The sequence below is a fragment of the Mammaliicoccus sp. P-M59 genome (genome assembly GCF_022386135.1).
Taxonomy (GTDB): Bacteria; Bacillota; Bacilli; order Staphylococcales; family Staphylococcaceae; genus Mammaliicoccus; species Mammaliicoccus sciuri_A.
On record NZ_JAJNJJ010000003.1, the window covers coordinates 115,343 to 173,013 of the forward strand.

The 57,671-nt window shown below is 33.0% G+C and carries 56 protein-coding genes and 1 other RNA gene (2 of these 57 running past the window's edge); 47 read left to right on the plus strand and 10 right to left on the minus strand.

Annotated features, from left to right (window positions below):
- From nrdF to LQ617_RS06840, 6 genes are all read left to right on the plus strand, one after another.
- On the plus strand, positions 1–669 hold the 3' portion of the coding sequence (nrdF, locus tag LQ617_RS06815; protein WP_025905415.1) for a class 1b ribonucleoside-diphosphate reductase subunit beta. It extends 303 nt beyond the left edge of the window; only the last 669 of its 972 coding nucleotides appear in the window; the start codon falls outside the window, past its left edge; it ends in the stop codon at positions 667–669.
- Positions 670–819: 150 nt separating this feature from the next.
- Positions 820–1,236 (plus strand): FixH family protein, encoded by a 417-nt coding sequence (locus LQ617_RS06820; protein WP_025905416.1) that lies wholly within the window; start codon positions 820–822, stop codon positions 1,234–1,236.
- Between the two features lie 126 nt (positions 1,237–1,362).
- The gene (locus LQ617_RS06825; protein ID WP_025905417.1) at positions 1,363–2,334 is read left to right on the plus strand and encodes an ABC transporter permease; all 972 of its coding nucleotides are present in this window, start codon (positions 1,363–1,365) and stop codon (positions 2,332–2,334) included.
- Positions 2,324–3,289: an iron chelate uptake ABC transporter family permease subunit gene (locus LQ617_RS06830; RefSeq protein WP_126476668.1), complete on the plus strand. Its 966-nt coding sequence runs from the start codon at positions 2,324–2,326 to the stop codon at positions 3,287–3,289. The genes LQ617_RS06825 and LQ617_RS06830 overlap by 11 nt, the downstream gene beginning before the upstream one ends.
- On the plus strand, positions 3,286–4,086 hold the full coding sequence (locus tag LQ617_RS06835; protein WP_204252723.1) for an iron ABC transporter ATP-binding protein: 801 nt from the start codon (positions 3,286–3,288) through the stop codon (positions 4,084–4,086). Before LQ617_RS06830 ends, LQ617_RS06835 begins: the two co-directional genes overlap by 4 nt.
- Before the next feature lie 102 nt (positions 4,087–4,188).
- Positions 4,189–5,226, plus strand: a complete 1,038-nt coding sequence (locus LQ617_RS06840) for a ferrated catecholamine ABC transporter substrate-binding lipoprotein SstD (RefSeq protein ID WP_159315307.1) — start codon at positions 4,189–4,191, stop codon at positions 5,224–5,226.
- Between the two features lie 486 nt (positions 5,227–5,712).
- Here the strand turns inward: LQ617_RS06840 and murB are convergent, their stop codons facing one another.
- Together murB and LQ617_RS06850 are read right to left on the minus strand one after the other, a co-directional pair.
- Positions 5,713–6,630, minus strand: coding sequence for a UDP-N-acetylmuramate dehydrogenase (murB, locus tag LQ617_RS06845; protein WP_025905421.1), 918 nt, complete (start codon positions 6,628–6,630; stop codon positions 5,713–5,715).
- 69 nt (positions 6,631–6,699) lie between these two features.
- Positions 6,700–7,221, minus strand: a complete 522-nt coding sequence (locus LQ617_RS06850; RefSeq protein WP_159315306.1) for a GrpB family protein — start codon at positions 7,219–7,221, stop codon at positions 6,700–6,702.
- A gap of 96 nt (positions 7,222–7,317) precedes the next feature.
- On the opposite strand from LQ617_RS06850, the gene LQ617_RS06855 reads away from it, so the two are divergent.
- Positions 7,318–8,205: an EMYY motif lipoprotein gene (locus LQ617_RS06855; protein WP_037588729.1), complete on the plus strand. Its 888-nt coding sequence runs from the start codon at positions 7,318–7,320 to the stop codon at positions 8,203–8,205.
- Positions 8,206–8,248: 43 nt separating this feature from the next.
- Here LQ617_RS06855 and LQ617_RS06860 read toward each other — a convergent pair whose 3' ends face one another.
- Positions 8,249–8,482 carry a hypothetical protein gene (locus LQ617_RS06860; RefSeq protein ID WP_126476664.1) on the minus strand — a complete coding sequence of 78 codons (234 nt, stop codon included), beginning with the start codon at positions 8,480–8,482 and terminating at the stop codon, positions 8,249–8,251.
- A gap of 176 nt (positions 8,483–8,658) precedes the next feature.
- Here LQ617_RS06860 and ytxJ point away from each other — a divergent pair, with 176 nt between their 5' ends.
- Together ytxJ and LQ617_RS06870 are read left to right on the plus strand one after the other, a co-directional pair.
- On the plus strand, positions 8,659–8,979 hold the full coding sequence (gene ytxJ / locus LQ617_RS06865) for a bacillithiol system redox-active protein YtxJ (protein ID WP_025905425.1): 321 nt from the start codon (positions 8,659–8,661) through the stop codon (positions 8,977–8,979).
- 100 nt (positions 8,980–9,079) lie between these two features.
- The gene (locus tag LQ617_RS06870) at positions 9,080–10,201 is read left to right on the plus strand and encodes a glycerate kinase (protein ID WP_239740044.1); all 1,122 of its coding nucleotides are present in this window, start codon (positions 9,080–9,082) and stop codon (positions 10,199–10,201) included.
- A 49-nt stretch (positions 10,202–10,250) separates the two neighbouring features.
- Here LQ617_RS06870 and pepT read toward each other — a convergent pair whose 3' ends face one another.
- From pepT to gdpS, 4 genes are all read right to left on the minus strand, one after another.
- Entirely contained in the window at positions 10,251–11,477 is a 1,227-nt protein-coding gene (gene pepT / locus LQ617_RS06875) for a peptidase T (RefSeq protein WP_239740045.1), read from the minus strand.
- A gap of 36 nt (positions 11,478–11,513) precedes the next feature.
- Positions 11,514–11,978, minus strand: a complete 465-nt coding sequence (locus LQ617_RS06880) for a threonine/serine exporter family protein (protein WP_025905428.1) — start codon at positions 11,976–11,978, stop codon at positions 11,514–11,516.
- Between the two features lie 13 nt (positions 11,979–11,991).
- Positions 11,992–12,759: a threonine/serine exporter family protein gene (locus LQ617_RS06885; RefSeq protein WP_037588735.1), complete on the minus strand. Its 768-nt coding sequence runs from the start codon at positions 12,757–12,759 to the stop codon at positions 11,992–11,994.
- A 98-nt stretch (positions 12,760–12,857) separates the two neighbouring features.
- A complete protein-coding gene (gene gdpS / locus LQ617_RS06890; RefSeq protein ID WP_037588737.1) occupies positions 12,858–13,928 on the minus strand; it encodes a GGDEF domain-containing protein GdpS in 1,071 nt (356 codons plus the stop codon).
- 256 nt (positions 13,929–14,184) lie between these two features.
- Between gdpS and LQ617_RS06895 the strand changes: the two genes are divergently transcribed.
- On the plus strand, positions 14,185–15,240 hold the full coding sequence (locus tag LQ617_RS06895) for a glycosyltransferase family 4 protein (protein ID WP_037588739.1): 1,056 nt from the start codon (positions 14,185–14,187) through the stop codon (positions 15,238–15,240).
- Between the two features lie 6 nt (positions 15,241–15,246).
- Here the strand turns inward: LQ617_RS06895 and LQ617_RS06900 are convergent, their stop codons facing one another.
- Positions 15,247–15,897, minus strand: a complete 651-nt coding sequence (locus LQ617_RS06900; RefSeq protein ID WP_206166384.1) for a YigZ family protein — start codon at positions 15,895–15,897, stop codon at positions 15,247–15,249.
- A gap of 80 nt (positions 15,898–15,977) precedes the next feature.
- Between LQ617_RS06900 and LQ617_RS06905 the strand changes: the two genes are divergently transcribed.
- The 24 genes from LQ617_RS06905 (at position 15,978) to whiA (ending at position 41,118) form a co-directional block, all read left to right on the plus strand.
- Positions 15,978–16,493, plus strand: coding sequence for a hypothetical protein (locus LQ617_RS06905; protein ID WP_025904519.1), 516 nt, complete (start codon positions 15,978–15,980; stop codon positions 16,491–16,493).
- Between the two features lie 73 nt (positions 16,494–16,566).
- A complete protein-coding gene (gene fakB1 / locus LQ617_RS06910) occupies positions 16,567–17,433 on the plus strand; it encodes a fatty acid kinase binding subunit FakB1 (RefSeq protein WP_037588743.1) in 867 nt (288 codons plus the stop codon).
- A gap of 54 nt (positions 17,434–17,487) precedes the next feature.
- A complete protein-coding gene (locus LQ617_RS06915; RefSeq protein WP_206166383.1) occupies positions 17,488–18,774 on the plus strand; it encodes a DEAD/DEAH box helicase family protein in 1,287 nt (428 codons plus the stop codon).
- Between the two features lie 146 nt (positions 18,775–18,920).
- Positions 18,921–19,454, plus strand: a complete 534-nt coding sequence (locus tag LQ617_RS06920) for a ComF family protein (RefSeq protein WP_239740046.1) — start codon at positions 18,921–18,923, stop codon at positions 19,452–19,454.
- A 48-nt stretch (positions 19,455–19,502) separates the two neighbouring features.
- Entirely contained in the window at positions 19,503–20,075 is a 573-nt protein-coding gene (gene hpf / locus LQ617_RS06925) for a ribosome hibernation-promoting factor, HPF/YfiA family (RefSeq protein ID WP_037588746.1), read from the plus strand.
- Between the two features lie 166 nt (positions 20,076–20,241).
- Entirely contained in the window at positions 20,242–22,773 is a 2,532-nt protein-coding gene (secA, locus tag LQ617_RS06930; protein ID WP_037588747.1) for a preprotein translocase subunit SecA, read from the plus strand.
- A gap of 12 nt (positions 22,774–22,785) precedes the next feature.
- Positions 22,786–23,896, plus strand: a protein-coding gene (prfB, locus tag LQ617_RS06935; RefSeq protein WP_126476659.1) for a peptide chain release factor 2 whose coding sequence is annotated in 2 segments (ribosomal slippage) — positions 22,786–22,857 and positions 22,859–23,896 — 1,110 coding nt in all. Because the reading frame shifts where the segments join, the coding sequence is not laid out codon by codon here.
- A gap of 142 nt (positions 23,897–24,038) precedes the next feature.
- Positions 24,039–24,359 (plus strand): cytochrome c551, encoded by a 321-nt coding sequence (gene cccB, locus LQ617_RS06940; RefSeq protein ID WP_025904526.1) that lies wholly within the window; start codon positions 24,039–24,041, stop codon positions 24,357–24,359.
- 319 nt (positions 24,360–24,678) lie between these two features.
- Positions 24,679–25,563, plus strand: coding sequence for a CHAP domain-containing protein (locus LQ617_RS06945; protein ID WP_239740047.1), 885 nt, complete (start codon positions 24,679–24,681; stop codon positions 25,561–25,563).
- A gap of 123 nt (positions 25,564–25,686) precedes the next feature.
- Positions 25,687–26,262, plus strand: coding sequence for a TlpA family protein disulfide reductase (locus tag LQ617_RS06950; protein ID WP_037588750.1), 576 nt, complete (start codon positions 25,687–25,689; stop codon positions 26,260–26,262).
- The gene (locus LQ617_RS06955; RefSeq protein ID WP_025904529.1) at positions 26,262–26,912 is read left to right on the plus strand and encodes an HD domain-containing protein; all 651 of its coding nucleotides are present in this window, start codon (positions 26,262–26,264) and stop codon (positions 26,910–26,912) included. Before LQ617_RS06950 ends, LQ617_RS06955 begins: the two co-directional genes overlap by 1 nt.
- Before the next feature lie 8 nt (positions 26,913–26,920).
- Entirely contained in the window at positions 26,921–27,151 is a 231-nt protein-coding gene (locus LQ617_RS06960; protein ID WP_025904530.1) for a DUF2198 family protein, read from the plus strand.
- A gap of 132 nt (positions 27,152–27,283) precedes the next feature.
- Positions 27,284–29,266 carry an excinuclease ABC subunit UvrB gene (uvrB, locus tag LQ617_RS06965; protein WP_037588751.1) on the plus strand — a complete coding sequence of 661 codons (1,983 nt, stop codon included), beginning with the start codon at positions 27,284–27,286 and terminating at the stop codon, positions 29,264–29,266.
- A gap of 5 nt (positions 29,267–29,271) precedes the next feature.
- Positions 29,272–32,106, plus strand: coding sequence for an excinuclease ABC subunit UvrA (gene uvrA / locus LQ617_RS06970; RefSeq protein ID WP_107577206.1), 2,835 nt, complete (start codon positions 29,272–29,274; stop codon positions 32,104–32,106).
- 17 nt (positions 32,107–32,123) lie between these two features.
- Entirely contained in the window at positions 32,124–32,450 is a 327-nt protein-coding gene (locus tag LQ617_RS06975; RefSeq protein WP_239740048.1) for an SHOCT-like domain-containing protein, read from the plus strand.
- Between the two features lie 132 nt (positions 32,451–32,582).
- Positions 32,583–33,515: an HPr(Ser) kinase/phosphatase gene (hprK, locus tag LQ617_RS06980; protein ID WP_025904534.1), complete on the plus strand. Its 933-nt coding sequence runs from the start codon at positions 32,583–32,585 to the stop codon at positions 33,513–33,515.
- A complete protein-coding gene (gene lgt / locus LQ617_RS06985; protein WP_191836338.1) occupies positions 33,515–34,333 on the plus strand; it encodes a prolipoprotein diacylglyceryl transferase in 819 nt (272 codons plus the stop codon). Before hprK ends, lgt begins: the two co-directional genes overlap by 1 nt.
- A gap of 18 nt (positions 34,334–34,351) precedes the next feature.
- Positions 34,352–34,834, plus strand: a complete 483-nt coding sequence (locus LQ617_RS06990; protein ID WP_025904536.1) for an acyltransferase — start codon at positions 34,352–34,354, stop codon at positions 34,832–34,834.
- An 8-nt stretch (positions 34,835–34,842) separates the two neighbouring features.
- Positions 34,843–36,279: a hypothetical protein gene (locus tag LQ617_RS06995; protein ID WP_204258285.1), complete on the plus strand. Its 1,437-nt coding sequence runs from the start codon at positions 34,843–34,845 to the stop codon at positions 36,277–36,279.
- 63 nt (positions 36,280–36,342) lie between these two features.
- Positions 36,343–37,290: a thioredoxin-disulfide reductase gene (gene trxB / locus LQ617_RS07000; protein WP_025904538.1), complete on the plus strand. Its 948-nt coding sequence runs from the start codon at positions 36,343–36,345 to the stop codon at positions 37,288–37,290.
- Between the two features lie 566 nt (positions 37,291–37,856).
- Positions 37,857–38,762: an RNase adapter RapZ gene (gene rapZ, locus LQ617_RS07005; protein ID WP_037588755.1), complete on the plus strand. Its 906-nt coding sequence runs from the start codon at positions 37,857–37,859 to the stop codon at positions 38,760–38,762.
- Positions 38,759–39,745: a gluconeogenesis factor YvcK family protein gene (locus LQ617_RS07010; protein ID WP_191836336.1), complete on the plus strand. Its 987-nt coding sequence runs from the start codon at positions 38,759–38,761 to the stop codon at positions 39,743–39,745. The genes rapZ and LQ617_RS07010 overlap by 4 nt, the downstream gene beginning before the upstream one ends.
- Before the next feature lie 145 nt (positions 39,746–39,890).
- The gene (locus tag LQ617_RS07015) at positions 39,891–40,043 is read left to right on the plus strand and encodes a hypothetical protein (RefSeq protein WP_185805774.1); all 153 of its coding nucleotides are present in this window, start codon (positions 39,891–39,893) and stop codon (positions 40,041–40,043) included.
- A 130-nt stretch (positions 40,044–40,173) separates the two neighbouring features.
- Positions 40,174–41,118 carry a DNA-binding protein WhiA gene (whiA, locus tag LQ617_RS07020; protein ID WP_239740049.1) on the plus strand — a complete coding sequence of 315 codons (945 nt, stop codon included), beginning with the start codon at positions 40,174–40,176 and terminating at the stop codon, positions 41,116–41,118.
- Positions 41,119–41,169: 51 nt separating this feature from the next.
- Here whiA and clpP read toward each other — a convergent pair whose 3' ends face one another.
- Complete coding sequence (gene clpP, locus LQ617_RS07025; RefSeq protein WP_025904542.1) at positions 41,170–41,760, minus strand: ATP-dependent Clp endopeptidase proteolytic subunit ClpP; 591 nt, start codon at positions 41,758–41,760, stop codon at positions 41,170–41,172.
- A gap of 442 nt (positions 41,761–42,202) precedes the next feature.
- On the opposite strand from clpP, the gene LQ617_RS07030 reads away from it, so the two are divergent.
- The 13 genes from LQ617_RS07030 to ssrA all read left to right on the plus strand — a co-directional run bounded on the left by LQ617_RS07030 (position 42,203) and on the right by ssrA (position 56,598).
- Positions 42,203–42,448: a glutaredoxin family protein gene (locus LQ617_RS07030; protein WP_204254961.1), complete on the plus strand. Its 246-nt coding sequence runs from the start codon at positions 42,203–42,205 to the stop codon at positions 42,446–42,448.
- A gap of 150 nt (positions 42,449–42,598) precedes the next feature.
- A complete protein-coding gene (locus LQ617_RS07035) occupies positions 42,599–43,615 on the plus strand; it encodes a sugar-binding transcriptional regulator (protein ID WP_191836334.1) in 1,017 nt (338 codons plus the stop codon).
- Between the two features lie 48 nt (positions 43,616–43,663).
- Complete coding sequence (gene gap / locus LQ617_RS07040) at positions 43,664–44,674, plus strand: type I glyceraldehyde-3-phosphate dehydrogenase (RefSeq protein ID WP_025904545.1); 1,011 nt, start codon at positions 43,664–43,666, stop codon at positions 44,672–44,674.
- Between the two features lie 114 nt (positions 44,675–44,788).
- Positions 44,789–45,979 (plus strand): phosphoglycerate kinase, encoded by a 1,191-nt coding sequence (locus LQ617_RS07045; protein ID WP_239740050.1) that lies wholly within the window; start codon positions 44,789–44,791, stop codon positions 45,977–45,979.
- A gap of 22 nt (positions 45,980–46,001) precedes the next feature.
- Positions 46,002–46,763: a triose-phosphate isomerase gene (tpiA, locus tag LQ617_RS07050; protein WP_239740051.1), complete on the plus strand. Its 762-nt coding sequence runs from the start codon at positions 46,002–46,004 to the stop codon at positions 46,761–46,763.
- On the plus strand, positions 46,763–48,295 hold the full coding sequence (gene gpmI, locus LQ617_RS07055) for a 2,3-bisphosphoglycerate-independent phosphoglycerate mutase (RefSeq protein ID WP_239740052.1): 1,533 nt from the start codon (positions 46,763–46,765) through the stop codon (positions 48,293–48,295). The genes tpiA and gpmI overlap by 1 nt, the downstream gene beginning before the upstream one ends.
- Positions 48,296–48,326: 31 nt before the next feature.
- The gene (eno, locus tag LQ617_RS07060) at positions 48,327–49,631 is read left to right on the plus strand and encodes a surface-displayed alpha-enolase (protein ID WP_025904549.1); all 1,305 of its coding nucleotides are present in this window, start codon (positions 48,327–48,329) and stop codon (positions 49,629–49,631) included.
- Positions 49,632–50,823: 1,192 nt separating this feature from the next.
- Positions 50,824–52,167, plus strand: coding sequence for a 3-phosphoshikimate 1-carboxyvinyltransferase (aroA, locus tag LQ617_RS07065; protein WP_239740053.1), 1,344 nt, complete (start codon positions 50,824–50,826; stop codon positions 52,165–52,167).
- 69 nt (positions 52,168–52,236) lie between these two features.
- On the plus strand, positions 52,237–52,470 hold the full coding sequence (secG, locus tag LQ617_RS07070; protein WP_025906376.1) for a preprotein translocase subunit SecG: 234 nt from the start codon (positions 52,237–52,239) through the stop codon (positions 52,468–52,470).
- 89 nt (positions 52,471–52,559) lie between these two features.
- Positions 52,560–53,300 carry an alpha/beta hydrolase gene (locus LQ617_RS07075; RefSeq protein ID WP_239740054.1) on the plus strand — a complete coding sequence of 247 codons (741 nt, stop codon included), beginning with the start codon at positions 52,560–52,562 and terminating at the stop codon, positions 53,298–53,300.
- A gap of 35 nt (positions 53,301–53,335) precedes the next feature.
- On the plus strand, positions 53,336–55,684 hold the full coding sequence (gene rnr, locus LQ617_RS07080; RefSeq protein ID WP_239740055.1) for a ribonuclease R: 2,349 nt from the start codon (positions 53,336–53,338) through the stop codon (positions 55,682–55,684).
- 10 nt (positions 55,685–55,694) lie between these two features.
- The gene (smpB, locus tag LQ617_RS07085) at positions 55,695–56,162 is read left to right on the plus strand and encodes an SsrA-binding protein SmpB (RefSeq protein ID WP_037560253.1); all 468 of its coding nucleotides are present in this window, start codon (positions 55,695–55,697) and stop codon (positions 56,160–56,162) included.
- 79 nt (positions 56,163–56,241) lie between these two features.
- Positions 56,242–56,598, plus strand: a transfer-messenger RNA (tmRNA) gene (gene ssrA, locus LQ617_RS07090).
- Positions 56,599–57,597: 999 nt separating this feature from the next.
- Here the strand turns inward: ssrA and LQ617_RS07095 are convergent.
- Positions 57,598–57,671 carry the 3' end of a hypothetical protein gene (locus LQ617_RS07095; RefSeq protein WP_239740056.1) on the minus strand. The gene runs 583 nt beyond the window's last position, so only the last 74 of its 657 coding nucleotides appear in the window; the start codon falls outside the window, past its right edge — the gene reads right to left on this strand; its stop codon occupies positions 57,598–57,600.

A 57,671-nucleotide genomic window follows, 5' to 3' on the forward strand; every position in this document is an offset into this window, starting at 1 on the left:
ATATTCACGACATTATTACCATCTAGTGAAACAAATGAATTATTAGATAAGTGGGTTGTTGAAGAACCACACTTGAAATATAAATCAGAAATGATCGTAGGTAATTATCATAAATTATGGGGTAAAGAAGCTTCAATTTATGATCAATACATGGCTAGAGTATCAAGTGTGTTTTTAGAAACATTCTTATTCTACTCAGGTTTCTACTATCCATTATATTTAGCTGGACAAGGCCGTATGACAACTTCAGGAGAAATCATTCGTAAAATTTTACTAGATGAATCTATCCACGGTGTATTTACTGGACTAGATGCACAAAGTTTAAAAAATGAATTGTCACAAGACGAACAAATTAAAGCGGATAGAGAAATGTATCGTATGCTTGATTTACTTTATAAGAATGAATACGAATATACAAAAACATTATATGATGAAATAGGATTAACAAATGATGTTATGAACTACGTAACATATAATGCGAATAAAGCATTAGCTAATTTAGGCTTTGAACCATATTACGAAGAAAAAGCGTTCAACCCAATTATTGAGAATGCATTAAATACAAGTACTAAAAACCATGACTTCTTCAGTGTTAAAGGTGACGGTTATGTACTAGCATTAAATGTAGAAGCACTTAAAGATGAAGACTTCATCTTTGATGAAAAGTAAAATATTAAGTAGTAGTCTAGGACATGTATCTTGTCCTAGGCTATTTTTTATGAGAAATCAAAAGTTAACATATTTTTCAATATTTATTGGAATTTATGTGATATTTATTGTTTATAATGAAGATAATATATTGAAAGGTGGGTTATATTCATGAAAAGAATATTACTAGGGGTATTAACTGTATTAGTTATTTCTGTGCTAGCAGCATGTGGAAATGATAAGAAAGAGGATGAGCACCATCATTCAGAACATAAGTCTTCTGATAAACCTCAAGCTTTGGAAGTCGCTTTAGATGTGCCTAAAGAAGCTAAAAGTGGTGAAGAAGTAGAGCTTTCTGCAAAAGTGACACTTGGTGATGAAAAAGTAAAAGATGCAGATGAAGTGATGTTTGAAATCGTTAAAGATGGGGATAAAAAATCTTCAGAAATGAAGAAAGTAAAAGAAAATAAAGATGGTGTGTATACTTTAAAATATAAATTTAAAGAAGCGGGCCAATACAATGTAACAAGTCATGTTACTGCTAGAGATCAACACACAATGCCAAACAAAGACATTAATATAAAATAATTATAAAAGAGTGATGGAATTTAATTCCATCACTCTTTTTTATAAATAGCATTGCATTTAGCCATATTCTTCATTACAATAGAGATAATGATAATCGTTATCAACTAAAGAGAAGTAGGGTGTGACATGGGAAAGTTTTTAATGCGTTTAGATGTTTTGATTATATTATTAGTAATTGCAACGTTCTTCTCTATTTTTATAGGTGTTTCAGAAGTAAAACCTTTACATATATTAAATTTAACTGACGAACAGAAGAACATTTTAGTGTCGAGTAGAATTCCGAGAACAGTCAGTATTATTATCTCAGGGAGTTCATTAGCTATTTGTGGACTGATTATGCAACAGTTAACAAGAAATAAATTCGTTTCTCCAACAACTGCAGGGACAATGGATTGGGCGAGATTAGGTATATTAATTTCTCTTATCGCGTTTCCAGAAGCCAATATACTACTTAAATTATTATTTGCTACATTATTAAGCTTATTTGGAACAATGCTATTTATGCAAATTCTCCGTAGAATTCAATTTAAAGATGTTATTTTTATACCGTTAGTTGGTATCATGCTCGGAAACATTGTGTCGAGTTTTTCTTCTTTTGTTGCATTACGTACAAATGCTGTACAAAGTATTGGTAATTTTATGCAAGGTAATTTCTCAATCATTACAAGTGGTAGATATGAAATTCTTTACATTAGTATTCCGTTATTGATTTTAGCGTTTATATTTGCGAATCAATTCACGATTGCTGGTATGGGTAAAGATTTCAGTGTGAATTTAGGACTTAATTATCAAAAAGTCGTCAATATTGGACTTATCATTGCATCAATTATTACAGCACTTGTTGTTGTAACAGTTGGTATGATGCCATTCTTAGGATTAATTATTCCTAACTTAGTTTCAATATTCAGAGGAGATCATTTGAAAAATGCATTGCCGCATACAGCAGTATTTGGTGCATTGTTTGTGATGATTTGTGATGTTATTGGAAGATTAATTATATTCCCTTATGAAATTACAATTGGTTTAACAATAGGTGTTATTGGTAGTTTCATATTTATAGTATTGCTGATGAAAGGACGTTCTAGAAATGCTCAATAAATTAACCCCCGTACATAAATTAATCCTTTTATCTGTGTTAACGCTATTAATTGCAGCACTTTATTTACTTTATAACATTAATCCTAATATATTGGAGTACCAATTAACCGGACGTGTTAGAAAAGTTATCGCAATGTTATTAGTAGGTGGCAGTATTGCAGTTTCGACGGTTATTTTCCAAACAATCACAAATAATAGAATTTTAACACCATCCATAATTGGTTTAGATGCAGTCTATATGTTTATTAAAACGTCTTTAATATTTTTATTTGGTTCAACATCGACTGTCGTACTCAATAATCATCTTAACTTTTTAATTACATTGGTAGGTATGATTCTATTTAGTTTATTCTTATTCCAAATATTGTTTAGGTCTAAAGATCAAAATGTATTCTTCATATTACTACTAGGTATTGTTTTTGGAACCTTCTTCTCAAGTTTATCTAGTTTTATTGAAATGATGATAGATCCTGAAGAATTCTTATCAATACAAAGTGCAATGTTCGCAAGCTTTGGTGCAATAAATGAAGGTTTACTTACGATATCAGGCATTGTTTTATTAATTATGATATTCATTGCTTTTAAGATAAAGAACTACTTAGATGTATTGTCATTAGGGCGAGATCAAGCTATTAACCTCGGTGTTAATTATACAAATGTGACGAGATGGTTGATGGTTATGGTTGCACTACTTGTCACAATTTCAACAGCACTTGTTGGACCCATTACATTTTTAGGTCTACTTGTCGTGAATTTAGCACATGAATTCGTCAAAGAATTCGAACATAAATACATATTACCGGCTTCAATACTCATCAGTTGGATCAGCTTATTTTTAGGTCAATGGGTCGTGGAGCACGTGTTTGAAGGTAATACAGAAATCAGCATCATGATTAACTTTATAGGTGGCATTTACTTTATATTCTTAATTTTAAAGGAGCGTAATGTAGCATGATTAAAGTCGAAGGATTAACAAAAGCTTATCATCATCATAAAGTTGTTGATGAAGTAGATATAGAAATTGAAAAAGGGAAAATCACATCATTCATTGGTCCAAACGGGGCAGGTAAAAGTACGGTCTTAGCTATGGTAAGCCGCTTAATCGATAAAGATAACGGTAAAATTACGATAGACGATCAAGATATCGCTTCAATGAAAAGTAATGAACTTGCTAAGAAACTAGCAATTTTAAAACAAGCTAATCATACAGAACTTAAGATTTCAGTAAGACAACTTGTGAGTTTCGGAAGATTTCCATATTCAAAAGGTAAATTAAAAAAAGACGATCAAGATATGATTGATAAAGCGCTAGATTATTTAGGACTCACTGAAATTCAAGATAAATACTTAAGTGAGCTATCAGGCGGTCAAAGACAAAGAGCTTATATCGCGATGACGATAGCTCAAGATACAGAATACATTCTATTAGATGAACCATTAAACAATCTAGATATGAAACATTCTGTACAGATTATGAAAATCTTAAGAAGACTTGTGAAAGAAATGAACAAGACAATCGTAATCGTTATACATGATATTAATTTTGCTTCATGCTATTCAGATAGAATTATCGCGATCAAAGAAGGTAAAGTTGAAATCGCTGGTATTAAAAACGATGTTATTTGTGAAGATGTATTACGTGACATTTATGACTTAGAAATTAAAATTCAAGAAATTAATGGTCAACGTATTTGTGTCTATTTTGATGATGAATACATCGAAGAAGAAGAAATTAAAACATTAGCTATGTAGCAAAATTGATACCACATTGAAAGGAGTGATGTTTGTAGTTTGTTGGGCAATAGGGTTTTGGACACATAATTTATCATAATATTTGAAGGAGAGACATCGATAATGAAAAAAGTTTTCAGTTTTATTTTAATTGCAGTATTGTCAGTTGTACTTGTAGCATGTGGAAGTAATTCAAGTAGTAAAGAAAAATCATCAAAAGATGATACTAAGAGTGAGTCTAAAACAGTAGAAATCCAATCGAAATATCAAGTTCGTGGAGAAAAGAAAGATGGCAGTGATTCAAAAACTGTAGAAGAAAAAGTAAAAGTACCTGTTAACCCTAAAAAAGTTGTAGTATTAGACTACGGTGCTTTAGATACAGTTGAAGCTTTAGGTGCTAAAGATGCAGTTAAAGGTGTACCTAAAGGTGAAGGTGGCGCATCATTACCAAAATTCTTAGATGCATTTAAAGGTGACGACATTGTAAACACAGGTTCAGTTAAAGAAGTAAACTACGATAAAGTTGCAGAAATTCAACCAGACTTAATCTTATTCTCTGGTCGTACAGCTGGCACTGAAGTACAAGATGAATTGAAAAAAGCAGCACCAGATGCAGCACGTTTATACATTGGCGCAGATGATAACAATTACTTAGAATCAGTAGAAGAAAACACAACTAACTTAGGTAAAATCTTCGACAAAGAAAGCAAAGCAAAAGAATTAAATGCTGATTTAGATAAAAAAGTAAAATCTGCTAAAGATAAAGCTAAAAAATCAGACGACAAAGCAATGTACTTATTAGTTAACGAAGGTGAATTATCTACATACGGTCCAGGAGCTAGATTTGGTAGCTTAATCTTTGATGTATTAGGTGTTACACCAGTAGATAAAGATATTAAAGCAAGCAGTCACGGACAACCAATCAGTTATGAATATATCAATGAGAAAAACCCTGGAATCATCTATGCTATGGACAGAGGTCAAGCAATCGGTGGTAAATCAACTGCTAAGCAAGCATTATCAAATGATGTAATTAAAGATGTAGATGCAGTTAAAAACAATAAAGTTGTTAACGTAGATGCACAATTGTGGTACTTAGCTTCAGGTGGCGTAAGAACAACTGAAAAACAAGTAGACGAAGTTATTAAAGGTTTAGAATAATAACATAAGAGAAGCATGGGACGCGATGTCCCATGCTTTTTTTCGCTATTAAAGTGTAAATAAGGGAGTTTGTTAGTAACACTTTATGAGAGAAGTGTAAATAAGAGGTGCGTTAGTAACACTTTGTGGGAGAAGTGTAAATAAGAGGTGCGTTAGTAACACTTTGTGGGAGAAGTGTAAATAAGAGGTGCGTTAGTAACACTTCGTGGGAGAAGTGTAAATAAGAGGTGCGTTAGTAACACTTCGTGGGAGAAGTGTAAATAAGGATGCTGTTAGTAACAATTTATAGGAGAAGTGTTACTAAGATTTTAACTTAATTAGAAATATAGAATTGTTTTTTAGCGCTGACTCCTGCGGGAACAGCATGATTCGAAGACTACAGGCTGAGAACATGCCCGCGGAAAGCATGCGCAAAAAATACCATAAAAGTCTAAGACTCCTTCAACATAAGAAAAGCATGGGACGCGATGTCCCATGCTTTTTTACTTATTCTAAAGGTTCTCCGATGATTCGAACTTCTCTTTTAAGTTCTACACCAAATTTTTCTTTAACCACTTTTTGAACGTGTTTAATGATGTTCTCATAGTCTGTAGCAGTTCCGTTATCAACATTAACGATAAATCCAGCATGTTTGGTAGAAACTTCTACACCACCTATTCTATGGCCTTGTAATTCAGCATCTTGAATAAGTTTACCTGCGAAGTGGTTTGGTGGTCTTTGGAACACACTTCCGCATGAAGGGTATTCTAAAGGCTGTTTATCTTCACGACGTTGTGTAAGATCATCCATAGTCGCTTGAATGGAATGAATATCACCATCTTGCAATTTAAAAGTTGCTTCTAGTACGACTAGGTGTTTACGTTGAACAATACTTGTACGATAGTCCAATTCTAAGTCTTCACCTTTAATGATATGCAACTGACCAGTATCATCGACTGCTTTAATATGGTCGATACAATCTTTGACTTCACCGCCATATGCACCAGCGTTCATATATACTGCGCCACCGACAGATCCAGGTATACCACAGGCAAATTCTAAACCAGTTAAATGGTGATCTCTAGCACGTCTTGAAACATCAATAATTGCTGCACCGCTTCCACATGTAATAGATTGATTTTTCACCGTTATTTGATCGAATTGTAATAAGCTTATAACAATTCCTCTTATACCACCATCACGGATGATAATATTAGAACCATTCCCCAAAAATGTAAGTGGAATTTGATTGTTATAAGCAAATTCTATTATCTTTTGTACTTCTGTATAAGAAGTAGGTGATAAGTAGAAATCTGCATTGCCACCAGTTTTTGTGAAAGTATATTTTTTAAGTGGCTCATTTACTTTTATAAGGGATTTTGGGAGAAATTTAGAAAGCTCCTCCAAAATTGTATGATTCTCCAACGCACGACGTCCTTTCTGTATTATGCTCTCACATTATTATATCAAGATTTATCATCTTAAGCGAATGGGTTATTTTTTATGTTTTTGAACAAGTTGTTGAAACCATTTTTGTTTTTGAGCTTCGTAATCTTTTATACTATTTGCTTCAAGTAAAGCAGCTTTCTTAAATGATTCAAATGTTTTTATGACATCTGTATCATTTGTTAAAAGTGACTCTACAGTTAAATAATCATATAACATTTGATTGTTTTGTTCAACAATATGTAAACGTGCTGTTTGCTTCAAGCTTATCATGTCTTGGAATTGAGCCATCATGACTTTTTTATTGTAACCATTATGTAATCGATATATGCGGTGATAATTGAGTCTTTTTTCATCAAGGCTTGTTATATCGTGAAGAGACTTAACTGTAACAAGTACATCTACGATAGGTTCTGTAACATATTGTGTTTGTTTCGTACCACCGATATGGAATACATCTATCACTGGCGTATCAAGTAAATGTATTAATAATTGTTGAATACTTTCAAAATTTAGTTTAAAATCATCTGATGATTGTAGTTGAATAAAGGGTTGTGGAAGTTTAAGCATAATAGCTCCTTTCTAAAATCCATGCATGAATATACTATATAACATTTTCATTATCCATGAAATTATGTATAATACAAGTGAAACAGGGGTGCAATGATGAAAATTAAATTATTTTATTTAATGATATTTGTTCTTGTTTTAATTATTGCAGCTTGTGGTAACGAATTACATTCAGATCTTCAAAAGTATAAAAGGGAAATGAAACCTATTTATAAAAAAGAGAATTCAATTCTGAAAGATATAGATAAATTAAGATTAAATCAGTTAGATCAACTTATTGGTACGGAAGTAACAGTTGAAAAACGCAAAGAATTGAATGAACTTCAAGATAAACTTGAAAAGCAAATTATACCTGAAGTTAAAGATCTTAGTAAACAAGCTCATAATATAAATGTAAGCACAAATGAGGTTCAAGATGCTCATAATATTTACATGAGTAATATAGCAAAGAAAGAAAAAACGTTAGAAGAATTAAATGAGTACATTTCATTATTTAAACAATCCATCCAATCTAATGAGAAAATATTAGACTATACAGATGTATTCGAACAGAATAAATCAGATGCAGAGAAAAATGCTAAATTAGCTAAAAATAATCCTGAAGATAAAGAAGATTATGATGCACTTGTTTCTGTTATTGATAAGAATAGTGAAGAATTAAGTACGAAAGCTAAATATTTAAATGATACTCAAAATGTGCAAGATAGAGCGGACTATATTGAGAAAGATATTATCCCGCTATTTTCTAAAAACATTAAATCACTGAATCAAACGAATATTTCATCTAAACGTGTTAATGAGATGAGACAAGCTCAAATTGAAGTGTATTATACTTTAATTAATTACTATAAAGAACGTAAAAAAGGTATTCTTATTGAAGATAAACTTCAAAAAGTCCAAGTACAAAATGGCGTAAGTTCGCAATTTAGTTACTTAGGTAAAGATGAAAAGTACAACAAAGCGATAGATAGACTAGATAAATAAAACACACCAAATACATTGTTTTATGTAATCGGTGTGTTTTATTTTATTGCTTATCAATTGTATCTTTAGGTTTGTCTTTGTTGCGCTTTGATAAATATATATTTTTACCTATAAGTGAAATGAACCATATAGAAAATGCTATTACAAGAATATACGATAATGCAGGTTGGTTTTTAAAATCAAATAAAAATAAGACAGAAATAATAAGTAAACATGCATTGATCGTATCAATCATACCCCATCTTTTAATAAGTACGGGTGAAGTATTTTTGGACAAATTTCGCACCTCCTTAATATATATAAACAAGTATACCAAAATTGTCTTGTGGTTAATATTATAGATTACGGGTAAAGATAATAAAGATAATTATTAAAAATAGAATTTGCCATATAAATGGATAAATGATATAGTGTTCAATTGTATTGGTTAAATTATGATAGAGGTGAATTAAAATGGTCGTGAAATTAACTTCCATCGATCAATTTGAAAAAGTACTCAATGATAATCCAAACGTATTTGTTATGAAACATAGCAGTACTTGTCCTATTTCAGCAAGTGCATATGATCAATTTAACAAATTCTTATATGAAAGAGATATGGATGGTTATTACTTAATTGTTCAAGAAGAAAGAGAATTGTCTGATTATATAGCTGATAAAACTGGAATCAAACATGAATCCCCACAAGCATTTTACTTTGTTAATGGTAACGCTGAATGGGATGCAGATCATGAAAATATCACAGTCGCAAGTTTATCGAAAGCAGAAGAGTAAGTGAAACATATGCAAACAGTCTGATTGGACTGTTTGTTTTTTGTTAATTGAAGTAAAAAACAGTATAATGAATTAAGATAAAAAGCATGAGGTGAAAATTATGAGAGTATTAGTTGCGATGGATGAGTTTGATAGTATTTTATCTAGTTACCATGCAAATCGATTTGTCGAAGAAGCAATAAAGTCTCAATTTAATGAAGCAGATATAGTACAAGTCCCATTATTTAATGGTCAAAGAGAAGTTATAGATTCAGTATTATTATGGCAATCTGGCACTAAATATTCAGTGGATCATCATGACGCTTATATGAGACCAAAGTCGTCTTCATATGTAGTAACAGAGAAAGATATCATCGTTATAGAAGCGGGTAAAGTCTTAACGTCAAGTGAGGATATTATTAAACCACTTGAAACTTCATCATTTGGACTAGGAGAAGTGATTTTAGAAGCGCTGAATGAAGACAGCAAAGAGATGCTAATTTCAGTCGGTGATGTTGCGAGTTACGACGGTGGACTTGGTATGTTACAAGCATTAGGTGCTAAATTCTTTGATGCTGAAGGTAGTTTTATAGATGTTAGTAAAGGTGCTAAATGGATTAAATATATAAGAACAATTGATTTATATGATTTAGATAAAAGGTTAAAAGATAAAAATATCAAAGTGATAACAGACTTTGAATCGAAGTATTATGGTAAGAATAGTCGCATCATGAAAGAGCAAGCAATCAATCAAATTGCTGTTGAAGATGCTGTCTCAATTGATAATGCTTTATGGTATATAAGTGAACTATTTAAGAGCCAACATAAAATCTTATTAGGTAAAGAAGAACGCGGTGGTGCAGGAAGTGGCTTAGCTGCCTTGTTTAATAGTCTATGGGACGCGCAACTTGTTACAGGTGGAGATGTCGTAAATGAGCTTACTTATTTAGATAAGTTGATTGAACAAGCTGACTTAATCGTATTCGGTGAAGGTTTGAAGCCTAATCAACAATTGTTAGAAACGACATCTGTTAGAATTGCTGAACTTTGTAATAAATATCAAAAAGTAAATATCGCGATATGCGCAACAGATGAAAAGTTTGATCAATACTTAGAACAAGATGTAATAGCAATGTATAAAGTATTTAATAAAGATCAATATTCAATGAGTGATTTAGAATTAGGTATAGCTTTAAGACATTTAACAACACAATCGCTAAGATTATTAAAAGCTAATATATAAAAATAAGAGCCTGAGACACTGTAATTGTCTCAGGCTCTTATATATTGTTTTAAGACTGTTGTTCAAATTCTGATACGATACCGACTATCGTATGTACTGCTTTTTCCATAACATCAATAGAAGCATATTCAAATGGTCCGTGGAAGTTTGCGCCACCTGTAAATAAATTAGGTGTTGGTAATCCCATGAATGAGAGTTGTGAACCGTCTGTACCACCTCTAATAGGTTCAATAATAGGTGTCATACCTAATGATTTAATAACTTTCTCAGGTATGTTTACAAGTTCAGGTTGTGGCTTGATTTTTTGACCCATATTGTAATACTGATCTTTGATTGTTACAGTAATCAATTCTTGATCATATTTATGATTTAATACTTTTGCGATATCTAATAAATGATTTTTTCTACGTTCAAACTGTGCTTTATCATGATCACGAATAATATATTGTAGCGTTGCTTTCTCAACAGTACCTGACATATCAGATAAATGATAGAAGCCCTCATAGCCTTCAGTATGTTCAGGTACTTCATCACTAGGCAATTGATCATTAAATGCCATTGCTAAAGTATTAGCGTTAACCATTACATCTTTAGCAGAACCTGGATGTACGTTTACACCGTTAACTTCAACAACTGCAGAAGCGGCATTAAAGCTTTCGTATTGTAATTCGCCTTCTAAACTACCATCTAAAGTATAAGCGAAATCAGCGTTAAATCGTTCAACATCAAAATGATGTGGACCTCTACCAATTTCTTCATCTGGTGTAAAGCTGAATCTAATCTTGCCATGTTTAATTTCAGGATGTTCTAATAAGTAAATGATCGCTTCCATAATCTCAACGACACCAGCTTTATCATCAGCGCCTAGTAAAGTTGTACCGTCTGTTGTCATCAATGTATGACCAATCACTTTTTCAAGTTGTGGGAAAGTCTTCGTGCTTAATACTTTGTCAGTATTACCGAGTGTAATATCTTCTCCGTTATATTGCTCTACAATAACAGGATTAACATTTGATGCATGGTAATCTGGAGACGTATCAATATGTGCCAATAACCCTATAGTAGGTACATCCTTTTCTGAGTTTGACGGTAAAGTGGCCATTAAATACCCTTTATCGTCTACGTCAACTTCAAGATTTAATGCTTTAATTTCTTCTTCAAGCATACGGATTAAGTCCCATTGCTTTTCAGTAGATGGTGTACTTTCACTTGCTGCATCAGCTTGTGTATCTACTTTTACATATCTTGTTAATCGATCAATTAGACGTTGTTTCAAATTGCTCGCTCCCTTTACATCTATTTACGTTATTTATTATACGCTTTTTTGTTTCTTAGAAGCAAAAGAATGCTTTGCTCTGACATAGATTTGAAAAATGATTTCAGAACATAAAATACCAAACGCGATTGCACCAGAAATAAGTGTCGCTTGTAGTGTTGTATTAATCGCAACATCATAATTGTTGATAACTAAGTTTTTAGTTGCATCATATGCTAAGCCTCCTGGAACAAGAGGGATAATACCGGCAACTATAAAGATAATCATTGGACGCTTGTAATAACGACTCATTATATGACTCATTAACGCTAAGGCAAAGCTACCATAGAATGATGCTTGTACTTTATCGATGCCAAAGTCTAACGAAATGGTATAAATCATCCAGCCCATCGCACCAACAATACCACATGCTATTAATAGTCTCTTAGGTGCATTAAAAATGACAGAGAAAAATAACGTTGCGGTAAAACTTAACAAAATTTGATATATATAATCTAACATTTAAAGCACCTCCTTAACTAAGTAGTAATACGATTGCGACACCAGCACCAATAGCAAATGCCGTAAGTGCCGCTTCTACACCTTTAGATATACCTGCAAGCAACTGTCCTGCCATTAAGTCTCTGATTGCATTTGTAATCAAGACACCTGGTACAAGTGGCATAACAGAGGCGATTGTAATTAAGCTTAAATTAACGCCAATAAAGAAATTCACGCTAATGGTTGCGATTGTAGCAATAATTAATGAACTAATAAATTCTGTGAAGAATTTAATTCTAATCGTATTATGGACGAGGGACATCGTTAAATATCCAACACCACCTGCAATGAATGAAGGGATGACTTCAGCTTGTTTACCACCAAACATTGGTAAGAAACAGGCTGATGCTATCGCTGCAGCTAATACTTTTAACCAAAATGGAAATTGTAATGAAGCATGATGTAAATGGATCAGTTCTGATTTAGCTTCATCTATCGTGAGTTCATTGTTAGCTATCTTACGTGATATTTGATTTGTTAAAGAAATTTTCTCTAAATCTGTCGTACGTTCATCTATTCTAATCAGACGTGTATTTGTTCTGTCATTAAGCGAGAATATAATCGCAGTAGATGTTACAAAGCTATGTGTATTTTCTAAACCATAACTTGTAGCGATTCTTGCCATTGTATCTTCAACTCGATATGTTTCTGCGCCACTTTCTAAAAGTATGCGACCGGCAGTCATGACAACATCAATGATTTTATTTTCATCTATAATCGTGAAGTCTTGTATCTCTTCCATAGTAACCTCCAGTTTCGTATTGAATTTTATGTAAATAATCAAATTAAAAACAATTCAACAAAAAACATAGAATTGCTAGAGGCAATTCTATGTTCAGTTTATAACTTAATAATTGGATTGAACATTACTTTGTTTTGACCTTGTAATTTGGCTTCATGTAACATATCATCCGCATCTTTAAATACGCGACGTTTCGATTTGTTATCTTGTTCACTTAAATAGCCTACACCTATTGAAACAGATAGTTTAATTGTTTCTTTGTTAGGTAAGTGGAAAGTAGATTGTTGAACGCTATCTCTAATACTTTCCGCTAATTTAATAGCACTATCTAATGTTTCGCCAACAAGAATAATTGAAAATTCTTCTCCGCCGTTACGAAAAGCTTTAACATCTTTAGGTAAATAGTTGATTAACAATTGCGACATTTGTTTTAAGACCGCGTCTCCAGCCTTATGAGAATACGCATCGTTCACGTCTTTAAATCCATCAATATCAATCAATAATAATGCCATAGATTGGTCTTGTTCAGTTATTTGTTCAGTCGTCTTATTTAAATAACGATCGAATTCTTTAACGTTTCCTAAACCTGTTAAGTAATCAACGGATTCTTCATTTTCATATCTTGAAATTAAATTTTTCAAGATCCAAATGTCTCTATAAACACTTGCACTAATAATACTTAGGATAAAGGAAACTGGCACAAGAAACAACCATTCATTGAGCCATGCATCAGGATTTAAAAAGATAAGTGTTATCGCAATAATCATAATGCTGATTAAATACAATAATTGAATACTCACGAAATCACTTTGTTTAAGAAAAGGACCTATCATCCCAACAACAATTGCAATAATCAGTAAATGGATATCTTCTAAAAATGGTGTACCCATTACAAATATGTCAAATAGTACAATAACTACGGCACTTAAAACAGAATAAAATAAATTAGTAAATCTTCCTAAGAAGAGAATAGGTATAAAACTTAAAGAGAATGCATAGTCATGATACTGTATAGGATTAGATATTAATAATATTGAAACACCCGTCATTAAGATGGTGATATAATTTTGTGAAAAAGTCACAGTTCTCGTTTCGCTATATTGTATTCGATGGTATAGATAAAATGCTGCAATAGTTACAGATATATTGAATATAATTGCTTGTATCATTTAACACCATCCTTCATTTAGTAAGCCATATGATATTGTAATCTATTAGATTGCTTTTGTCACGATATAACAGGTTATTTTGTTAAAAAAGTTTCTTTTTTCACATGTTTGCGTATAAAGCTAGTTTATACGTAAAAATATTTGATTTCAAAAATGTGGTATACTATTGTTTTTATAGCATGTAGAATGAAATTTTGATATTCTAGAAGTAATGTTTTAATCAAATTCGGTGCAACTACAAAATGAAGGTGACTCAATGTTTACTTTACAACTAATATTACTAACTATGATTGTAAGTTTAATACTAACACCTTTAGTTATCGTTCTTTCTATTAAAATTGGTGCTGTTGATATGCCAAACGTTAGAAAAGTTCATACTAAACCCGTATCAGTATTAGGTGGCTCAGTCATTTTAATATCTTTTCTCATCGGTTTATGGTGGGGGAAACCAGTAGAACATGAAACAATTCCTATTATACTAGGTGCGATTGTTATCTATATTATAGGATTAGTAGATGATTTGTATGATATGAAACCACTTGTTAAATTAGCAGGTCAAATTGCTGTATCTTTAATCGTCGTTTTTAACCACGTTACATTAGATTTTATTACATTACCATTTGGTGTTGTAATTGAATTTGGAATCTTTAGTATTCCAATGACAATCTTCTGGGTTGTTGCAGTAATGAATGCAATCAACTTAATAGACGGTTTAGATGGTTTAGCTTCAGGCATATCATGTATCGCTTTAGTAACAATAGGATTTATCGCAATATTACAGCAGAACATCTTTATCATGATGATATGTAGTGTGTTAATAGGATCATTATTAGGATTCTTAGTATTTAACTCACATCCTGCTAAAATATTCTTAGGTGACAGTGGGGCATTACTATTAGGTTATATAATCGGTGTGTTATCACTATTAGGCTTTAAGAACATTACATTAATATCGCTATTCTTCCCAATGGTTATACTAGCAGTACCATTCATCGATATGTTATTTGCAGTAATACGTAGACTACATAATCGTCAATCTATCGTTCAAGCAGATAAATCGCATTTACACCATAGATTATTAGATTTAGGTTATACACATAGGCAAACCGTCATATTAATCTATATGATTGCCATATTATTCAGCATATCAAGTGTCATCCTTTATTTATCACCACCATACGGCGTATTAATGATGTTTATTATGATATTAATAACAATAGAATTAATCGTAGAATTTACAGGACTCGTAAATGTAAATTACAGACCAATATTAAATTTATTAACAAGAACAAAGTATAAAAAAGAACGCTAATGTCGATTAGCGTTCTTCTTCTTTATTATATGGAAATGGTAGTGCGATGATATCTTGTCTGTTTAATTCGTATTTACCTTGGTTGACTTCGTTTAAGAAATCGATAAATGGTTCTTCTTCTGATGCTATTACATGTATGGTGTATGTTACTTTATCTGTATATGCAGTATCTACAAGTTGATAATCAGTTTGTTGTAACTCATGCTCGAAGCGTCCTGTTTGATCATAGTCTAATGTTACTTCAAATGGTATTGCCTCTAATAAAATAATTCTGCCTACTTCTTTAATAACTTGGCTGACTGCACTTCCATATGCACGTATTAATCCACCTGCGCCTAATTTAATACCACCAAAGTATCTTGTAACGACAACAACTACATTATGGAGTTGTTGTTTTTTTAATACTTCTAACATAGGCACGCCTGCTGTTCCTGATGGTTCACCATCATCATTTGCTTTTTGGATAAGCATTGTAGGACCGATAACATAGCTAGAGCAATTATGTGTTGCATCATGATGTTCTTTTTTCTTTTGTTGTATGAATGCTTTCGCTTCTTCTTCAGTTTCTGCAGGATGAATGCTCGCGATAAATCTCGATTTATTAATGACAATTTCAGTTTCATGTGCTGATTTGATTGTAATTAGTCCTTCTGCCATGTTAATACTTCTCCCTTTACATCGTAATCTGTTACGATTATTATATACTATTGAAATTAGTCGGGAAAGGATTGTATGAATTGAAGAATAAATTATTGATGTTGTGCTTAGTGTTGTCTATCGTGTTAGCAGCTTGTGGATCCAAAGAGGAAGAGAAACAAACGACTGACGAAGCGGACGATAGTCAAGGTGTCCTATTAGATGAAAAAGGAAATCCGAAAGATACGATTCAAGTAAATAAAGATACTGAAAAAGCTGTCAAAGAAGCTATTGAAAAAAATAGAAAGTCTTTAAATGATGGTGATGTAGAAGCTTACATTAAAACAATTGACACAGATTCAAAACAACTAGACGTTAAAGAGGAAGAAAAAGTGTTGAAAGATACACTTAAAAGTTATAAATTTGATAAAAAAATATCCAATATTAAGTTTTTAGAACAGAAAAAAGATCAAGTGGTTGTATTCTATAATGTGGAAACAACAGCTCATCCTAAGAATGGAAGTAAAGATGAGAAAAAAACATTTAACGAAGTTGTGACGCTTGTTAAAAAGGACGGCACATATAAATTTTCTAAAATGGCACAGGCAGCAATTTAGTTTATAAACTTCTTTTCAAATAACCAAGAATTAGATATGATGAGTATGGAAGAGAATCAAGGAGGATAACTTTATGAAGATTGCTGTTATAACAGATTCAACAGCATATTTAGATCAAGCTTATATAGATAAATATAATATTAGAACAATTGCGCTTAATGTTATATTTAATGATGAAGTTTATAAAGAATTGTCAGAGATAAGTACAGAAGATTTCTATAAAAGAATGAGAAATGAAAAACAATTACCGACAACATCTCAACCAGCTATGGGTCAATATGTGGAATTACTTGAGAGTTTGAGAGACGAAGGATATACAGATGTGATTGCAGTTCACTTATCAAGTGGTATAAGTGGTACATACCAAACAGCTGTGACGTTAAACGATATGGTAGAAGGTATAAACGTACATGCATTTGATTCTGAAATCTCTTGTTCAGTACAAGGTTTCTATGCTTTAAAAGCGGCTCAGCTTATCGAGCAAGGTATGACAGTTATTGATAATATTCTAGAACAATTAGAGAATATGAAACAAACAACAAATGCATATTTCATAGTAGATGATTTAAATAACTTGAAAAAAGGTGGCCGCTTAAATAGTGCACAAGCATTAGTCGGTACGATGTTACAAGTGAAACCATTGTTACACTTCGTTGATACTAAAATTGTCCCTTACGATAAAGTGAGAACAAAGAAAAGAGCAATGAAACGTATTGAAGAACAATTAGCTAAAGAAGTTGAAGGTTATAAAAACTTATCTATTGTTATTATTGAAGGAAATGATAAAGAGACAGCACTTTCTTGGAAAGCGCAAGTTGAAGAACAATTCCCTGATGCACAAATTATTATGAGTTATTTTGGACCAGTAATTGGGACGCATTTAGGAGAAGGTTCATTAGGTTTAGGATTCACAACGACCGAATTAGATTTAAGTATATAATATAACTACAGCACAAAAAGCCGAGGCTTTTTGTGCTTTTTTATGGAGGTTAGTATGAAATTATACGGACGTATATGCCGAGATTTAAATGATATAACAACTGAAAAACTTAAATATACTAAACCTGGCGTGTCTTTAGTTCAAGGTAAATATATTTGTAATCAGTGTGGTAACAAAGAACAATCATTGTTTTATCAGTATTTTTGCCACCATTGCGAGCAGGAAACGAACTATTGCAGATATTGTATTGCACTTGGTAAAGTTCAAAGTTGTAAAGATATTTATGTCATTGAGAGTTTGCATGAAGTATCAGAATGTCGTTATCAATTGGATTTTGAATTAAGTGAACAGCAACAACTCGCATCCTCTAAAATTAAAGACGCTATTTTAAAGCAAGAACATTTATTATTGCATGCTGTGACAGGTGCAGGTAAGACAGAAATGATATTTGAAGGTATATCTCAAGCCCGAAAAAACGGTATGAATGTTGCAGTTGTATCACCAAGAGTAGATGTCGTGAAAGAAGTTTATTTAAGGCTAATAAACGCATTTAAAGATGAACACATTGATTTAATGTATGAAGGACAATTCGCTCAGTTTAACAGTTCGTTTGTCGTATCGACTGTCCATCAACTTATACGCTATGACGGACATTTTAATGTGATCATCGTTGATGAGGTAGATGCATTTCCGTTAGAAATGGATAATCAACTGATGCATACCATTCGAAAAGCTTCTTCAGAACAATCTAGTCATATTTATTTAACTGCAACGCCTAACAAGCAACTCCTTTCTAAGTTTAATCACAATCAAATAATTAAACTCCCCGCAAGATATCATAAACATCCATTACCAGTTCCAGAATTTCAATTTAATAACATTAAAGAAAATAAACTCAATCAGAAGTTACTTGCGTTTCTTAAATCCCAAATAGAACAGAATAGAAAGACATTTGTCTTCTTTCATAATATTGATTATATGGAACAAATATTTAAAGTGTTTCAATGCTACTTTTCAAAAATTGAATGTGTATCCAGTCATGATGAGATGAGGCATGAAAATGTGACACGTTTAAGAAATGATGAAATAGACATTATGTTTACGACGACAATATTAGAAAGAGGCGTTACGCTAGAAAAACTAGATGTCGTCATTGTGCACACAGAAAAGTTTACAAACAGTGCCATCATTCAAATTGCAGGTCGTGTAGGTCGAAAATTATCTTGTCCAACTGGCAAGGTATTGTGTTATCACGAAGGTATCACACGAAATATGATACAGGCGAAACGAGAAATTATTGCAATGAATAATTTAGCCCGTGAGAAAGGATGGTTAATTTGAATAGGTGCATAATTTGTCAAAATCATATCAATGAAGTGATCGATTTGCTAAATCTTTTTTCAAGGCAATCTATAATATGTGAGCAATGTGCCAATCAATTAACATTTAATCATGAAGCAAGACGATGCAAAAGATGCTTAAAAATAATGTCTGTAGAAGAGGAAACTTGTCTAGATTGTCAGTGGCTTTCAAATAAATATCCATTAATTAATCAACTATATACCTTGTATGACTATGATGGTCTTGTCAAAGCGCTCATACAACAATATAAGTTAAATGGGGATGTTGCACTCAATCAAGTATTTCAATTACCGCCGAAATTATTTAAGCATTATGATTACGTTATTCCGGCACCCATTCATCCTAATAAGTTAGAACAGCGAACATTCGATCATGTAACAACCGTGTTGGATAATCAAAAAATTAAATATATACAGATTTATGAAACTGAAGAAAGGCAAAAGCAATCAGAATTAACTAAAATAAAAAGGTCATTTCAGCATAATCCATTTAAAATAAATAAAGACATAGACTTTGAAAATAAGAGAATATTACTCATAGATGATATTTATACAACAGGGTTAACAATTCACCGCTTAGCAGAACTTTTATTTATTAGAAAAATCAGAAAAATAGATGCCTTAACATTTGCAAGAGCGGTAAATAATGATAAAATATAGGTAGGAAGAAACACAAGAGAAATTGAGCGTTAAAGGAGTCGGTGTTTTATGATCAGATTTGAAATTCATGGTGAAAACATCACAGTGACTGATCCGATAAGAAATTATATTGAGGACAAAGTAAGTAAACTAGAAAGATATTTTACTAATGTCCCAGAGGCGATAGCCCACGTTAAAATCAAAACTTATCAGGATTCTAGAAGTAAAATTGAAGTAACTATTCCGTTGAAAGATGTTACTTTAAGAGCTGAAGAAAGACATGAAGATTTATATGCTGGAATCGACTTAATAACTAACAAACTCGAAAGACAAGTACGTAAGTACAAAACAAAGGTTAATAGAAAGTATCGCGATAAAGGGCGAGATAAAGATGTCTTTGCAGTAAGTCCAGATTCAGCTGCACCTGAAGAAGTTGAAGAGAATGATAGCGATAATGAAATTGAGATCATTCGTTCTAAGCAATTTGCTTTGAAACCAATGGATTCTGAAGAAGCAGTATTACAAATGAACTTACTAGGACATGATTTTTATATCTTTACTGATGCAGAAACAGATGAAACAAGCATCGTTTATAAACGTAAAGATGGTAAATATGGACTAATTGAAACTTCAATACAATAAAAATCATTTACACGAACTGGTGCAGAATTTCTGCACCAGTTTCTTTGGCTATTGATAGCTTTTCATCTACAGAGGTGGTAATCTTAAATAGTGTAAAAAGAGATATAAACGTGTTATGATATATTGTTGTAAGATTACTAGTTTTCTAGTTGAAGGAGAGAACAAAATGGGTTTTTTATCAAAAATAGCTGATGGTAACAAACGAGTTGTTAAATCACTCGGAAAATTAGCAGATCAAGTCATCAATTTAGAAGATGAAATTGCTAAATTAACAGATGATCAATTAAGAGAGAAGACAGAACAATTCAAAAAAGAATTGTCAGAAATAGAAGATTATAAAAAGCAAGAAAAATATTTAGACAAAATACTACCTGAAGCATATGCAATCGTAAGAGAAGCATCTACAAGGGTATTTAATATGACACCATTTAAAGTACAAATTATGGGTGGTATTGCCATTCATCGTGGTGATATTTCAGAAATGAAAACTGGTGAAGGTAAAACATTAACAGCAACAATGCCAGTTTATTTAAATGCGCTAACAGGTAGAGGCGTTCATGTTGTTACAGTCAATGAATATCTATCAAGTTCACAAAGTGAAGAAATGGCGCAATTATATAATTTCTTAGGTTTATCAGTTGGACTTAATTTGAATTCAATGGATACGAATCAAAAGCGTGAAGCATATGCAGCAGATATCACGTATAGTACAAATAATGAACTTGGATTTGATTATTTAAGAGACAACATGGTTACGTATAAAAAAGACCGTGTTATGAGACCTCTTAACTTTGCCATCATTGATGAGGTTGACTCAATTTTAATTGATGAAGCGAGAACGCCACTTATCATTTCAGGCGAAGCAGAAAAATCAACAACGTTATATACACAAGCTAATGTATTTGTAAAAATGCTTAAAGGTGAAGATGATTTTAGTTATGATGAAAAAACTAAAGCTATCACTTTAACAGAACAAGGTATTGATAAAGCTGAACGCATGTTCAAAATTGAGAACTTGTTTGACGTGAAACATGTTAACTTAATGCATCATATAAATATCGCGTTAAAAGCAAATAGAACAATGTTTAAAGATAAAGATTATGTTGTTGATGATGGTGAAATTATGATTGTCGACCAATTTACAGGTCGTACAATGCCAGGTCGAAGATTCTCTGACGGCTTGCATCAAGCAATTGAAGCAAAAGAAGGTCTAGAGATTCAAAATGAATCTAAAACGATGGCATCTATCACGTTCCAAAACTTCTTTAGAATGTACAATAAATTATCAGGTATGACTGGTACAGCTAAGACAGAAGAAGAAGAGTTCAGAAATATTTACAATATGACTGTTACGCAAATTCCAACAAATAGACCGATACAACGTATAGACGAAGCGGATTTAATTTTTGCATCTCAAAAAGGTAAGTTTGATGCGGTTGTTAAAGATGTGATTGAGCTTCATAAGACAGGTCAACCAGTATTATTAGGTACAGTTGCCGTTGAAACAAGTGAATATATTTCACAACTATTAAAGAAAAAAGGCGTTAGACATAACGTGTTGAATGCGAAAAACCATGAACGTGAAGCGGAAATCATTTTAAATGCAGGTCAAAAAGGTGCAGTAACCATTGCAACTAACATGGCCGGTCGTGGTACGGATATTAAACTTGGAGAAGGCGTTGTTGAACTTGGTGGTTTAGCTGTAATTGGTACAGAACGTCACGAGTCAAGACGTATTGATGACCAATTAAGAGGACGTTCAGGTCGTCAAGGTGACGTTGGTCGAAGTAGATTCTACTTATCATTACAAGATGAATTGATGGTTCGTTTCGGATCAGAACGTATGCAATCTTTAATGGGTAAATTAGGTATGAATGATGATACACCAATTGAATCTAAAATGGTTTCTAGAGCAGTAGAATCTGCTCAAAAACGAGTTGAAGGTAATAACTTCGATGCACGTAAACGTTTATTAGAATACGATGATGTACTAAGAAAACAACGTGAAATCATTTACGGTGAGCGTAATGATATTATTGAAAAAGACGATGTACAAGACATTGTTAAAGATATGATTAAATCATCATTAGAGCGTGGCGTGAACTATCACTTCGCAACAAACGAAGAAGAAATTGATTTTGAAGCACTCGTTCAATATATTGAAGACTCATATGTACCACAAGATGCAATTAAAGTTGATGATATTCGTGGTAGAGATTATGAAGATATCGTAGAAATTGTATTAGAAAAAATTAAAACACAATACAAAGCTCAACAAGAAGACTTTGGTGATCAAATGTCTGAATTTGAACGTATGATTGTGTTAAGAACAATAGACCGTAAATGGACTGATCACATTGATACAATGGATCAATTACGTACAGGTATCCATTTAAGATCTTATGGTCAAATCAATCCACTTAGAGAATATCAAAATGAAGGTTTGGATTTATTTGAAACAATGTTGAATGAAATAGAAGATGAAGTAAGTAAATACATTCTTAAATCAACTATTGATCGTGGTGAACAAGTTGAACGTGAACAAGTTGAAATAGGTGAAGCTAAACATGTGAGTGCGAATGATGGTAAAGAAAAAGTTAAACCAAAACCTATCGTCAAAGATGAACAAGTTGGCCGAAACGATCCATGTCCATGTGGTAGTGGTAAGAAATATAAAAACTGTCATGGTCAAGCATAAAGGAGTAATTTTATGGAATTAACGGAAATTAGACAAACATTAAATAAAAATAATGAAAAATTAATGAATATCAGGGGGTCTCTTTGACTTAGAAAATAAAGAGACGAACATTCAAGAATACGAAGAAATGATGGTTGATCCATCATTCTGGGACGATCAGAATAAAGCGCAAGACATCATTAACAAAAACAATGCATTAAAGTCTGTAGTCGGTGATTTTCATACATTAAATCAACAGATTGAAGATTTACTTACGACTGTTGAATTGTTACAAGAAGAATATGATGAAGACATGCACGAAATGCTTGAGCAAGATTTAAAAGCGTTACAAACAGACATCGATCAATTTGAATTGAAACTACTACTTAATGGTGAACATGATGAAAATAACGCAATATTAGAATTGCATCCAGGCGCAGGTGGTACAGAATCTCAAGATTGGGGTTCAATGCTGCTTAGAATGTATCAACGTTTCGCAGAACAAAAAGGATTCAAAGTGGAAACGTTAGATTATCAAGCTGGAGATGAAGCGGGCATTAAAAGTGTCACAATTCTTATCAAAGGTCATAATGCATATGGATATTTAAAAGCTGAAAAAGGTGTCCACAGATTAGTGCGTATTTCGCCATTCGATTCTTCAGGAAGACGTCATACATCATTCGTATCTTGTGATGTAACACCTGAATTTAATAATGAAAAAATAGAAATAGAAGTTAATTCTGAAGACATTTCAGTCGATACTTATAGAGCATCTGGTGCAGGTGGACAGCACGTCAACACGACTGATTCAGCTGTTCGTATCACACACCAACCAACTGGTATCGTTGTAACATGTCAAAATGAAAGATCACAAATTAAAAATAGAGAACAAGCTATGAAAATGTTAAAAGCGAAACTCTACCAAAAAGAACTTGAAGAACAAGCAGCAGCTCTAGATGAAATTAGAGGCGAACAAAAAGAAATTGGATGGGGTAGTCAAATACGTTCATACGTATTTCATCCATATGCTATGGTTAAAGATCATAGAACTAATGAAGAAACAGGTAATACAAATGCAGTTATGGATGGTGACTTAGACCCATTTATCGATGCATATTTAAGAAGCCAAATTAATGAAAAATAATTTAAAGCAAGCAGCTAGGATGATTTAAATATCCTAGCTGCTTTTATAATAATTTAAATTGTGAACTATTGAACAAAATGATGTCAGACGCTGGTTTACATGGTAAAATATAGTTGATAATAAAATGAATGGAGTGTTATACATGAAAATCAAAATGGGCATGATTTCTGTAATAGCATTATCATCGTTAGTATTTGCAGGATGTGGACAATCAAGCGATGATAGCAGCAAAGAAGAATACAGTTCACAAGGGGAAAAAATCTTTAAAAACAATTCTTGCGTAGGATGTCATGGTAAAGATTTAGATGGTGCATCTGGACCATCACTTAAAAAAGTCGGTGCCAAAATGTCTGAGTCAGATATTGAAAAAATTATCAACGAAGGTAAAGGTAATATGCCGAGTCAAGTTGTAGATGAGAAAGAAGCAAAAGAAGTTGCTAAATGGTTAGCTAAACAAAAATAATCATTTATATTCAATTTGCATATAAATTGGAAATTTTACCGTGAAAAACATATGTATTTTAATTGAATAATGATAAGTAATAAAGGTGTTGTTAATTGTGTGTAAATAATTAACAACACCTTTTAAAATACTTTCATGTCAGTGTTCAGTAACATTTTTATCAGTAAAATTATAAAATGTTAACGGTTATATTACAGATTTGTAACAAAACAATATTGAGATAAAAAATGTGCTATATTATTTCCAGTATTAATTGAGGAACATCATATAAATAATAAATATAAACGTAAATACATACACTTCGGGAGGATATGTCATCATGAAGAAGACTTTCATTACATTAGCATCTGTTACAGCTTTAACAACTTTAGCAAGTTCATCTGCCTATGCAGCTGATATTAAAGTAAAAGAAGGACAATCATTAGACAATATCGCAAAAGAATATGGAACATCAGTGTCAGAAATTAAATCTTTAAACAACATTGATACCGATGTTACAGTTGGACAAACATTAAAAGTATTAGAAGATAATATCTATACAATTCAAGATGGAGATACACTTAACAAAATAGCTAAGAAGTTTGATGTTAAGGTTTCAGACTTAAAAGAATGGAACAATTTATCTTCTGATTTAATTATTGTTGGTGATGAATTAAAAGTTGCATCTGAAACATCAGAACCAACTGCAGAACCTACTAGTTTAACGGTTAACGCACCTGAATCTCCAGCTCAAGAAGATGCATTATTAAGATACGTATTCGAACAAACATCATACGGCAATGTGTACAACAGTGAAGATTCAGTCGCTTATGTTGCACCTACATTTAATGAAAATCAATCAACACAAAACACTGCACCTGTTTCATACAGCCGACCAAATACAGGTGGCGGAAGCAATTTATATACTTCTGGACAATGTACGTACTATGCATTTAGTAAACGTCCAGATCTTGGCAATACTTGGGGTAATGCAAACAACTGGGCAAACGCAGCAGCTCAAGCAGGTTACACTGTAAACAATAGCCCAGCGGCAGGTTCAATTTTACAATCTACAGCAGGTGGATATGGACATGTAGCTTATGTTGATAAAGTAAACGCTGATGGTTCAATTCAAGTTTCTGAAATGAATTATCAAGGTGAAGGTATTGTTTCTTCACGTACAATTTCAGCATCAGCAGCTGGTTCATATAATTATATTCATTAGTTTTTATAGTAACTTAATAAATAAGCAAGTAGTTAATTCAGTTTAAGAATTTTAACTATTTGCTTTTTTTTATCATTATAGTTGATATAATAAACGTAAATGTTAGTGTAGAGGTTTGAAAACATGAAAAAAAGGTTAAAAATCATATTAGTTATACTTTTGTTATTGATTATTAGTATCAGTGTTTATAAAGTATTAGATATCAATAAGTTTCAAACGAACGAACAGTTTAAAGAGCAACAAGGGAAACAATCGTTTCAAAACAGTCATCCAGCTACAGGCATGAATGTAAATAATGAAACTGTAAATGTTTTTTCAACTGAAAAATCAAAACAATTAAAAGAGGTAACATCTAAAAATGATATTACAGTTATTAATTTATTTGCCTCTTGGTGTGACCCATGTAAACGAGAAATGCCTGAGCTTGTAAAATATGCAAAGCACGAAGATAAAGGTGTCGAATTAGTTGGTTTAAATGTTAAAGATAAACGAAAACCAGCTAAACAATTAATGGACGATGTAAATGTGAATTACGATGTTTACGTTGCGCAAGATGATTTTCTAGAAAAATATAAATCGTATAATATACCTACAACTTTATTTGTAGATAAAAATGGCGAAATCAAAAAAGTCTATTTAGGTGAATTATCTGAAAAGACACTAAACAACTTAGTTACACAAGTTAAGGAGGAAATTTAATGGGGGTACATCAATATTTTAAAAGTTTGTCTGATTTAGAGAAATTAGTAAGATGTCCAGGTAAATTTAAGTATCAAGACCATAATGTTGCAGCACATTCCTTTAAAGTAACGAAAATAGCGCAATATTTAGCAACAGTAGAAGAACAAAATGGTCAAGAAATAGACTGGAAACTTGTATATGAAAAAGCTTTGAACCATGATTATCCTGAAATATTTACAGGTGACATTAAGACACCTGTGAAATATGCGTCTTATGAAATTAAAAAATTATTCTCTCAAGTTGAAGAAGAGATGATCGATAAATTTATCACAGAAGAATTTCCTGAGCAATATCAAGATATATATAGACATAGACTACAAGAGGGTAAAGATGATAGTATAGAAGGGCAAATATTAAGTGTTGCTGATAAAATTGATTTATTGTATGAATCTTTTGGTGAAATTCAAAAGAGAAATCCAGAACCTTTATTCTTCGAAATTTATGAAAGTTCATTGGAAACGATCATGCAATTTGATCATTTAGCATCTGTACAAGATTTTATTCAACATATTATACCTGATATGTTACAAGAAAAATTTATACCACGTTCAGAGTTAAGAGAGATAACAATGACGATACTTGAGAAACGTGAAACAAAAAGGAGTTAGTGAATTGAATGATTTGGCCGATTCTAGCTTTGTTTCTTCCTTGTTTAATGGTTATTATTTTCACGCAAATTGCTCAAAATAAATGGATTGGATTACTTGTATCCAGCATTATAATTGGTGTTTCTGTTTATAAAGGCTTTTTTAACAATGAGCTTATTATGTTGTTAGATGTACTGAGTTTAGTAGCAGGCTTTTATATAGTTGATACACTTAAAATAGATAAAATTGAATCAAGATAGATAAGAGGAATAATCATTTAGATTTTTCCTCTTATTTGTATGTAATTTTAAAATTAACGAACAAATGTTTGGTCATTTTTACAAATTTTTGATAAAATAAATATATATATTACAGAAAATGAGGAGGTTCCTATGCAACATTTTCCTTTTAAAATACATTCTGACTATTCACCTCAAGGGGATCAGCCAGAAGCAATTAAATCTCTTGTAAAAGGCATTAACGAAGGCAAGAGACATCAAACTTTATTAGGTGCGACAGGTACAGGTAAAACATTCACGATGAGTAATGTCATCAAAGAAGTCGGTAAACCTACATTGATTATTGCACATAATAAAACGTTGGCTGGACAGCTATATAGTGAGTTTAAAGAATTCTTTCCTGAGAATAGAGTAGAATACTTCGTAAGTTATTACGATTATTATCAACCTGAAGCATATGTACCTCAAACGGATACTTTTATTGAAAAAGATGCCTCTATAAATGATGAAATTGATAAACTTCGACATTCAGCTACTAGTGCATTGTTTGAACGAGATGATGTTATCGTTATTGCGAGTGTCAGCTGTATTTATGGTTTAGGTAATCCAGAAGAATATAAAGACTTAGTTGTAAGTACGCGTGTCGGTATGGAAATGGAACGTAATGAACTGTTAAGAAAGCTTGTCGATAACCAATATTCACGAAATGACATAGATTTTAGACGTGGTACATTTAGAGTTAGAGGAGATGTTGTAGAAATATTTCCTGCATCACGTGATGAACTATGTGTCAGAGTAGAGTTCTTTGGAGATGAAATCGATAGAATTAGAGAAGTGAATTACTTAACAGGTGAAGTTATTGCTGAAAGAGAACATTTTCTATTTTATCCCGCGTCTCACTTCGTAACACGTGAAGAAAAAATGAAAGTTGCGATTGAGCGTATTGAGAAAGAACTTGAAGAACGATTGGCTGAACTTCGAAAAGAAAATAAACTTCTAGAAGCTCAACGACTTGAACAAAGAACCAATTATGATTTAGAAATGATGAGAGAAATGGGCTTTTGTTCAGGTATTGAGAACTATTCTGTGCATTTAACGTTACGACCAAAAGGTTCTACACCATATACTTTATTAGATTACTTTGGTGATGATTGGTTAGTGATGATTGATGAATCTCACGTAACGCTTCCTCAAATTAGAGGTATGTATAATGGTGACCAAGCGAGAAAAAATGTCTTAGTAGAACATGGCTTTAGATTACCAAGTGCTTTAGACAATAGACCGCTTAAATTTGAAGAATTTGAAGAAAAAACGAAACAATTGGTTTATGTTTCAGCAACACCGGGACCATATGAAATTGAACATACTGATGAAATGGTCGAACAAATTATTCGTCCTACAGGTTTATTAGATCCAATTGTTGAAGTCAGACCAAGTGAAAATCAAATAGATGATTTAATGGCTGAAATTAATGAAAGAATAGAAAGAAATGAACGTGTATTAATTACAACGTTAACTAAAAAAATGAGTGAAGATTTAACAACTTATTTAAAAGAAGCCGGCATTAAAGTGAATTATTTACACTCAGAAATAAAGACATTAGAAAGAATAGAAATTATTCGAGACTTAAGAATGGGTGTTTATGATGTATTAGTTGGGATTAACTTACTAAGAGAAGGTTTAGATATCCCAGAAGTTTCACTGGTTACAATTTTGGATGCAGATAAAGAAGGTTTCTTAAGATCAGAGCGTTCGTTGATTCAAACGATTGGTCGAGCTGCGCGTAATGATAAAGGTAAAGTTATTATGTATGCTGATAAAATTACAGATTCTATGAGAACAGCATTAGATGAAACAAGTAGAAGACGTGCTACTCAAGAAGCGTACAATGAAGAACACAATATAACACCACAAACAATTAATAAGAAGATACGTGATGTCATATCAGCAACAGTAGAAACGGATGAAGTAACCGAAAAAGACACTAAAAAAGCGCCTAAGAAACTTACAAAAAAAGAAAGAGAAAAGACAATCGAGCGCATAGAAAAAGAAATGAAAGATGCTGCGAAAGATTTAGACTTCGAGCGTGCATCTGAACTAAGAGATATATTATTTGAACTAAAAGCAGAAAGGTGACTGAGATGAAAAACAAATCCATCATCGTAAAAGGTGCAAGAGCACATAATTTAAAAGATATAGATATAGAAATACCTAAAGACCAACTTGTTGTTATGACTGGATTATCTGGTTCAGGAAAGTCGTCTTTAGCATTTGATACGATTTATGCAGAAGGCCAAAGAAGATATGTAGAATCATTAAGTGCCTATGCGAGACAATTTTTAGGGCAGATGGACAAACCAGATGTAGATTTAATTGATGGTCTTTCTCCAGCGATATCAATTGATCAAAAGACAACAAGTAAAAACCCAAGATCCACTGTTGCTACCGTAACTGAAATATATGATTATTTAAGACTATTATATGCAAGAGTTGGTAGACCAATATGTCCTAACCATGGTATTGAAATTAAATCACAAACGGTTCAACAAATGGTCGATCAAGTTATGGAGTTAGAAGAAAGAACAAAAATACAAATTCTTTCACCAATCGTTTCAGGACGTAAAGGTACACATAAGAAATTGATTGAAGACATTGCTAAAAAAGGCTATGCAAGGTTAAAAGTAGATGGCGATATTTTAGATGTAGATGATGTTCCAGATTTAAACAAAAATCAAAATCATTCTATTGATGTCGTGATTGATAGACTTGTCATTAAACCAGGTATTGAAGCAAGATTAGCTGATTCATTACAAACAGCGCTAGAATTAGCTGACGGTAATGCAGTTGCTGATATTATTGATGGTGATGAAATTAAATTTTCTGAACATCATGCTTGTCCGATTTGTGGTTTCTCAGTAGACCAATTAGAACCTAGAATGTTCTCATTTAACAATCCGTTTGGTGCTTGTCCATCTTGTGATGGCTTAGGAAGTAAATTAACTGTAGATGTTGATTTAGTCGTGCCAGATAAGACATTAAGTTTAAATGAAGGTGCCATTTTGCCATGGCAGCCAATCAGTTCTAATTATTATCCAACTTTATTAAAACAAGCTTGTGAACATTTTAAAATCGATATGGATAAACCATTTAATAAATTAACGAAAAAAGAAAAGAACATCGTCTTAAGAGGTCATGATGATGAAATAGAATTTAAATTTAATCAAGATTATGGTGTTAAAACAGAAAGAAAAAGAACGATGGCTTTTGAAGGTGTGCTAAATAATATTGAACGTCGTTACCATGATTCACCATCTGAATACGTTAGAGAAGTGATGCAAAAATACATGGTCGAAAAAACTTGTGAAACATGTGATGGTTATCGTTTAAATGAAAAAGTACTTTCTGTCAAAATTGATGGCCAACATATCGGTGAAGTAGTCAGATATTCAATTTATAATGCAATCAAACATTTTGATAATTTAGATTTAGATGAAACAGAACGTAAAATTGCGAAGCTCATCTTAAAAGAAATTCATGAAAGATTATCTTTCTTAAATAATGTAGGTTTAGAATATTTAACACTTAATCGAGCATCAGGTACTTTATCTGGTGGGGAAGCACAACGTATTAGACTGGCAACTCAAATCGGTTCAAGATTATCTGGTGTGTTATATGTGCTTGATGAGCCTTCTATCGGTTTACATCAAAGAGACAATGATCGCTTAATTGATACATTGAAATCTATGAGAGATATGGGTAATACATTAATTGTCGTTGAACATGATGAAGATACGATGAAAGCTGCGGATTATTTAATTGATATAGGTCCAAAAGCAGGTGTACATGGTGGTGAAGTAGTTGCAAGTGGTACACCTGAAGAAGTGATGGCAAATGAACAATCTTTAACAGGTAAATACTTAAGCGGTAAAGAAAAAGTCTTTGTACCATCTAAACGAAGAAAAGTCACAAAACGTAAAATATCTGTTAAAGGCGCGACAAGTAATAATTTGAAAAATGTCGATGTAGACTTCCCATTATCAGTTATGACATGTGTAACAGGTGTTTCAGGTTCTGGCAAAAGTTCATTAGTTAATGAAGTATTGTACAAAGGTTTGCAAAAACAATTGTATAATACGAAAACAAAACCAGGTGAACATAAATCTATAAAAGGTGTAAATGAAATTGAAAAAATTATAGATATTGACCAATCACCAATTGGTAGAACACCACGTTCAAACCCTGCAACTTATACAGGTGTATTTGATGACATTAGAGATGTATTTAGCCAAACGAATGAGGCAAAAGTGAGAGGTTATCAAAAAGGTAGATTTAGTTTTAATGTTAAAGGTGGCCGTTGTGAAGCTTGTAAAGGTGACGGCATCATTAAAATTGAAATGCATTTCTTACCAGATGTATACGTACCATGTGAAGTTTGTGATGGAAAACGTTATAATAGAGAAACATTAGAAGTCACTTATAAAGGAAAAAGTATTTCTGATGTATTAGAAATGACAGTAGAAGATGCTTATCACTTTTTCGAAAGTTTACCTAAGATAAATAGAAAATTAAAAACAATAGTAGATGTTGGTTTAGGATATGTTAAACTAGGTCAACCTGCAACAACTTTATCAGGCGGTGAAGCACAACGTGTGAAACTTGCTTCTGAACTTCATAGACGATCTAATGGTAAGTCATTATATATACTTGATGAACCAACAACAGGTTTACACGTAGATGATATTAAACGTTTATTAAGTGTGTTAAATAGACTCGTTGAAAATGGCGACTCTGTCATCATTATTGAACATAATTTAGATGTCATTAAAACAGCAGACTATATTATAGATTTAGGTCCAGAAGGTGGAGATGGTGGCGGTGAAATTATAGCTACTGGAACACCAGAAGACATTGTAGAAGTTGAAGCATCTTACACTGGTAAATACTTAAAACCAATTTTAGAACGAGATCGATCATAAACCAGGAGGGGTTATTTATGAACGAAGTACAATTAAAAATTTTAGACCTTATTGAAGGTGGGAAAATTACTGTTGATGAAGCGGTAAAATTACTTGATGCAACATCTCATAATCAAAAATCATCATCACCATTTGATAAGAAATCTAAAGAAAATGTTGAAAATTTATTTGAAGACTTATTAGATAAATTTAAGACAACTGCCAAATCAGGGAAAACTGAATTTGAAAAGAAGTTTAAGGATAATGAAGGAACAGGTCAAGATCCTATTCAACAATTAGATGAATCTTTAAGAAATGTCATTAGAAATTTCAATAAAAATAACGACCAAAATAAAGATATTTAAATTTATTCCCTAGAAACGATAAAACGTTTCTAGGGTTTTTATATTTGGAGAAACTGTTGTAATATTGATAATGATTGCAGTTAAGGTTAAAGTTCATTAGAATTAACATATATTAACCTAGAGGTGAACCCTATGATATCAAGTAGTAAATTAATAGAGCAATTTAATTTGGAAGTTATTGCCGGGAAAAATGGCTTACATCGTAAAATAACAGAAACGGATATATCACGTCCTGGTCTAGAAATGGCTGGGTATTTTTCACATTATTCATCAGATAGAATTCAAGTATTAGGCACAACTGAGTTGTCGTTTTATAATTTGTTGCCTGATGAAGAGAAAAAAGGTAGAATGGCTAAATTATGTAGACCTGAAACACCAGCTATTATTATCACACGAGGTCTAGATGCACCAGAAGAACTCGTTCAAAGTTGTAATGAAAATAATACACCACTTTTAAAAAGTGAGTCTTCAACGACTAAATTGATGGGACAAGTAACCGGATATTTAGAGCGTGAACTAGCACCTGAAACATCATTGCATGGCGTTCTCGTCGATGTTTATGGCGTAGGTGTATTAATTACAGGTGATAGTGGTGTCGGTAAAAGTGAAACGGCTTTAGAGCTTGTTAAGCGCGGTCACAGACTTGTTGCCGATGATAATGTTGAAATTAAAGAAATCAATAAAAACGAATTAATCGGTAAAGCACCGAAGATTATTGAACATTTACTTGAAATACGAGGTCTTGGTATTATCAACGTTATGACTTTATTTGGTGCGGGATCTATCTTGATGGAGAAAAGAATCAAGTTAAACATCAATTTAGAAACATGGAACAAAGAAAAAATATATGACAGAGTTGGATTGAATGAAGAAACTTTAAAAATCTTAGATTCAAAAATAACTAAAAAGACGATTCCTGTTAGACCTGGTAGAAACTTAGCAGTTATCATTGAAGTTGCTGCAATGAACTATCGATTAAACAACATGGGAATTAATACTGCTGAAGAGTTTAATAATCGTCTTAATGCAGAAATTTTGAAAAATGCACGTAAGGAGAATGAATAATGGAAGTGTTAGGCATTGATCCCGTAGCGATACAATTAGGGCCGCTAGCAATACGATGGTATGGTATTATCATTGCTTCCGGTATATTAATTGGATATCTAATCGCACAAAGAACTGCTAAAAAAGTTGGAATAAAAGAAGAATCACTTATTGATTTAATTATATGGTGTGTCGTAATGGCAATTATCTGTGCACGTATTTATTACGTAGCGTTTGAATGGGATTATTACAGTCAACATTTAGCAGAAATACCTCTTATAATGAATGGTGGTATAGCTATTCATGGTGGATTGATTGGTGCCTTTTTAACAGGGTTCATCATATGTCGTAAAAAGAATTTGTCATTCTTCCAAATGGTTGATATTGTCGCGCCAAGTATCATTTTGGCACAAGCAATTGGTAGATGGGGTAACTTTATGAATCAAGAAGCGCACGGTGGACCTGTTTCACGTAGTTTTCTTGAGAATTTACATATACCTGAATTTATCATTAACCATATGCAAATAGACGGTATTTATTATCAACCAACATTTTTATATGAATCCATTTGGAATATAGTTGGGTTTATCATTTTACTACTCATTAGACCTAACTTGAAAATTGGTGAGACATTCTTTGCTTATTTAATTTATTATTCAATTGGTAGATTTTATATAGAAGGTTTAAGAACGGATAGCTTGATGCTTACTGAACATTTAAGAATCGCTCAAGTTATTTCTATTGTGATAATTGTTGTTTCTATTATTTGTATTATTTATAGAAGAGTACGTTATAATCCGAAAAAATTCAGAGATGTTAAAGGTTATTATCATAACTAATGTGAAAGAAGTGTTTACGTGAGAGCATTAAAGACTAAAAAAGTAGATGGTGCGAATCCATTATGGAAAATGTATGAAACAGTACGTTTTATAAAAGTGTTTAAAAATGTTATTATCATTGAAATTAGTAGATATTTACCGAGTGTTAAATGGAAACATTTTCTCTACAGAAAAGGGCTTAAGATGAAAGTTGGTCAAAAGACAGCTTTCGCATTTAAAGCAACGCCTGATATTATGTATCCTGAACTTATCACTATCGGTAAAAACTGTGTAATAGGATATAATGCAACCATTCTATGTCATGAATATTTAGTCGAAGAATATAGAATTGGCCGTGTAAACATTGGAGATAATGTCTTAGTTGGTGCAAATGCCACTATACTTGCAGGCGTGAGTATAGGTGATAATGCTGTTATAGCAAGTGGTACAATCGTGACGAAAGATGTACCTAATGATATGATGGCATATGGCAATCCTATGGAACTTAAAAAAAGGCGGTGAGTCAGTCGTTGGGAGAAAATTCAAATGTCATACACGTAAAGTTTGATAAAGACTTCTATTATCATAAAGCAATGGAAAAAATGAGAGAGCAAGATTTCGGATATGCCGAGTCTTTATTTAAAAAAGCGCTTGAACTATCACCTAATGATTTTGTGATTATACCGCCTTATGCTGAATGTCTTGTAGAGCTAAATAAAAATACTCAAGCAGAAGAAATGATGTTCGATCAAATTGTGAAAGAAAATTTTGTGACAGATTATTATTTTTATTTAAGTCAAATGTATATAAAGACGAATGAACCTAATAAAGCATTTTTATTTGGGTTGAGATATGTAACAGAAGAGGACGACCAAGATTATTTTGAAGAAATGATTCAAATGTTTGAAGTAAAGTATAATGATCAAACAATTGTGGAAGAAGAAGCGGAAAGATTTGTGATTCAACATATTTTCCAATACTTATTTTCACATGGTAGGTTACAAGAAGCGAATGAATATATTGATAGACAACGTGCTAAATTACAAGAAGATAAACATATTATGAATTTAAAAGCGATGTCTATGTTATACAATAGTCAATATGACGAAGCGGAGATATTGTTACAAACGATATTGGAAGATAATCCTTCTGATATTTACGCTTTATGTCATATGACGTTATTGCTATACAACACGCAACAGCTAGAACGTTATGAGCAATATCTGAATCAATTAAGTAAATTACATCCTATTAATGATGAAGAATCTTTTAAATTGGGTGTTGTTCTAAGCTATTTAGGAAAGCATAAACCTTCTAATCAATTATTAGTGCCTCTTCTAAAAAAAGCACAAGCTGCTACGCCACAATTACACCACGCCTTAAGTTACAACTTCTATCATTTAGGATATTTAGATGAAGCGAAAAGACATTGGCAAAGATTTGAAGATAGTGTACAATATCATAGTCAATTGCCACCTTGGAAAATTGACGAACTGAAAGATATGTTAGACCGTCATGTATTACCTTTATTAAAAGACGAAGACTATCGATATAGATTATATGGCATCTTTTTATTAGGGCATATGAAACATAGGGAACTCGTTATGTCTCATGAAATATGGGAAGTTCTAGAAAGTTTACCAGACTATGAAAGGTTATATATAACGTATACTTTTCAAGATTTACATTTAAACAAGTTAGGCTTTATTGATAAAGGTATGAAGCTTATCGAACAATCTATATATCAAAAATATGGTAAAGAAATTTTTGTATCGTGGATTGAACATGCAGAAATGCTCATTGCAGATAATGAATCGATTGAACAAGTTGAACATTATGTTGCAGCATCAATTTATATTTACTTAAAGATGTTAAATAAAAAAATAACTAAAAAAGAGATTAAAGATACATTTCATATTACGACGTATCGCTTGAATAAAGCGATCAATGCTATTTTGAGCATATAGTTATGAATAGTAATGATTATGATGTACAATTCTACTGAATTAATAAGAGGAGGCAGTTTATAAATGACTACACAAGTAGATTATGATGTAATTATAGTTGGGGCAGGACCAGCAGGAATGACTGCTGCAGTGTATGCTTCAAGAGCAAATTTATCAACTGTAATGATAGAACGAGGTATGCCAGGTGGACAAATGGCAAACACTGAAGATGTAGAGAACTTCCCTGGCTTTGATTTAATAACAGGTCCAGACTTATCAACTAAAATGTTTACACATGCACAAAAATTTGGTGCTAAATATGAATATGGTGACATTAAAGAAATAGAAGATAAAGGTTCTTATAAAGTTGTAAATATGGGTGACAAAACATTAACAGCTCGTGCAATTATCATTGCAACTGGTGCAGAATACAAAAAAATAGGTGTACCAGGTGAACAAGAATTAGGTGGACGTGGTGTAAGTTACTGTGCAGTATGTGACGGTGCATTCTTTAAAGGGAAAAACTTATACGTAATCGGTGGCGGAGATTCAGCTGTCGAAGAAGGTATTTTCTTAACTAAATTTGCAGACAAAGTTACAATTGTTCACAGAAGAGACGAATTAAGAGCTCAAAAAATCATTCAAGACCGTGCATTTAAAAATGAAAAAATTGATTTCATTTGGAACACAACATTAAAAACAATTAATGAAAAAGATGGTAAAGTAGGATCAGTAACATTAGTTTCAACTGAAGATGGATCAGAGTCAGAACATCAAGCTGATGGTGTATTCATCTATATCGGTATGAAACCATTAACTAAACCATTTGAATCATTAGGTATTTTAAATGAAAATGGCTATATCGAAACAAATGATGAAATGGAAACTAAAGTACCAGGTGTATATGCAGCAGGCGATGTTCGTGAAAAAACATTACGTCAAATCGTTACAGCAACAGGTGACGGCAGTATCGCAGCACAAAATGCACAAGCATATATCGAATCATTAGAAGACGAAGAACAATTAATATAATTTGAGTAGTGAAGAGGCGAGGACACATGTCCCGCCTCTTTTTTTATGTGGATTTAGGGCGGATTGTGATTATCGGTAGGTCCGGATGTGGAAAATACGGACCGATACGGAAAATTATAGGTCCAGAAATGAGAAATATGGACCGATAAAAAAATTTACCGGTCCAGAAACGGAAAATATGGACCGATAAAAAAATTTACCGGTCCAGAAACGGAAAATATGGACCGATAAATAAAATTACCGGTCCAGAAACGAGAAATATGGACCGATAAAATAAATTACCGGTCCAGAAACGAGAAATATGGACCGATAAAATAAATTACCGGTCCAGAAATGGAAAATATGGACCGATAAAAATAATTACCGGTCCAGAAACGAGAAATATGGACCGATAAAAAAATTTACCGACCCGAAAACGAAACATCAATATAATCGACGCTATTTCATAAGTGATTACTACCTTAATATTACGGGAAAGATACACTAGTATTGGCCATTTATTTAATGTTTTTTGTGGTGTAATCATGTAAGATAAAAGTATATATGATCGTTAAAGGAGAACTGTTATGCAACCTATCGACAAAACTAATGTAAAAAATGAACTTCTCGTGGTTACAGGAATGTCCGGTGCGGGTAAATCAGTCGCACTACAAGCTTTAGAAGATTTAGGATATTTTTGTGTTGATAATCTACCGCCTATATTATTGCAAAAATTTGTTGATTTAATGGATCAGGGTAATCCTTCTTTATCAAAAGTTGCAATTGGTATCGATTTAAGAGGTAAGGATTTCTTTGGAAATTTAAGAGATGAATTAGATTATATACAAAGTGAGAAAAAAGTAGTAGTAGATATTTTGTTTTTAGAAGCGAGCGATAAAAAATTAATTTCTAGATATAAAGAAACAAGAAGAACACATCCTTTAAGTGAGGAAGGTAGTTTATTATCTGCAATTGAAAGAGAAAGATCTTTATTAAGTGATATTAAAGGTATCAGTAACTTTGTGATTGATACGACTGAAAAGAAACCTAAAGAATTGAAACAAGAACTTGTAGAAGCATTTGAAGAAGATCCTTCTACAACATTTCAAGTAAGAGTGATGAGCTTTGGATTCAAACATGGTATGCCTATCGATGCAGATATAGTTTTTGATGTACGATTTTTGCCAAATCCATATTATGTTGAAGAGTTAAGACCTATGACTGGTCTCGACGATGAAGTTTATCAATATGTTATGAAATGGAAAGAGACGAATACATTTTATAAAAAGTTTAGTGATCTGTTAATGTTTATGTTGCCAGGTTATAAGAAAGAAGGGAAATCCCAATTGACGATTGCAATCGGTTGTACGGGTGGTCAACATAGATCTGTAGCACTTGCAAAACGTTTAGGGGAAGATATTAAAGAGAACTTTGACTATGTTGTGTATACATCACATCGCGATGCACATATTGAAAGTAAGCCAAGAACATGAAAAGATTAAAAGTCGTCTTAATTGGCGGAGGAACCGGTCTTTCTGTATTAGCAAGAGGGTTAAAGGAATATCCAATAGATATTACCGCCATTGTAACTGTAGCAGATGATGGTGGTAGTACTGGTAAAATTCGTGATGTGATGGATATACCTGCCCCTGGCGATATCAGAAACGTATTAGCAGCACTTAGTGACACAGAACCAATGCTTGAAAAGTTATTCCAATATCGTTTTGAAGAAGAAGAACTTGGCAGTCATTCAATCGGAAATTTATTGTTAGCAGCCATGACAAATATTACGGATGATTTTGGACATGCTGTAAAAGAATTAAGTAAGCTATTGAATATTAAAGGGCAAGTCATTCCATCAACAACGAGAAGTGTTGTGCTGAATGCAGTTATGTCAGATGGTGAAATCATTGTCGGAGAATCTAAAATTCCTAAGACAGATAAGAAAATTGAAAAAGTATTTTTAACCCCTCAAGATATTGAACCGATGAAAGAAGCAATAGATGCAATTGAAGAAGCGGATTTAATTGTAATGGGACCAGGTTCTTTATATACAAGTATAATGCCTAATTTAATTTTGAATAAAGTTAAAGATGCAATTGTTAATACTGAAGCGGAAAGATTATATGTATGTAACCTTATGACTCAAAAAGGTGAAACAACAGGTTATTCAGTAAGTGACCATGTTAAAGCTATTCATGACCATGTAGGCGCATCATTTATTGACTTTGTAATATGTCAAAATAAGCGTTTCGATAAAGATATCTTATTAAGATATGAACAAGAAGAAGCTAAACAAGTTGAATTTGATGGTGAGAAATTAAAAGAAATGGGTGTACAGTGTATTCATGATAATGAATTAGTAAGTATCACACCTCATCAATACATTAGACATAACAATAAAGTGTTGGCACAACTCATTTACGAAATAGCCTTAAGAGAAATCAGTACAATTCAATATAAGAAAGATAAATAATTGTATACTCAAGAGAAAACAGACAAACGAAAATAATGATTTTTAATGAAGCAAATGAGACACTCATTCATGTCCAATTTGCTTCATTTTTTTATGGAAATCGAGTAATATAAATGTAAGGGTTTTCAATTCGGGGTGATGGGTCATGAAAAGTGTTCAAATATTAATGGTGATATTAGGTTGTATATTTTTACTCATAGGTTTAATCGCAAATCAGCAGATAGGTATTTCATTTTTAATCATTGGTTTGGCGATGATTTTATTTGGAGTTATTAAAGAACCTTCAAGTAAAACATAAAAAGTTCAAGTTTAAAAACTTGATACGCCCGGCTATTCCATGTAATATGAAATAGATGCAAAACGTATGATATGTCTTTTGGCATATCATTATTTTTATGTGCGTATAAACTAAGAAAGGATGATCTGCTGTGAGCTTTGCTTCAGAAATGAAAAATGAATTAACAAGAATTGAAGTAGATGATTGTTGCGCCAAGGCAGAACTTTCAGCTTTGATTAGGATGAACGGTAATTTAAGCATATCTAATCAGCAATTTGTTATAAATGTACAAACTGAAAATGCAGCGATAGCACGTCGAATATTTTCATTAATAAAAAAATGCTTCGGTGTTGAAGTTGAATTATTAGTGAGAAAGAAAATGAAACTTAAGAAAAATAATATATATATTAGTCGAATAAAAGTAAAAGCTAAAGAAATATTAGATGAGCTTGGTATTTTACAAGATGGCATGTTTAAACATGAAATAGATAAAGATATTTTACAAAAAGATTGTTGTAAAAGAAGTTATTTAAGAGGTGCATTTCTAGCAGGGGGTTCTGTTAATAATCCGGAGACTTCTTCTTATCATCTTGAAATCTTTTCATTATACGAAGAACATTCAGCAGATTTAACCGCACTCATGAATCAATTTGATTTAAATGCTAAATTATTAGAGCGCAAAAAAGGGTTTATCAGTTATTTGAAAGAAGCTGAAAAGATTTCCGATTTCTTAAGTTTGATAGGTGGCTATCAAGCACTCTTGAAGTTTGAAGATGTAAGAATTATTCGGGATATGAGAAATTCAGTTAACCGACTAGTCAATTGTGAGACGGCTAACTTGAATAAAACAGTTAGCGCCGCAATGAAACAAGTTGAGAGCATTCAGCTCATCGATAAAGAAATTGGTATCGATAACTTGCCAGATCGTTTAAGAGAAGTTGCAAGACTTAGAATAGATAATCAAGATGTGTCAATTAAAGAATTAGGCGAAATGGTAAGCACAGGTAAAATATCTAAATCAGGTATTAATCATAGATTACGTAAATTAAATGAGATGGCTGAAAAAATTAGAAACGGCGAGACAATTCAACAATAAAAAAAGCACCTGGGACAATTCATGTCTCAGGTGCTTCTTTATTAATATAATTTATTTAATATCTTCTGGATGCATAACATCATCGATTAAACCATATTCTTTAGCTTCTTCAGCTGTTAAGAAGTTATCACGATCAGTGTCTTTTTCAATTTTTTCAATTGGTTGTCCAGTTCTTTCAGATAAAATTTTATTTAATTTCTCACGTGTACGTAAAATATGACGAGCTGCAATTTCAATTTCAGTAGCTTGTCCTTGTGCACCGCCAAGTGGTTGGTGAATCATAACTTCACTATTTGGTAATGCATAACGTTTACCTTTAGCACCAGCTGCTAGTAGGAATGAACCCATAGATGCTGCCATACCGATACAAATAGTTTGAACATCAGGTTTGATGTGTTGGATTGTATCGTAAATCGCAAATCCTGCTGTTACACTACCGCCCGGAGAGTTGATATATAAGTAAATATCTTTCTCAGAATCTTGAGCTTGTAAGAATAGTAATTGTGAAACGATTGAGTTAGCTACATTGTCATCGATAGCTGACCCTAACATAATAATGCGGTCTTTCAATAAACGTGAATAAATATCATAAGCGCGTTCTCCGCGGTTTGTTGTTTCAATAACTGTTGGTATTAAATTCATCAGTTAATCCTCCTTTGAATATCTTAATGACCATATCATACACTACAAAGTCAAACATGGTCAAAAAATATGACCTACTGATGAATATTATAACTTAAATAGCTGATTTATACACTGGGAATTTGTGATATGAGTTGTCAATGTTAGCATAAATGATATAATAGTTTCCGTAATCAACGAGCTGTGTGCAGTGAATTTGTGTGACTTCTATATTAAAATAGTCACATCTTTTTCTGATGAAATACTCCCTTTGAGTTGTATTCATTTTGCTTCACTCCTTAATAGTTGATAATTCTATTATATCGACAATATATTAAGTAGATATAAAGTATTTATTAAGACTTATCTCTCCGTAGTGTAACGGATAACACGCAAGATTCCGGTTCTTGAAATGGGCGTTCGATTCGTCTCGGGGAGGCTTACTTTGTAAAGGATGATTTGGATGACAATTAAATTTTATGTTGGAACAAATTGTGGTTTATGTGAAGATGCTAAGATTCAAATTGAATTTTTTAAAGAATCGTACGATCATGAAATAAAAATAGATACTATTAATATCGAAGAAGATGATACATTAATTGAAAAATATATGTTAAGAATTCCAGTTGTTGAATATGATGGACAAGTTCTACAAGAAGGAAATATTGATTTCATCACATTGACAGAGGCATATAATCAATTGAAATAATAGGAAACGCTTTTAACTTGCATTCTATATATAAGGGGTGTATTATAAAACTGTAAACAGATATTATTTTTTTGACCCGCATGGGACGAAAAACGTCTAACCCAGGTTAGATATTGCCCATCTGTTAATCTTTGAGGAGGCGACTTGTTTATGGAAGATTTACTAAAAGTACAACATAGACTAGTTCCTGATTTGATTGACAAGATGTATCGACGCTTTAATATTTTATCGACAATCGAGAAGAAGCAGCCTATAGGTCGAAGAACGTTGAGTGATGTTATGAATGTCACTGAACGGGTATTGAGAACTGAGATAGAAATTTTAAAACAACAAGATTTAATCAGCGTTCGGTCAACTGGTATGAAATTGACTGAAACAGGCGAGCAAACGCTTGATTCTTTATCACATTATTTAACACTTTATTCTAGTTTTAATCATATTGAAGAAGAAATTTTTAATCGATATGGTGTGAAAACTCATATAGTGAGAGGTAATTCGGATTTAGATGAGATGGTTAAAGCAGAAATGGGTAATGTTACTGCTGAATTACTAGAACAGTCATTATACGATCATGCTTCAGTATCAGTAACTGGTGGTTCAACAATGGCAAGAGTGAGTGAGTCATTACATCCATTAGATAAAGACATTTTGTTCACGCCAGCGCGTGGTGGTTTGGGTGAAAACGTTGTGTTTCAAGCGAATACAATTTGCGCAAGTATGGCAAATCGTACAGGTGGGTCATATAAAGTCTTGTATGTTCCAGACCAAGTGAGTGAAAGTTCATACGAAACTTTGCTGAAAGAACCTGCAGTTATTGAGGTGCTAGATGCAATACGTCGTTCAGATTTTATTATTCACGGTATTGGTGATGCGCTGAAGATGGCGGAAAGAAGGAAGACTTCTGAAGAAGTATTAAGCCAATTGAAACATCATCATGCTGTCGGAGAAGCTTTTGGTTATTATTTCAATGACAAAGGTGAGGTCGTGCATCGTGTTAAGACAATCGGTTTGCAACTAGAAGACTTAACAACAAAGACAAACATTTTTGCAGTAGCAGGTGGGACATCTAAAGCAGAAGCGATAAAAGCTTATCTTGAGATTGCGCCAAAGAATACAATTCTTATCACTGATGAAGGTGCTGCAAAAGCAATAATCAATTTGGAATAAAAGGTTATTTAACCTTTTTGAATAAAAAATAAAAAGGAGGCCATCATAATGGCAACTAAAGTAGCAATTAATGGTTTTGGTAGAATAGGTCGTTTAGCATTTAGAAGATTACAAGAAGTTGAAAATATCGAAGTAGTAGCAATCAACGATTTAACAGATGACGCAATGTTAGCTCATTTATTAAAATATGATTCAACACAAGGTCGTTTCAAAGACGAAGTAGAAGTTATCGAAGGCGGATTCCGCGTAAACGGTAGAGAAATCAAAACTTTCGAAAATCCTAACCCTAAAGAATTACCATGGGGCGATTTAGATATCGATGTAGTATTAGAATGTACTGGTTTCTTCGCTGACAAAGACAAAGCTTCAGCTCACATCGAAGCAGGTGCTAAAAAAGTATTAATTTCAGCTCCAGCATCAGGTGACTTAAAAACTATCGTTTATAACGTTAACCATGACGAATTAGACGGATCTGAAGAAATCGTTTCAGGTGCATCTTGTACAACTAACTGTTTAGCTCCAATGGCTAAAGTATTAAATGATGAATTCGGTATCGTTGAAGGTTTAATGATGACAATTCACGCTTACACTGGTGACCAAAATACTTTAGATGCTCCACATGCTAAAGGTGACTTCCGTCGTGCTCGTGCAGCTGCTCAAAACATCGTACCTAACTCAACTGGTGCTGCTAAAGCAATCGGTTTAGTAATCCCAGAATTAAAAGGTAAATTAGATGGATCAGCTCAACGTGTTCCAGTAGCAACTGGTTCAGTAACAGAATTAACAGCTGTATTAGACAAAGAAGTTTCAGTTGAAGAAATCAATGCAGCAATGAAAAATGCTACAAATGATTCATTCGGTTACACTGAAGACGAAATCGTATCTTCTGATATCATTGGTATCACTTACGGTTCATTATTCGATGCAACTCAAACTCGTGTTATGACAGTTGGAGATCGTCAATTAGTTAAAACTGTATCTTGGTATGACAATGAAATGTCTTACACTTCACAATTAGTTCGTACTTTAGAATATTTAGCAGCTCAAGCTAACAAATAATTTAAATAATTGAACTAAATAGGTTATGCTTATGAGTAAGCGGGGAGCACAACGCTTCTCCGCTTATTTTTAATCGTAAAGTATTTTCTATTATCTAGAGGAGGAAGACAAGTCATGGCAAAGAAGAATGTTAAAGACGTAGAATTAAAAGGTAAAAAAGTACTTGTAAGAGCAGATTTTAATGTACCAATGAAAGATGGTGCAATTACAAACGATAACAGAATCGTTCAAGCGCTTCCTACAATAAAATACATTATCGAACAAGGCGGTAAAGTTATTTTATTCTCACATTTAGGTAAAGTGAAAACTGAAGAAGATAAAAAAGGATTGTCACTTAAACCAGTAGCAGAACGCTTAAGTGAATTATTAAATAAAGAAGTAAGATTCGTACCAGAAACTCGTGGTGAAGCGTTAGAAAGCGCAATCGACGGATTATCTGAAGGCGATGTATTAGTATTTGAAAATACACGTTTTGAAGATGTTGATGGTAAAAAAGAATCTAAAAATGATCCTGAATTAGGTAAATACTGGGCTTCATTAGGTGATGTATTTATCAATGATGCATTCGGTACAGCTCACCGTGAACATGCGTCTAACGTAGGTATTGCATCTAATATTGAAACAGCATCAGGTTTCTTAATGGATAAAGAAATTAAATTTATCGGCGGCGTTGTAAGTGAACCTGAACGTCCTTTAGTAGCAATTTTAGGTGGCGCGAAAGTGTCTGATAAAATTGGTGTTATCGAAAACTTATTAACAATTGCTGATAAAGTTATCATCGGTGGAGGAATGGCTTATACATTCTTCAAAGCACAAGGTAAAGAAATCGGCTTATCACTTCTTGAAGAAGACAAAGTAGATTTTGCTAAAGATTTACTTGAACGTGCTGGCGATAAAATTATTTTACCGGTTGATTGTAAAGTAGCTAAAGAATTTTCAAATGACGCTGAAATTACAGTTGTTTCTGCTGATGAAATTCCTACTGATCAAGAAGCAATGGATATCGGTCCTAAATCAGTTGAAGTATTTAGTGAAGCTCTACAAGGTTCAAATACAGTTGTTTGGAATGGTCCAATGGGCGTATTCGAATTTAGTAACTTTGCACAAGGTACAATTGGCGTATGTAAAGCAATTGCTAACTTAAAAGATGCTACAACAATTATCGGTGGTGGAGATTCAGCTGCAGCAGCGATGGACTTAGGATTTGCTGATGATTTCACACACATTTCTACAGGTGGCGGAGCTTCTCTAGAATATCTAGAAGGTAAAGCATTACCAGGTATCGAAGCAATTTCTGAAAAATAATCATAAAAGGAGTTTATATATCATGAGAAAACCAATTATCGCAGGTAACTGGAAAATGAATAAAACAGTTCAAGAAGCAAAAGACTTTGTTAATGAACTTCCAGCATTACCAGATACTAATGAGGTAGATTCAGTAATTTGTGCACCAACTTTACAATTAGATGCACTTGTTAACTTAACTAAAGAAGGCGTAACACAAGGCTTACAAATTGGTGCGCAAAATGCATACTTTGAAGATAATGGTGCTTTCACTGGTGAAACATCTCCAGCAGCACTTGAAGATTTAGGTGTTAAGTATGTCGTTTTAGGACATTCTGAACGTCGTGAATACTTCCACGAAACTGACGAAGATGTTAATAAAAAAGCATTAGCTGTATTTTCTCATAATATGACACCAATTATTTGTGTTGGTGAAACATTAGAAGAAAGAGAAGCAGGTAAAGCTGAATCAGTAGTAGGTGGTCAAGTTGAAGCAGCACTTAAAGGTTTCACAGAAGATCAAGTTAAAGCGACAGTAATCGCTTATGAACCTATCTGGGCAATTGGTACTGGTAAATCTTCAACTTCTGAAGATGCTAACCAAATGTGTGCACACGTACGTAACGTTGTTGCAGGTGCTTTCTCTCAAGAAGCTGCTGATGCTTTACGTGTACAATACGGTGGTAGTGTTAAACCAGAAAACATTAAAGAATATATGGCTCAATCAGATATCGATGGCGCATTAGTTGGCGGCGCTTCATTAAAAGTTGATTCATTCGTAGCATTATTAGAAGGTGCTAAATAATGGCTAAACAACCAACAGCACTTATCATTCTTGATGGTTTTGCTAATCGTGAAGAAGAGCATGGTAATGCGGTAAAACAAGCCAACAAACCAAATTTTGATAGATATTACAACAAATATCCACATAACGAATTATCAGCATGTGGTTTAGATGTAGGTCTACCAGAAGGTCAAATGGGTAACTCTGAAGTAGGTCACTTAAACATTGGTGCAGGAAGAATTGTTTATCAAAGTTTAACTAGAATCAATAAATCAATTGAAGATGGCGATTTCTTTGAAATTGACGCACTTAAACAAGCAATGGATCACGTTGTAAAAAATGATTCAACGCTACATTTAATGGGACTTTTATCAGATGGTGGTGTTCACAGTCACTACAAACATCTATTTGCACTATTAGAATTAGCCAAAAAACAAGGTGTTAAAAAAGTTTATGTTCACGGATTCTTAGACGGACGTGACGTTGATCAAAAATCAGCACTTAAATATATTGAAGAAACTGAAAATAAATTTAAAGAGCTAGGTATTGGTCAATTCGCTTCTATATCAGGTCGTTATTACGCTATGGATAGAGATAAACGTTGGGATCGTGAAGAAAAAGCTTACGATGCAATGTCTAATGGCGTTGGACCTGTATATGCAACTGCAGTTGAAGGTGTAGAAGCTAATTATCAAGAAGGTCTAACAGATGAATTTGTTGTTCCATTTATCGTTAAAGACGAAGAAAAAGGTGTAGAAAACACTGGCGTAAATAGCCATGACGCTATGGTATTCTTTAACTTCCGTCCAGATAGAGCAGCTCAACTTAGTCAAGTATATACAAATGAAAAATTTGAAGGTTTTGAAATTAAACGTAAACTAGATGATTTATTCTTTGTTACTTTTACAAACTATAGTGATGATGTTATTGCCGAAGTTGCTTTTAAACCAGTTGATATCAAAAATACAATCGGTGAAGTAGCTGAGAAAAATAATTTAAATCAATTAAGAATTGCTGAAACAGAAAAATTCCCTCATGTTACTTATTTCATGAGCGGTGGTAATCATGCAGAGTTTAAAGGTGAAAGAAGAGTATTAATCGATTCACCAAAAGTTGCAACATACGACTTAAAACCTGAAATGAGTGCATATGAAGTAAAAGATGCTTTAATCAGTGAGTTAGAAAAAGGTGATTTAGATTTAATTATCTTAAACTTTGCGAACCCTGATATGGTTGGTCATAGTGGTATGCTTGAACCAACAATTAAAGCAATTGAAGCAGTAGATGAATGTTTAGGTGAAGTTGTTGATAAAATTTTATCAATGAATGGTACAGCTATCATTACAGCAGACCATGGTAACTCTGATGAAGTGTTAACAGATGACGAATCACCTATGACAACTCATACAACAAACCCTGTTCCTGTTATTGTGACAAAAGAAGGGGTAGAAGTAAGAAGTGGAGGTCGCTTAGCAGACTTAGCACCAACACTTATAGACTTACTTGGAGTAGAAAAACCAGAAGATATGACTGGTGAATCATTAATTAAATAATAAATTATAAATTTATAAAGGAGTTTTAATTATGCCAATTATTACAGATATTTATGCACGCGAAGTATTAGACTCTCGTGGTAATCCAACAGTAGAAGTAGAAGTATTAACTGAAAGCGGTGCTTTTGGTAGAGCTTTAGTACCATCAGGTGCTTCAACAGGTGAATATGAAGCAGTAGAATTACGTGACGGAGACAAAGATCGTTACTTAGGTAAAGGTGTTCTTAAAGCTGTAGAAAACGTTAACGAAATCATCGCACCTGAAATCATTGAAGGTGAATTCTCAGTATTAGAACAAGTTTCTATCGACAAATTAATGATCGCTTTAGACGGTACACCAAACAAAGCTAAATTAGGTGCTAATGCTATCTTAGGTGTTTCTATCGCAGTAGCTCGTGCTGCAGCTGACTTCTTAGGTCAACCATTATACAAATATCTTGGTGGATTCAATGGTGTTCAATTACCAGTACCAATGATGAACATTGTTAACGGTGGTTCTCACTCAGACGCACCAATCGCATTCCAAGAATTCATGATCTTACCAGTAGGTGCTGAATCATTCAAAGAAGCTTTACGTTGGGGAGCAGAAATCTTCCATAACTTAGCTAAAATTTTAAAATCTCGTGGTTTAGTAACTGCAGTAGGTGACGAAGGTGGTTTCGCTCCTAAATTTGAAGGTACTGAAGACGGTGTTGAAACAATTTTAGAAGCAATCAAAGCAGTTGGTTTAGAACCAGGTAAAGATGTATTCTTAGGATTCGACTGTGCAGCATCAGAATTCTACGAAAACGGCGTATATGACTATGCTAAATTCGAAGGTGAAAATGGTGCTAAACGTTCTTCTGAAGAACAAGTAGACTTCCTTGAAGAATTAGTGAACAAATACCCAATCATCACTATCGAAGACGGTATGGATGAAAACGACTGGGACGGCTGGAAACTTCTTACTGACCGTATCGGCGACCGCGTACAATTAGTAGGTGACGATTTATTCGTAACAAACACTGAAAAATTATCTGAAGGTATCGAAAAAGGTATCGGTAACTCAATCTTAATCAAAGTTAACCAAATCGGTACTTTAACAGAAACATTCGAAGCAATCGAAATGGCTCAAAAAGCTGGTTACACTGCAGTTGTATCACACCGTTCAGGTGAAACAGAAGATACTACAATCTCTGATATCGCAGTAGCAACTAACGCTGGCCAAATCAAAACAGGTTCATTATCAAGAACTGACCGTATTGCTAAATACAACCAATTATTACGTATCGAAGATGAATTATTCGAAACAGGTAAATTCGAAGGAATCAAAGCTTTCTATAACTTATCAAAATAATTGAGCATATAAATAAAAATGGTTCACATAAAGCCCAAAAGATGTTGTCACATCTTTTGGGCTTTTTATAATTGTTATAGAAATTTTGGTAGGTAAGGTAGGAAGGTGTTTGGTGGAGTGGTTGGGTGAGTATCGGAGTATCGGGAGATGTGAGTTAAAGAGGCAGTAAACACACGAGATTGAAGAAGATGTGAGTTAAAGATGTAGTAAACACACGAGATTGAAGAAGATGTGAGTTAAAGGTGGAGTAAACTCACGAGATTGGAGAAGATGTGAGTTAAAGAGGTAATAAACACACGAGATTGGAAAAGATGTGAGTTAAAGAGGTAATAAATACACAAGATTGGAGAAGATGTGAGTTAAAGAGGTAATAAACTCACGAGATTGAAAAAGATGTGAGTTAAAGAGGTAGTAAACTCACGAGATTGAAGAAGATGTGAATTAAAGAGGTAGTAAACTCACGAGATTGAAGAAGATGTGAGTTAAAGAGGTAGTAAACTCACGAGATTGAAGAAGATGTGAGTTAAAGAGGTAGTAAACTCACATCTTTTCAAAAATAATATGATTTTTTAGGAATGAACATTTTTGATTACTTAAAAAATTGACTAGTCATGGCTTAACTACCTAATAAAGCCAAGAGATAGCCCAAGTCGTAGCTTAACTTCTAACTTAAGCCAAGAGATGGCCCAAGTCGTAGCTTAACTTCTAACTTAAGCCAAGAGATGGTCCAAGTCATAGCTTAACTCCTGAATAAAGCCAAGAGATTGCATAACTCGTAGCTTAACTCCTGAATAAAGCCAAGAGATAGCCCAAGTCGTAGCTTAACTTTTGAATAAAGCCAAGAGATAGCCCAAGTCGTAGCTTAACTACTGAATAAAGCCAAGAGATCACTCAAGTCGTAGCTTAACTTCTGAATAAAGCCAAGAGATAGCCCAAGTCGTAGCTTAACTTCTAACTTAAGCCAAGAGATCACCCAAATTGTATCCTCACATCAAATAAAGCCAAGAAATCCTACTCTACACAATTAAATCCCACACTACACATTTAAACCTTACACACTATATACCTCCCATCTCCCACAATCACATTACCAAACAAATTCTTTAACGCTTTAAATCAATACTATTTTATCATTTCATTCTATTTGAAAATGTTCTATAATAGAGGCAATGAATTTTATAGGAGGATCATAATGACGATTAATTTAAAAAGTGCAAAATCACCTTGGTCTAGTTTAGATGGTGTGGATCAATTATCTCTTCATCCTATTAAAGAAGCATTTAATAAAGAAGTCATGATTCCGGGTAGTAAGAGTGTAACGAATCGTGCTTTTATTTTGGCTGGTTTTAGTAAGGGTACTTCTAAATTATCTGGATACTTAAAGAGTGATGACACATACTGGTGTATGGAAACAATTAAAAAACTAGGTGCTACTGTTGAAGCTGTAGGTGATGAACTTCATATTACAGGTATTAATCGTTCAGAGTTACCTGAGAAACAACAAGTATTTATTGGTTCTGCTGGTACGACTGCTCGATTCTTACCAGGTATTTTAGGAACTCAAGAGAAAAGTGAAATCACTATTACTTCAACTGAACAACTTGCTGGTAGACCTCACAAGACTTTACATGATGCGTTAAAACAATTAGGTGTTCAATTAACGTATCTTGAAAAAGAAGGTCAGTTACCTGTAACTATAAAAGGTGCACCGGAAACGGGCGGAAAAGTTTCAATTGCTGGTAATCAATCTAGCCAATTTATTAGTGGTTTATTAATGGCGGCACCTTTATTTAACAAACCAACTGAAATAGAACTTACGACTAAGATAGTTCAAAGTGCTTATGTGGATATTACAATTGAAATGATGAAACAATTTGGCATACATGTAGATGTATCAGAGGATTACACACATATGAAAGTAGAACAAGGTGAGTATGAAGCAGCTACTTTACCATTAGAAGCTGACTTATCTACAGCATGCTATTTCATGGCATTAGCAGCACTTAATAAGTCTACGATTAAAATTAAACATTTAAATATGGAAAGTCATCAACCTGATTTAGAAGTTGTCGATATTCTTGAAAGAATGGGTGCAACTGTTGAAAAAGGTCCTGATTATGTTGTCATTTCTGGTCCTGAACAATTAAAAGGGAACTTAACAATTGATATGAATGCTTGCTCAGACCAAGCTTTAACAATTGGCAGTTTAGCTGTATTTGCTGATGGTCCAATCACAATTACAGGTGTAGAACATATACGTCATCATGAATGTAATCGTGTATCTGCATTAACAGATAGTTTAACAAAATTAGGTATTGAAGTTACTGAACATCAAGATGGTTGGACTATTACGCCAGGTGATGTAAAGGCAGCAACTCTAGATACTTATGATGATCACCGTGTTGCAATGTCATTAAGTTTAATGGGTACTAAAGTTGATGGGATTAAATTATTAGATCCTTCATGTGTATCAAAGACTTGCCCAACATATTTTGAAATGTTAGCATCGTTAGGTATATCGGTTGAGTATCATTAATGAAAACTTGAGTGCATATTGTAAATATGCTATAATGCTACTGTTATAATAGACAGGAGGACCGAGTCCATGCATACATTTTTAATCGTCTTATTAATCATCGTTTGTATTGCATTGATTACCGTCGTATTACTTCAAGAAGGTAAAAGTACTGGTTTATCTGGTGCAATTAGTGGCGGAGCAGAACAATTATTTGGAAAACAAAAACAACGTGGAATAGATTTAATTTTACACAGAGTTACAATTATTTTAGCAATTTTATTTTTCTTATTAATGTTAGCAATTACTTACTTCAAAATGTAGTGGTCCGACTGTATTGTCGGACTTTTTTATTTATATACAAGTAAAAAAACGATACAATAGAACTAGATTATGTTAAAGGATGGTCATTCATGAGAATTCAATTACCTAAACCTTTCTTTTTTGAAGAAGGAAAAAGAGCAGTATTACTTTTACATGGATTTACAGGTAATTCATCAGATGTTAGACAATTAGGACGTTACTTACAGAAAAAAGGGTATACATCATATGCTCCGCATTATGAAGGTCATGGTAGACCACCTGAAGAAATTTTGGAATCAAGTCCATATGTATGGTTTAAAGACTGTTTAGATGCATATGATTTTTTAGAAGAAAAAGGATATACTGAAATAGCAGTAGCTGGATTATCATTAGGTGGCGTCTTTAGTTTAAAATTAAGTTTAAACAGAGATGTAAAAGGTATTGTAACAATGTGCTCACCTATGTATATAAAAACTGAAGGCACGATGTTTGAAGGTGTGTTAGATTATGCTAGAGAATTTAAAAAGTATGAAGGCAAAACACCTAAACAAATTGAAGAAGAAATGAAACATTTTCATCCTACGAATACTTTGAAAGATTTACAAGAAACAATTCAAAGTGTGAGAGATCAAGTAGACGAAGTATTTGATCCATTGTTTGTTGTACAAGGTAGACTAGATGAAATGATTAACCCTGATTCAGCTAATATTATTTATAATGAATCATCTTCTGATGACAAAAATATTAAATGGTATGAAGAATCTGGTCATGTTATAACAATCGGACAAGAAAAAGAACAAGTATTTGAAGACGTGTATCAATTCTTAGAATCATTAGATTGGTCCGAGTAAGACACACATAATATAAACGAGAAAGGAGGCCCACTATGAATCTAAGAGAAGAAGTTGAAGAAATCATCAATGATAAAGAATACAGTCCTATGACCGTAAGTGAATTTCAAGATGCAATGGGACTTAGTAATGCTGATTCATTTAAAGAATTAATTAAAGTTCTAGTTGATTTAGAACAAACGGGTCAACTAGAAAGAACAAAAACGGATAGATATAAGAAGAAAAGTAAGAAATCAGACCTTGTAAAAGGTACTTTAAGTCAACACAAAAAAGGATTTGCCTTTTTAAGACCTGAAGATGACACAATAGAAGACATCTTTATCCCACCTAATCAAATTAATAAAGCGATGGATGGCGATGAAGTATTAGTAGAAGTTGTGCCATCTCGTGGAGATCATAAAGGTAAGATTGAAGGTAGAGTTAAAGCAATTACGACACGTAATATTACGCAAGTCGTTGGTACTTATACAGAAGCGAAACATTTCGGTTTCGTGTTACCTGATGATAAACGTATTACACAAGATATCTTTATCCCTAAAGGTAAAAATCTTGGTGCAATTGAAGGTCATAAAGTATTAGTAGAAATTACAGAGTATGCCGATGGTACGCATAATCCAGAAGGTCATGTTAAAGCGATTCTAGGTCATAAGAATGATCCAGGTGTCGATATTTTATCTATCATATATCAACATGGTATTAATATTGAATTTCCTGACAATGTTATTCAAGAAGCTGAAAATGTACCAGATCAAATTAGTCCAGACGAAATTAAAGGTAGAAGAGATTTAAGAGATGAACTTACAATCACGATAGATGGTGCAGACGCAAAAGATTTAGATGACGCTGTCTCTGTAAAAGCTTTAGACAATGGCTTAACAGAACTTACAGTTAGTATTGCTGATGTCAGCTACTATGTAACAGAAAATAGTGAGTTAGACAAAGAAGCATATGACAGAGCAACAAGTGTATATCTTGTCGATAGAGTAATACCTATGATTCCGCATAGATTAAGTAATGGTATTTGTTCATTAAACCCTCATGAAGATAGATTAACATTGAGTTGTAGAATGGAAATAGATCAACAAGGTGAAGTCATCAGACATGATATCTTTGAAAGTGTTATTCACTCAGATTATAGAATGACATATTCAGATGTAAATGCCATTATTGAAAATGAAGATCAAGACATTCGTGAAAAGTATTCAGAAATCACACCAATGCTTGATTTAGCACAACAACTATCAAAACAATTAATCGCTAAACGTAAAAGACGTGGGGAAATTGATTTTGATATTAAAGAAGCACAAGTATTGGTAGATGAAGATGGTATACCTACAGACATTAAAGTGAGAGAAAGAAATGATGCAGAACGATTAATTGAAAGCTTTATGTTATCTGCTAACGAAACAATTGCTGAACACTTTAGTAAACTCGAAGTGCCATTTATCTATCGTGTCCATGAGAATCCAAAAGCAGAAAGATTAAACCAATTCTTTGAATTTATTTCAAACTTTGGACTTGCTGTTAAAGGTTCAAGTGAAGACATACACCCTGCAACATTACAGAAAATTGTAGAAGAAGTTGCTGGACAGAAAGAAGAAATGGTTATTTCTACTTTAATGTTAAGAAGTATGCAACAAGCTAGATATAGTGAAGATAATTTAGGTCATTTTGGCTTGTCAGCAGATTACTATACACATTTCACATCTCCAATCAGAAGATATCCTGACTTGATTGTGCATAGATTAATTCGTAAATATTTAATTGAAAAATCTATGAACAGTAAACAAATTAGACATTGGGAAAAAATGTTGCCAGACATCGCTGACCATACATCAAAACGTGAGCGAAGAGCAATTGACGCTGAACGTGATACAGATGACTTGAAGAAGTCAGAGTATATGATTCAACACGTCGGAGAAGTGTTTACAGGTATTATCAGTTCAGTAGCGAACTTTGGTATGTTTGTAGAGCTAGAGAACACAATTGAAGGTATGGTGCATATCTCTAACTTAACAGATGACTATTACAACTTTGATGAGCGTAATATGGCCATTATAGGTGAGCGCCAAGCTAAAGTATTTAGAATTGGTGACAAAGTCGAAGTTAAAGTAATTAATGTTAACGTTGATGAGCGTATGATTGATTTTCAAATTGTTGGAATGCCAATAGCTGAAAAGAATAGAGAACGCTTAGCAAGAGAAAAAACAATCAAAGCTAAAAAACGTGGTACAGCTAAAGAACAAGATAAACCTAATAAGCATAAAAAAGGTAGAGCTAAAGGTAAACAAGGCGGCAATCAAGGTAAACAAGGTAAGAAAAATAAAAAGCCTTATTACAAAGCAAAAGCTGTGAAAAACAAAGCAAGACGAAAGAAAAAATAGAAAGTAGGTGATGGATGTGCCAAAAGTTCAAAGTAAACCATTAGCACAAAATCGTAAAGCAAGCCATGATTACACAATAGAAGATACGGTTGAAGCGGGTATTGTACTTCAAGGTACTGAAATCAAATCCATTCGCCGAGGCAGTGCAAACTTAAAAGATTCATATGCGCGTGTATTTAATGGAGAAATGTATGTATATAACATGCATATCGCGCCATATGAAGAAGGTAACCGATTTAATCATGATCCATTGAGAAACCGTAAATTACTTTTAAAAAGAAAAGAAATCGATAAACTCTTTGGTATTACAAGAGAAAAAGGGTATGCATTAATTCCACTTAAACTCTACATTAAAAACGGTTACTGTAAAGTTCTTTTAGGTGTAGCTAAAGGTAAGCGTGACTATGATAAGCGACATGCATTAAAAGCAAAAGAAGCAAAACGTGACGTTGAAAGAGCAATGAAACAACGATATTAAGCAATTTGTATTGAAAAATCAATCAAAAATTGTTAAGATTAAATATACTTCTGTTAAAAGGAAGTATATTTCTTATTGAGGGGACGTTACGGATTCGACAGGGGTCCCCGAGCTTATGAAGCGTGTCGGAGGGTTGTCTTCGTCATCAACACAACAGTTATAATAACTGGCAAACAAGATAATTTAGCAGTAGCTGCGTAATAGCACTCTGCATCACCTAACCGCATCGCCTATGTGCCGTTAACGTGATTCAACTTAAGTAGGATACGCTCGTCACTGCCGTTTGAAGTCTGATGAGAAGAGATTAATCAAGCTAGCATTGTCTTCGGGTGTCAGTCCCCTGAGACAACGCGAAACCTTAACGACTAGACTACACACGTAGAAACATTTGTATCAGGATCTCTGGACGCGGGTTCAACTCCCGCCGTCTCCATATTTCACCCCATATATGACGGGGTTTTGACCTAACAAGTGTCAAAAAAGTGTCGAGAGAATAATTCTCTTACTTTTTTGACACTTGTTTTTTATGCTCGCATTGTAGTTAAATCAATAAATTCCACAGGTAACATAACAAGTTATCGCTGATAAGTGGGGACTGGTGAAACATAAGTTGATAAACATTAAGAAGTCTGGCACAATCCTAATAAAATACAAAAAAGTGAATAGATTATTAAGTTAATTTATACCCCTACCTAGCGAGACTAGATAGGGGTATTTTATGTATACTTTAAATAAAATAGATTGAAATATTTGTATAAAGGACGAATGTCATTTGTAATATGAAGTGTAGTAATAAAGTGGCAAAAAGTGAATCATTTAAAATGGAAAAAAAGAAGCAAAGATTGCAGAAACTAAAAGCATAACCTTCCGAAATTACTGCTTAGGAGTTGCAACCATTGCTTCAATAATAACACATTGGTTGGGATTTAATCCCTTCCATTTTATTATAAATCGAGTTGATAAAAATGACAAATTTAACCAAAATAAGAATTAGAACATTTTTAAATTATGCAATTGTCATACTTCTATTAGCCATAGCTATATATTTATTGTTTATATAAATGGATAATCGGTTCACTAAAATTTATCATTATAAAAATAGTTAGAAAACAAATAGAATCAGATATAAGTGTGACAAAAAATAGAAAAAGTTACTGGTGGTGACGCAACATCTATTAGACTTATATGAAGAGGTGAAAGAAAATTAGAGAATTTAAGCTTTGAAAAGGTATTAAATTCTACGATCGTTATTCACAATATTTTCATTAATCATTTATAAGTGTCAAACACGTTCCAAAATTACCTAGTTTATTATGTTTTTATCTGGAAGTATGTTAAAGGTTATGACTCAATGATATAGCCTACAAACTTTGTGGTTATGGGCTTTTTATTTTTGAGTGCACAAAAAGTGCACTGCACATAAAAAATACATCCTTTATTTTAGGGTGTAAATACTTTGATACGGTTTTAACCTTTTGTCTAATTCATCATTTAATTTTATATAAATAT

Coding starts and splice junctions, on each gene's coding strand:
- LQ617_RS06820 (WP_025905416.1), top strand. CDS start 820: ATGAAAAGAATATTACTAGGGGTATTAACTGTATTAGTTATTTCTGTG.
- LQ617_RS06825 (WP_025905417.1), top strand. CDS start 1,363: ATGGGAAAGTTTTTAATGCGTTTAGATGTTTTGATTATATTATTAGTA.
- LQ617_RS06830 (WP_126476668.1), top strand. CDS start 2,324: ATGCTCAATAAATTAACCCCCGTACATAAATTAATCCTTTTATCTGTG.
- LQ617_RS06835 (WP_204252723.1), top strand. CDS start 3,286: ATGATTAAAGTCGAAGGATTAACAAAAGCTTATCATCATCATAAAGTT.
- LQ617_RS06840 (WP_159315307.1), top strand. CDS start 4,189: ATGAAAAAAGTTTTCAGTTTTATTTTAATTGCAGTATTGTCAGTTGTA.
- LQ617_RS06850 (WP_159315306.1), bottom strand. CDS start 7,221: ATGCTTAAACTTCCACAACCCTTTATTCAACTACAATCATCAGATGAT.
- LQ617_RS06855 (WP_037588729.1), top strand. CDS start 7,318: ATGAAAATTAAATTATTTTATTTAATGATATTTGTTCTTGTTTTAATT.
- ytxJ (WP_025905425.1), top strand. CDS start 8,659: ATGGTCGTGAAATTAACTTCCATCGATCAATTTGAAAAAGTACTCAAT.
- LQ617_RS06870 (WP_239740044.1), top strand. CDS start 9,080: ATGAGAGTATTAGTTGCGATGGATGAGTTTGATAGTATTTTATCTAGT.
- LQ617_RS06880 (WP_025905428.1), bottom strand. CDS start 11,978: ATGTTAGATTATATATATCAAATTTTGTTAAGTTTTACCGCAACGTTA.
- LQ617_RS06885 (WP_037588735.1), bottom strand. CDS start 12,759: ATGGAAGAGATACAAGACTTCACGATTATAGATGAAAATAAAATCATT.
- gdpS (WP_037588737.1), bottom strand. CDS start 13,928: ATGATACAAGCAATTATATTCAATATATCTGTAACTATTGCAGCATTT.
- LQ617_RS06895 (WP_037588739.1), top strand. CDS start 14,185: ATGTTTACTTTACAACTAATATTACTAACTATGATTGTAAGTTTAATA.
- LQ617_RS06900 (WP_206166384.1), bottom strand. CDS start 15,897: ATGGCAGAAGGACTAATTACAATCAAATCAGCACATGAAACTGAAATT.
- fakB1 (WP_037588743.1), top strand. CDS start 16,567: ATGAAGATTGCTGTTATAACAGATTCAACAGCATATTTAGATCAAGCT.
- LQ617_RS06915 (WP_206166383.1), top strand. CDS start 17,488: ATGAAATTATACGGACGTATATGCCGAGATTTAAATGATATAACAACT.
- LQ617_RS06920 (WP_239740046.1), top strand. CDS start 18,921: ATGTCTGTAGAAGAGGAAACTTGTCTAGATTGTCAGTGGCTTTCAAAT.
- hpf (WP_037588746.1), top strand. CDS start 19,503: ATGATCAGATTTGAAATTCATGGTGAAAACATCACAGTGACTGATCCG.
- secA (WP_037588747.1), top strand. CDS start 20,242: ATGGGTTTTTTATCAAAAATAGCTGATGGTAACAAACGAGTTGTTAAA.
- cccB (WP_025904526.1), top strand. CDS start 24,039: ATGAAAATCAAAATGGGCATGATTTCTGTAATAGCATTATCATCGTTA.
- LQ617_RS06945 (WP_239740047.1), top strand. CDS start 24,679: ATGAAGAAGACTTTCATTACATTAGCATCTGTTACAGCTTTAACAACT.
- LQ617_RS06950 (WP_037588750.1), top strand. CDS start 25,687: ATGAAAAAAAGGTTAAAAATCATATTAGTTATACTTTTGTTATTGATT.
- LQ617_RS06955 (WP_025904529.1), top strand. CDS start 26,262: ATGGGGGTACATCAATATTTTAAAAGTTTGTCTGATTTAGAGAAATTA.
- LQ617_RS06960 (WP_025904530.1), top strand. CDS start 26,921: ATGATTTGGCCGATTCTAGCTTTGTTTCTTCCTTGTTTAATGGTTATT.
- uvrB (WP_037588751.1), top strand. CDS start 27,284: ATGCAACATTTTCCTTTTAAAATACATTCTGACTATTCACCTCAAGGG.
- uvrA (WP_107577206.1), top strand. CDS start 29,272: ATGAAAAACAAATCCATCATCGTAAAAGGTGCAAGAGCACATAATTTA.
- LQ617_RS06975 (WP_239740048.1), top strand. CDS start 32,124: ATGAACGAAGTACAATTAAAAATTTTAGACCTTATTGAAGGTGGGAAA.
- hprK (WP_025904534.1), top strand. CDS start 32,583: ATGATATCAAGTAGTAAATTAATAGAGCAATTTAATTTGGAAGTTATT.
- lgt (WP_191836338.1), top strand. CDS start 33,515: ATGGAAGTGTTAGGCATTGATCCCGTAGCGATACAATTAGGGCCGCTA.
- trxB (WP_025904538.1), top strand. CDS start 36,343: ATGACTACACAAGTAGATTATGATGTAATTATAGTTGGGGCAGGACCA.
- rapZ (WP_037588755.1), top strand. CDS start 37,857: ATGCAACCTATCGACAAAACTAATGTAAAAAATGAACTTCTCGTGGTT.
- LQ617_RS07010 (WP_191836336.1), top strand. CDS start 38,759: ATGAAAAGATTAAAAGTCGTCTTAATTGGCGGAGGAACCGGTCTTTCT.
- LQ617_RS07015 (WP_185805774.1), top strand. CDS start 39,891: ATGAAAAGTGTTCAAATATTAATGGTGATATTAGGTTGTATATTTTTA.
- clpP (WP_025904542.1), bottom strand. CDS start 41,760: ATGAATTTAATACCAACAGTTATTGAAACAACAAACCGCGGAGAACGC.
- LQ617_RS07030 (WP_204254961.1), top strand. CDS start 42,203: ATGACAATTAAATTTTATGTTGGAACAAATTGTGGTTTATGTGAAGAT.
- LQ617_RS07035 (WP_191836334.1), top strand. CDS start 42,599: ATGGAAGATTTACTAAAAGTACAACATAGACTAGTTCCTGATTTGATT.
- gap (WP_025904545.1), top strand. CDS start 43,664: ATGGCAACTAAAGTAGCAATTAATGGTTTTGGTAGAATAGGTCGTTTA.
- LQ617_RS07045 (WP_239740050.1), top strand. CDS start 44,789: ATGGCAAAGAAGAATGTTAAAGACGTAGAATTAAAAGGTAAAAAAGTA.
- tpiA (WP_239740051.1), top strand. CDS start 46,002: ATGAGAAAACCAATTATCGCAGGTAACTGGAAAATGAATAAAACAGTT.
- gpmI (WP_239740052.1), top strand. CDS start 46,763: ATGGCTAAACAACCAACAGCACTTATCATTCTTGATGGTTTTGCTAAT.
- eno (WP_025904549.1), top strand. CDS start 48,327: ATGCCAATTATTACAGATATTTATGCACGCGAAGTATTAGACTCTCGT.
- aroA (WP_239740053.1), top strand. CDS start 50,824: ATGACGATTAATTTAAAAAGTGCAAAATCACCTTGGTCTAGTTTAGAT.
- secG (WP_025906376.1), top strand. CDS start 52,237: ATGCATACATTTTTAATCGTCTTATTAATCATCGTTTGTATTGCATTG.
- LQ617_RS07075 (WP_239740054.1), top strand. CDS start 52,560: ATGAGAATTCAATTACCTAAACCTTTCTTTTTTGAAGAAGGAAAAAGA.
- rnr (WP_239740055.1), top strand. CDS start 53,336: ATGAATCTAAGAGAAGAAGTTGAAGAAATCATCAATGATAAAGAATAC.
- smpB (WP_037560253.1), top strand. CDS start 55,695: ATGGATGTGCCAAAAGTTCAAAGTAAACCATTAGCACAAAATCGTAAA.